Genomic DNA, 49,223 nt, shown 5'->3' with positions numbered 1-49,223 from the left:
TTCCCTCGATATGACCTTTATCGGCGGCGGCGAAATCTGATCACAATCAGGGCTATACCCGCGACCACTAAGCCGCCGCCCACTAGTTTATGCACGCCTAGGCTGTCGCCCATTAACAGCGCGCCTAGGCCGACTGCCAATACCGGTACGAGTAGCGTCATGGGTACCACGCGATTAACCGGGTGACGGCGTAAAAGCGCATACCAAATCCCGTAAGCGACAATCGACGACATTACGGCGGTGTAAATCATCGCCCCCCAGCCTAACCAAGTTGCTTGCTGCATCGCCTGCCACTGACCGCTCTCAAATAGCCATGACCCCAACCCTACCTGAGGCACCGCGAACAGCGCCACCCAGCCTGCCAACGCCATCGGCGCAATGGGCGGGCCACGCTTGATCAACAGCTGCGACACCGCCCAGCCCATGGCACTGCACAACAGAATCGCCAGTGGTAAAGGAGAGGGCAGCGTTGGCCCACCGGCCAGTACGACTACCCCAGCAAAAGAGAGTAGCAGCCCGACAATCCGTTTGGGGCCTAGCTTCTCTTTTAGAAAGATGACCGCTAGCAATGTGGCAAAGGGCGTGCCCATCTGTACTAAAAGCGCGCCGGTACCTGCTTCTGCATGCTCCAAACCAATAAACAGAAGAGCGAAGTGGAGGCTGCCGAAGGTGATGGATAACAGTAGCAAAAACGGCAATTGCACTCGCGCCACCGGGTAGAAGGGCACCAGCAGAACTGCGACCAGCATAAAACGTAGGGTGGTCATCAATAGCGGCGGTAGCTCCGCTACACCGACCTTGATAACAATGATATTCAGCGCCCAAATGGCGATAACAAAGAGGCCGAGCAGCAGGTCGCGTAGTGGCACGTTGATGTCCGTTGGTGGATGGAAACGATAGCCATTGTATCAGCTTGGGAGACGGCAAAAATAATAGTGAAATGAGTTGCAGGTAAGCGCCGCTACTGCTTGATACCAAAGTATTAGGTTTTTCTTTAATAGTCTATATGTTGTTGATAAACAATTGGTTGTTAACTGACTTGTGTGGGTGTTAAGTCCTTTTTGTCCCCTTTAAAGCGGTGAAAAAAGTTGCTGACTTGCACATTTAACTGAGATGTTCTAAATAAATGTAACCGATTACATTTTTGCGTCGGCGCTTTCACAACCTATAACAATCCAACAACAATGAGGTGGATATGGATACCCCACTACGCCCAAAACGTTTGAGTTCACAGGCTCTGCTGGCTGCTAGTGCAGTGGCGCTGTCAGTGCTGAGTGTGCCTGGCGTTGTTCAAGCTCAACAAAGCAGCACAGCAGAATTACCCATTGCTGTTCAAATGTATACGCTGCGTGATTTTGGCAATTTGGAGGAGCAGTTAGCCGCCGTAAATCGGGCGGGAGTCTCTGCCATTGAGACGGTGGGCACCCAGCAAGTGACAGCCGAAGAACTCAATGCTTTGTTAGAAGAGCACGCGCTTGAAGTGATCTCAAGTCATGTGCAGCTAGACGATTTGCGCAATCGCTTAGATGAAACGGTGGCTTTTAATCAGGCGGTGGGTAACGACACTTTAACAATGCCTTATCTAGCCGAGGACGCACGCCCTAGTGATGCACAAGGATGGCAGGCGTTGGGTGAAGAGCTAGGTGATATTGCCGCTGAGCTCGATGCCGAAGGTGTCCGGTTGGCGTACCACAACCATGATTTCGAGATGGAAGTGTATGACGGTAAAACCGCGTTAGAGCATCTGTTTGATGCTGCTGGATCTGATCTGCTGGCGGAATTGGATATCGCCTGGGTGGCACGTGGCGGGTTTGACCCGGTTGAGTATGTCTCGCGTTTTGATGGGCAACTGTTTGCTGTTCACGCCAAAGATAATGCTCCAGAAGGCACCGCCGAAGAAGAGGGCGGTTTCGCCACACTCGGGGAAGGTGTACTGGATTGGGATGCAATCTTGCCTGCCATCGAGGCCGCTGGTGTTGAGTGGTACATCATCGAACACGATATGCCACTCGACGCAGAAGCGGTGATTACCGAGGGCAACAGCTTCTTACAGGAAAAACTGACAGCGCTTCGAGAAGAGTAATGCACGCCTAGGCCATCTCATTTAGATGACGAACGCGAGGATGCTTTATGAAGCGCTACCTTATTGATCGGCGTAGCCTGCTGCGCCACAGCGTTACCGGTGCTATTGGTCTGGCGGCGCTATCTCAGCTTGGCTCTCGAGCCCTAGCTGACGATATGCCTTCTCAGCGGGCACTAAAAGGCAATATCCATCATTCAGTCGCTCGTTGGACATTCGATTTTCTGTCTCTGGAAGAGCTTTGCCAGCTTTCAACTGAGTTGGGCATTACGGCGATTGATCTGGTGGGGCCAGAAGAGTGGCCTGTGCTTCAGCGGTATGGGCTCGACTCTTCCATGTGTAATGGCGCTGAGTTGAGCCTTGAGGATGGCTGGGGCGATACCCGCTTTCACTCAGAGCTGATTGAGCGATACCTTCAGCATATCGATCTGGTCAGCCAGGCGGGCTACACCAATCTCATTTGTTTTAGCGGCAATGCCCGGGGTATGAGCCCTGAACAGGGTTTGCAAAATGCCGAAACGGGGCTGAAGGAGATTCTTGCCCAGGCAGAGGCAAAAGGCGTGGTGCTACAGATGGAGCTGTTCAACAGCAAAATCGACCACCCCGATTATCTTTGTGACAACTCGGCTTGGGGCATTGAGCTTTGCCGTCGCCTCGATTCGCCCAACTTCAAGCTGCTCTATGACATCTATCACATGCAGATTAGTGAGGGCGATGTCATTCGCACTATCAGTGAAAACCATCGCTTTTTCGGCCATTACCATACTGCCGGTGTGCCTGGGCGCCATGAAATAGACGACACCCAAGAGCTCAACTACCCCGCGATTTGCCGCGCTATTCGAGATACCGGCTTTCAGGGCTATATCGCCCAAGAATTTCTCCCTGACCGTACTAGCCAACAGGCAAAAATAGAATCACTGCAGGCAGCTATTCAGCGCTGCGATGTGTGATTCGACTCGAACAACAACACAATAAGGAAGATGACCATGCCAGATAATCACTACGATGCCATCGTGGTTGGCTCAGGCATTAGCGGTGGCTGGGCCGCTAAAGAGCTCACTGAAAAAGGTTTGAAGGTTTTACTGCTTGAGCGTGGGCGCAACATTGAACACGTGAAGGATTACCACAATGCCAATAAAGAGGCGTGGGATTATCCCCACCGTAATGAGCCGACCCAGGAGATGATCGCTAAACACCCCGTGCTCAGGCGCGACTACCCCCTTAATGAAGCCACCATGGGCATGTGGGCGGATGAGCAGGCCAATCCCTACGTGGAAGAGAAGCGCTTTGACTGGTTTCGCGGCTATCATGTAGGGGGGCGCTCACTGCTTTGGGGGCGGCAAAGCTATCGGCTCAGCCCTATGGACTTCGAGGCCAACCAGCGTGAAGGCATCGCCATTGATTGGCCGATTCGCTATGAAGATATCGCCCCGTGGTATGACTATGTGGAGCGCTTTGCCGGTATTGCAGGTACTCAGGAAGGGCTAGATATTCTTCCCGATGGCGAGTTTCTGCCGCCAATACCGCTTAACTGCGTGGAAAAAGATGCCGCCAAGCGTATTAAAGAGGCCTTTGGTGGGCAGCGCCATCTTATCCACAGCCGAGTCGCCAATATTACCCAGCCAAAGCCGGAACAAAATCGCGTCAACTGCCAATACCGCAATAAATGCTGGCTGGGTTGCCCTTATGGTGCCTATTTCAGCACCCAGTCCGCCACGCTTCCCGCGGCGGTGGCCACAGGTAATCTAACGTTACGGCCATTCTCGATTGTCAGCCAGGTGCTGTACGACAAAGACCGTCAGCGGGCGCGGGGCGTTGAGGTGATTGACGCTGAGACCCATGAAGTCCATGAGTACACCGCTGATGTCATCTTCCTCAATGCGTCTACGTTCAACACTACCTGGATTTTGATGAACTCCGCCACCGATGTCTGGGAAGGGGGCTGGGCAGTAGCAGCGGCGAACTGGGTCACAACGTGATGGATCACCACTTCCGCTGCGGTGCCAGTGGCGAAGTGGAAGGCTATCTCGACAAATACTACTTCGGACGCCGTCCTGCGGGCTTTTACATTCCGCGCTTTCGCAACGTAGGCGATGAGCAGCGAAGCTACGTGCGCGGGTTTGGTTATCAAGGCGCGGCGAGCCGCGAGGGCTGGGATCGCGAAATTGCTGAGCTCAATATCGGCGCTGATTTAAAGCAAGCACTTAGCCAGCCAGGCGGTTGGACGATCGGTATGACAGGCTTCGGCGAAATGCTGCCCGATCACGATAACCGCATCTCCCTTGACCACAGCGTTCGCGATAAATGGGGGCTGCCTGTGCTGTCGATCAACGTTGAGCTCAAGCAAAACGAGCGCGATATGCGTCGGGACATGGTTCAAGATGCGGTCGACTTACTTGAGGCCGCGGGCGTGAAGAACGTCACAGGTGACGTAGGCGATTACGCGCCAGGCATGGGGATCCATGAGATGGGCACCGCGCGTATGGGCCGTGACCCGAAAACTTCAGTGCTCAATAGCCACAACCAGGTGTGGGATGCGCCCAATGTGTTTGTTACGGATGGCGCCTGCATGACGTCATCCTCTTGTGTAAATCCTTCTCTAACCTATATGGCGCTTACCGCTCGGGCGGTGGACTATGCGGTGGAAGAGCTGAAGCGGGGGAACTTGTCATGAATCGTCGCGAATTACTCAAAATGATCGCCCTGACGACCGGTACAGCGATGATTGGAGGCAAATCCCTATTTGCCTTTAGCGATGCTGGCCAGTCAGGCCATCCCTTTAGCAGCCGTGATGTAGAGCGGCTGGACGAGCTTGCCGAAACCATTCTGCCGAGAACCGATACCCCAGGTGCTAAAGACGCTGGCGTCGGGGAGTTTATGGCCCTGTTCGTCAGCGACTGCTATACGCCCTCAGAAAGAGAGGTGTTCTATTTTGGTTTAGCGCAGCTTGAAGCGCGTAGCCGAGCGGCCTACGAACGCGATTTTATAGCGCTGAGTGGCGAGCAGCGGTTAGAGCTCATAACCGAGTTGGATCGCGAAGCGATGGCGCACGCCCAGCAACAGGCTCGTAGAGAGCAGCCAACCCCTGCTGAGGCACTGACCGCAGAGACCCAGACTGCGCAAAATCAAACGGCGGAAACCCAGTCATCCCAGGAGCACGCGGATAGCGAGGAAACGCTTCCACACTACTTCACCATGATGAAGCAGTTAACGCTGTTCGGCTTCTTCACCTCAGAAGTTGGCGCGACGGAAGTCTTGCGCTACGAAGCGGTGCCAGGCCGCTACGAGGGCTGCGCGCCTTATAACGGCGAGCCTGCTTGGGCCACTTAATGGAAAGGAGAGCATTGATGAACTATCAATACACCCAGGCACTCTGCTTATTGGCTTGTGGCAGTTTGTTGGCATTCGACAGTGCGGCTCAGGAGGGCGGCTCGGATAAGTCGCTGACACCCGAGCAGCAATCCACTAAAACCGAAGTGTGGGAGCCTGTACCCCCTTCGGTTTCGGTGCCTGAGACGGGCGTTCCTTCCGATGCGATCGTGTTATTCGATGGCACCGACTTAGACGCGTGGGAGGCCGAAGAAGGCGGGCAGGCCGAGTGGCACATGGAAGACGGTGTGATGACGGTGAATCGCGGCGCGGGAGGAATACGCACACGCCAGGATTTCTGCGATGTGCAGCTCTACTTGGAGTGGCGGTCGCCGGCCGATATTGATGGCATGGAGGGCCAAGATCGTGGCAATAGCGGCGTCTTCCTGCAGGAGCGTTATGAAGTGCAAGTGCTGGACTCCTATGACAACCCGACCTATCCCAACGGCCAGGCGGCATCTATCTACAAACAGCATCTTCCGTTAGTCAACGCATCCCGCCCGCCCGGTGAGTGGCAGAGCTATAACATCCTCTACACCGCGCCACGTTTTGATGATGAAGGCGCCCTTGAATCGCCTGCCTACATCACCGTTCTGCATAACGGTGTAGTGGTTCAGCACCATGCTGAAGGTGCAAGGCACCACCGAGTGGATTGGCGAACCCAACTACGACGAAGCCCACGGCTGCGCGCCCATTTACCTGCAGGATCACGATGCAGACGTTAGCTTTCGAAACATTTGGGTAAGAGAGTTATAGCAGAGCGCTTTTAAGCACCCTAAGCGAGCAAGCCAGTCTTCTGATGCTAGATAGTATCGGGGGCTGGGCTTTTTGGCAGGCCTCGAACTTTTTTCATCACGGGTTAGTGTTTTGTACGTTGCTTTTCCATACAATATTATTAGGTAAAATTAACTGTTCTCATCATTCAATAATTAGATGCGCGGTATAATCACGGTTATAACTTGGGAAAAGCATGGAAGTGTTATGACTCTTTACAACGTGGCAGGAACTATCAGCTCGCTTCTCTTTCTTGGGTGCCTGGTAGGTTTGGTTGTTCAGATTAGAAAGATACGGCAACGGAAAATTGCCGACCCAAGAGGAGCTGAGCTCGGCTACGCGACCCAGTCACTTTCGGTGAATGGTTTCTTTTCAAGCTTCATCGCGTTCTATTCATTTTTGCTTTATTCGATAATGCTAGAAGATATTGATTATTATATCTTCTTTACTCGATTGATTGCTTCACTGGCCACATGGATCGTACTGTTTGAGATCTTCCTGGATCGGTCGCCTCTATCGCAAAGGGCGCCATTTTTAACCGCTTCAGTTGCTTTGCTAGCAGCGTTCGGAGCTTTATTTTTTCGGGAGGAAGTAAGCCATCTGGTGAAGTGGCAGCAGAGTCCCTTGCTGTTTTCGCAACACTGATCATTCTTCAGGGCGGTATTCAGCAAATAAGGAAAATATGGCAAGCGAAATGCACTGGAGCTCTCTCGCTTCCCATGACATTGGTTTTCTTTGCCAAGGACGTTTCGAACGTATTTTTTGGAATTGTGCTCGGACTTGAGCTTGGTTGGCCTTTGATACTAATGGGGGCTGTCAGCGGTATCTTAAAACTCGGTGTAACCATTACCTTCCTACTATATCCAGAGAAGCTGGAGACAGAGGCCAGAGTCGGCTATCACTAAGTATGAGCGGGTTCGAAAGATGCTACAACAAGGCCTGCTACGGCGATGGTCACTGCACTATTCCCCAGCCGTGCGTGATGCTGGGTACGAGATTAAATTTTTGCAGCAATCTCATTGACTATGCTGTAATACATTGTAGTCATCGGGGTTGAGGGTATAAATATGGGTGTCACTACAGTTCGTCTTCAGGCGGATGTTGAACAGCATCTGGAAGCTATCGCAGGCAGGCTCCACCGGAGCAAAGGCTGGGTGATCAACCAGGCGTTGTCGGAATACATCGAGAAGCAACAGCTTGAGCAAGAGCGTTGGAGGCAAACGCTGGAGGCAATGGAGTCTGCCGCACAGGGGAAGGTGGTTGATAGCAGCGAGGTTCATCGTTGGCTCAATAGCTGGGGAACGGAAAATGAGCAGGATGCGCCGAGGTCGGATAGGTGAAACTGGTTTACACGAATGAAGCCATTGAAGATTTGCAGCGCCTTAGAGAGTTCATCGCCATCCATAATCCATCAGCAGCCGGCCGGATAGCAGCTGAGCTGGTCGGCAAAATCGACTTACTGCCAGACTTCCCCAAAATGGGAACGCCGGTTGAAATGGCACCGGATTCTGTTCGTGACATGGTCTTTGGTAAGTACGTTATCCGCTATTCAGTACATCCGAGCGTCATCATTATTCTGCGCGTATGGCACGAACTGGAAGGTGAGCGTTAGCCATTAAGCCAGCTGCAATTCCCGGCTATGGCAAAATAGAAGTGAAAAGAAAGCGGATTTGGTTATGTATTTACGTTTAACCGAAAGGGAGTTTTATGGACGGCTTTTTTGAAGAGATAGGCAGGGGGTTTTTTAGGGGAATAGGTTACATACTGGCAGAGGTATTCTTTAGAACAATTTGTTACTGGGTTGGTTGGCCAATCTGTAAACTAGTTACTTTGGGGAAATATCCTTCGGCTTCTAAAGTGATATATCTCGATGAGCATAGCAGTCGAGCCGACGGCGCCTGGTGTGCAGTAGTGGGCTTGATTGCATTGGTTGTGTTGGCTCTGTATTTGCTCGGACAGTTTTAGATTTCGGCTGTGCCATTCATTTAGGTGAGTTTAATTCTATCGTCAGGAGGCAAAGGAGTGGCGGCTAGAAAACAAAGGTCATTGAAGATCAAGACGCTAAACTCAGTTTGTGCAAGTGCGTTAATCGGGGCGCTACTTTATATTGTGATCATGGGGTTTGAGGTGGTGGCGCTTGGCGCGATGGGAGTTGCTCTCACTGGTGTCTCAACACCCGTGATTGTCAACAGTGAGGGATTGTTAGAGGTACTGCTAGAAATCGTCATGTCGATAGCTGAAGGCATCATGACTATTGTTGAAGTTGTCGTAGGCGCAATATCGGGGCTTTTTAGCCTGTGAGCAATAAGACGTCATGACTGAGACGATGTGCCCATTAAGTACTTTAAAAGTTTATAAGATAGTTAGCCGGGCGCTGCCAAAGCGCCCGGCATGTTTCATGTTCCAGACTCTTACAGTTCAGGCTTAGCCGTTACGCTTTTATCGTTTTTAAAGGTGAGGTAGAACAACACCAGCACCGCGATAGCAAATGCTGCTGGGAACATCCAGATGCCTTGCCAGTCGTGCGCGCCGTTGGTGGAGAAGTGATCGGTAATCTGACCGGCTACCCAGAAGCCTATTAGCATGCCTACCCCGTAAGTGGCCAGCGTGATCATGCCCTGGGCAGAGCTTTTAAACTTCTCCCCTGCGCGGGCATCGGTGTAGATTTGGCCGGTCACGAAGAAGAAGTCGTAGCACACGCCATGCAGGGCAATACCAATCAAGAGCATAAACACCATCTCATCGGCGTTACCGAACGCAAACAGCGCATAGCGTAGCGCCCACGCCAGCATACCGATCAGCAAGGTTTTCTTGATACCAAAGCGATGAATAAAGACCGGTAGCAACAGCATAAACAGCACTTCCGATACCTGGCCCAGGGTCATTTTACCGGTTGGATTGGTCACGCCGATCTCGGCGAGAAAGGGGTTGGCGTTTTGGTAATAAAACGCTAACGGAATACAAATCAGAATAGAAGCGATAAAGAAGATGGCGTAGTTGCGGTCTTTTAGCAGGGCCAGTGCATCTAGCCCTAGTACTTCTTTTAAGCCAACCGGGCCGTTTGCTTTAGGCGGCGTCGCAGGGAGGCTAAAGCTATACAGGCCAAGGGCTAAAGACGCGATGGCGCACATCAAGAAGGTGTTACGCAGCATGCCGTCGGCGATGCCTTGGGAGGAGTCCCAGGCGAATAAGTAGCTGATCCCCAAGCCCGCGATAATCCAACCGATGGTTCCCCACACGCGGATTTTAGCGAACTCCTGGCCTGGGTCGCTCATTTGGCGGAAGGAGACCGAGTTAACCAGCGCCAGTGTCGGCATATAGATAATCATATACATCAACACTAACGGGTAAAACGTACTGAAGTCGCTGGCGACATACAGGCCGTACATTAACGCAGCGCCCGCTAAGTGCAGAACACCGAGAATACGCTCGGCGTTGAAATAACGGTCAGCGATCAAGCCAATAATGAAGGGGGCAATAATGGCACCCAGGATTGGGTAGAGAACGCCATGCCAATCTGGCCACCGCTGGCGTTGAGGTTGTTGGCCAGGAAGGTGCCCAGGGTGACAAACCAGCCGCCCCAGATAAAGAACTGCAAAAACATCATGATACTGAGTCGTGTGCGTATCATAGCCATGACGTGATCCTTTGTTGTGGTTGTGTGGTTGTGATTAAAAAAAACCGTCAATTAGCGGTGTGAAGGAAGGCCAAGAATTCGGCGGTTGCGCGAAACACTGGTAGTGACACCGGCAAAATCATCAAAAGCGCGACCGGCGGGCTGAATCAGATGGGCCTCGATAAAGGGAGCGCCCTCTGCAGCGCCCTGGCGGCGTCTTTAATGCAGCACTCCCACTCAAGTACCGCCCAGCCATCAAATCCGTACTGCGTCAGGCGGCTAAAATCCCGCTGAAATCAATCTGTCCATCGCCTAATGAACGGAAGCGCCCAGGGCGTTCTACCCAGCCTTGGTAACCGCCATAAACGCCGCTGCGGCCATTGGGGTTAAATTCAGCGTCTTTAACGTGGAGCATGCCGATACGCTCGTGGTAGCGGTCGATAAACTCGATATAATCCAACTGCTGCAGCAGTAAGTGGCTGGGGTCATAAAGAATTTTCGCCCGAGGATGGTTTTCCACTGCCACCAGGAACCGCTCGAAAGACGCACCGTCGTGAAGATCCTCGCCAGGGTGAATCTCAAAGCACAGATCAACACCTGCCTCATCAAAGGCATCCAGAATTGGCCGCCACCGCCGGGCCAGCTCGTTGAACCCTTCTTCGACTAGCCCATCAGGACGTTGGGGCCAGGGGTAAACAAAGGGCCATAGCAGCGCCCCGGAAAACGTCGCGTGAGCCGTTAAACCAAGCCGTTGGCTAGCTTTGGCAGCCAGCTTTAGCTGCTCAATGGCCCACTCGGTACGCTCCTGGGGCTTGCCGTGTAGCTCAGCAGGTGCGAAATCATCGAATAAGTCGTCGCAAGCGGGATGCACGGCGACCAGTTGGCCCTGTAAGTGGGTAGAGAGTTCGCTGATCACAACGCCGGCTTTTTCACAGCGGGCGTTTAACTCATCACAGTAACTTTGGTTTTCAGCGGCCTTGTGCAGGTCGATAAAACGACTGTCTGCAGTGGGTAGCTGAATGGCTTGATAGCCCTGTTCGGCCGCCCAGCGAGCGATTCCGTCGAGGCTATCGAAAGGCGCTTCGTCGCCGATAAACTGGGCCAGGAAAATGGCGGGCCCGCGGATGCCTTTGTGGGTGTTTGGCATGATTAGGCTCCCGTTAGTTGAGTGGCAGGCAGTGGTGTCCATTTCTGTTCGCTTTTGGCGCTGGTGGTGACGGCCTCGATAAACGCCATGCCACGTAGCCCGGAGGCCATGCCGGGAACGCCCTCAACGTCGCCTTGCTTGCCTTCATGAATGGCGTGGGCAAAGTCGCGGTAAAGGTTGCCGAGTGCTTCCAGATACCCCTCAGGGTGGCCGCCAGGTAGGCGCAAGCGCTGCATCGCGCTGGGGAAAAGGTCGGGTTGGTCAATGCCCGCACGGAGGGTGCGCATCGGGGCTTGAAACGGGCGGTAGAGCAGGCTGTTGGGCTCCATTTGATGCCACTCCAACGCCCCTTTATCACCGTAAATGCGAATTTTAAGTGCGTTTTCTTCCCCGCTGCAGACCTGGCTGGCAATGAGGGTTCCGCTGGCGCCTTGATCGGTGCGCAGCAGTACATCGCCATCATCGTCCAGTTGACGACCATCGGCGTGGCTGGCAAGCGAGGCACACAGCTCGCTAACACGATGCCCGGAAATAAACTCAGCGAGGCCAAAAGCGTGGGTGCCAATGTCGGCCATGCAGCCGCTGATACCTGCGAGCGAAGGGTCGGTGCGCCAGGCGGCCTGCTTATTACCCTGCTGTTCTAAACGCTCGCCTAACCAGCCCTGGGGATACTCCACATGAATTTTGCGAATGCTACCTATTTGGCCCTCGCTCACCATTTCCCGGCTTGCCATACCATGGGGTAGCCTAAGTAGGTGTGCGCCAAGCCATACAGGCAGCCGCTGGCATACCAGCTTGCTGCTAAGCGCTGAGCTTCTTGGAGCGATACTGCCGCCGGCTTTTCGCAGAACACATGAAAACCTACCTGCATGGCCGCTTCCGCGATCGGCACGTGAAGATGATTAGGCGTTACGATCACCAATAACTGCATGCGTTGTTCGGCGGGAAGTTGCTGCTCGCCTTCCAGTAATTGCTGCCAGTCAGCGTAAATACGCTCGTCGGGGAGGTGGCACGCTTCGCCAGTCAGTTGGTTGTTATCCGCCGAGCGGCTAAAGGCGCCACATACCAGCTCGCAGGTATCGTCGAGGCGAGCAGCTAAGCGGTGAACTTGGCCGATAAACGCCCCTTGTCCGCCGCCGATCATGCCTAAGCGGATACGGGGTTGATTGGGTCGCGGCATAGAGAGGCTCCTGCTTTAATAAAACTTATGAATTTTCAGGTGGCGCTTGTCCTGACTGCGTTTGCATAGATGGCTATGTAACCGGTTACATTTGGTTTGAAATTAGGGCTTCACGCTATAAGCGTCAATGCGACAAAGGTCTATCGGTATTTGAGAAGGTTGGGAAATCACGCGCTGAGTTTAACGCTGGGATACGTTAAGCTGAGATGAATAATGCCGCGCAACCATCTGCTTACGGCGATTACCTAGTGATAAGGGAGGCCATGACCAATATACGTAAGGTCGCCGAGTTGGCGGGGGTGTCGGTAGCGACCGTATCACGCGCGTTAAAGTCGCCGGATATCGTCTCACCCACCACCCGGGAAAAAGTGCTGAAGGCTGTTGATCAAGCGGGCTACAAACCTAACTTGATGGCGGTTCAGTTTCGCTCGCAGCGCACTTATAACTTGGTGGTTTTAGTACCCACTATCGCAAATACCTTTTTTGCGCGGGTAATCAGCGGTATTCAGGAAGCAGCCCAAGAACGCGGCTATGGCGTTCTGCTGTGTAATACGCTCGGTAATGAGGCGATGGAAACCCAATACGCCAGTTTAGTCATACCCGCCAGGCGGATGGCGTGATTCAGCTGCGTGCTTTTAACCCTTTTTCTGAAAAGGCGTTTCCTGCTGGGGCGGTATTGCCCATGATCAATGCCTGCGAGGTGCTGGACGATGCGCCCTGTCCCACCGTCAAACTCGATAACCGGCGGCAGCACGGGAGGCCACCGAACACTTGATCTCCCTGGGGCATCGGCGAATCGGCATGATTAAAGGGCCTCGTCGCAGCCCCTTGACCCGTGACCGCCAACAAGGCTATCAGGATGCGTTGAGCGCAGCGGGCATTCCGTTAGATGAGTGCCTGCTTTGTCCTGGCGATTTCACGCCACGTTCTGGTTATCAGGCGGCTGAAACGCTTATTGCTTTAGCGGAGCGCCCCTCCGCCATTTTTGTGAAAGCGATGAAATGGCCATAGGCGCTATAAGCCGTATCAAAGAAGCGGGCCTGCGGGTGCCGGAGGATATTTCGGTGGCAGGCTTTGATGATATTGCGTTTGCTTCTTACAGCGACCCGCCGCTGACGACGATTGCCCAACCGGCGGAAGCCTTCGGACGCGAAGCTGTTGCGATGTTGATCGAGGTGCTGGAAGGGCGGCAAGTAGACAATTTGGTGTTGCCTTATACCCTGGTCTCAAGGGCCAGTACTGCCACATGCCGACCTTAGGCGACTTCCTTTCGCGCCCTAAGTGCATACAATAAGTGGGGCTTTCTCGAAAAGCTTCACAACTGCTGTCCACGCACACCACTAAACGCACATCATAAAAATAGCTAAAAAAGGATCTACCATGACGCTGACACGCCCAATGGCTCGTTTAACCGCTGGCTTGGCCGGTGCGGCTCTGCTGACCGCCTCCCTTTCTGCACAAGCACGCGAACTCTCGGTTTCTACGGTTTTGTCTGACGCTTTCCCCTGGGGGCAGGCGGCTGAGAAGTGGGCCGAACTAGTTGAGGAGCGTAGCGACGGCGAGTTAACGCTGCGCGTTTACCCCAACTCTCAACTGGTTTCCGGTGACCAAACCCGCGAATTTTCCGCCATGCGCTCCGGGTTGATTGATGCCGCTGTGGCTCGACCATCAACTGGTCGCCCCAGGTGCCGGAACTTAATCTCTTCTCTTTGCCGTTCTTCATTCCCGATGAAGCCGCCGTTGATGCGGTTACCGGTGGTGAAGCAGGGGAGTTGGTTTTTGAAGCAATCGAATCTCGTGGCGTTATCCCGTTAGCCTGGGTGAAAACGGTTTCCGCCAGGTTTCCAATTCTCGCGGGCCGATTAGCCAACCAGACGACTTGGACGGCCTGAAAATCCGCGTTGTTGGCTCGCCGCTGTTCCAGGATACCTTCTCGGCATTGGCGCCGACCCCACCCAAATGAGCTGGACAGACGCTCAGCCTGCGCTGACCACCGCGCCGTTGATGGCCAGGAAAACCCACTCTCTGTGTTTGACGTCGCGCGCATTGATCAAGTCGGCCAGGAGCATTTGACACTCTGGAACTACATGAATGACCCACTGATTTTTGCGGTCAATCAGCAGGTATGGCAAACATTGAGCGAAGAGCAGCAAACCCTGCTGCGCGAAACCGCGGTAGAAGCGGTGAGTGGAAATCGCCATGACCCGTGAAGAAGAGGGCGAGCGGCTTGCGGCGATTCAAGAGCGCGCGTCACAGTAACCGAGCTTTCCGATGAGCAGTACCAGGCGTTTGTCGATGCCACCCAGTCCGTTTACGAAAAATGGGCGCCGCGGATTGGTGAAGAGGTGGTAGAGGCCGCACAAGCCGCTATCGACGCGCGTTAATTACTTTTGATGTTCAAACTCCCGGCCTTGAAGGCTGGGAGTTTTTTGCTGTGAGGCTGCCATGAAAGGCTTTCCTGATGCGCGCCCTGAACGTTGGCTGGGCGCGCTGGCATTAATCATTATCTCATTGATTAGTCTTGGTAATGTGATTACTCGCTACTTAACCGGCGGCTCTTTTTCATTTACCGAAGAGTTTTCTGTGTTTTGTTGGTAGTGCTGACCTTTGCCGGTGCCTCGGTGGCGCTGCGGCGTAACCGCCATATTCGTATTGGCTTTTTGGAACGGGCATTGCCGCTCAAGTACCGTCGTGCACTGATCCTTTTTCAAGCGCTTTGCGGTGCCACCGTGCTGGGTTTGATCACTTGGTATGGCGGCAAGATGGCTGGCAAGAGTATCAGTGGGAGTCGCTGTCACCAGGGCTTGGCTTGCCTCAGTGGTGGTATTTAGTCTGGCTGCCCGTGCTTTCTGCGGCCATGGTGTGGCGCTTATGCCAGCAAACCGCCGACCGTTTAACGGGGAGGCTCACCGATGAGCCCTGATGTGTGGATGATACTGGCGTTTGCGGGGCTGCTGATAGCGGGGGTGCCGGTAGCGTTTTCGCTGGCGCTCTCCGGGGCCGTTGGCATCGTGCTGGGTTTGTCACCGGACATGCTCGCAACGATGGGTACCAATACCTATAACAGTATTGCCAAGTACCCTTTGATTGCGATTCCGCTGTTTATCTTAACCGGGCTTATTTTTGAACGTTCCGGTGTAGCGCTGCGTTTAGTGCGTTTTGCCCAGGCTTTGATTGGCCCGCGCCACGGTGGCTTGGCCTTGGTGGCGGTGCTGGTGTGTATGATTATGGGCGGAATGAGTGGCTCAGGCCCTGCTGATGCCGCGGCGGTTGCGATGGTGATGCTGCCGAGTATGACCAAAGCGGGCTACCCCAAGCCGTTTTCCGCCACGCTGATTGCCGCCTCTGCCTCGACGGCGATTCTCATTCCCCTTCAGTGGCGCTGATTCTTTACTCGATCGTGGTGCCGGGCGTCGATTTACGCGCACTTTTCGCAGCAGGTTTATTTCCCGGTATTCTGGCGGGGCTGGCGCTACTGGTGCCCGCTATGCTCGTTTCCAAACGCTACGGTTGGGAGGGCGGCACACCCATAGAGGGGGCTGAAAGGCTAAGTGTGCGCTCCACTTTTAAACAGGCGATACCGGCGCTGTTTGCCCCGGTGCTGATTCTGGGTGGTTTGCGTTCAGGGCTGTTTACACCCACCGAAGCGGCCGTGGTAGCCGTTGCTTATGGTGCGATTGTCGGTCTTTTTCTAACCCGCGAGCTGTCGCTGCGTGATTTATGGGAGCTATTGGGTGAGGCGGCGATTATTTCCGGCGTGGTGATGCTGATTATCGCTCTGGCGGGGATTTTTGCCTGGGCAGGCACCATGCTGGGCACCTTCCGCCACTTGGCGGAATGGATTATTAGCCTGACCGATAACGGCGTTTTGCTGCTAATCCTGGTGATGTTAGCAGTGTTGGTCGCTGGGATGCTGTTGGATGCGATCTCGATTTATTTGATCATGATGCCGATTTTGATCCCCGTGATGCAGCATTTTGAGTGGAACCCGGTGTGGTTTGGGATTCTGTTGGCGATGAATATTGCCATTGGCCAATTTACCCCGCCGGTGGCGGTGAATTTGATGGTGACCACCGAAGTGGCCAAAATTCGCTTGGAGCAGACCATCGGATGGGCGCTGCTGTTTGTCGTTGCAATGGGCTGTGCGCTAGCGCTAGTGGCAATCTTCCCCGCTATCGCGCTTTGGCTACCGCGCGTTTTGGGCTATAACGTTGACTAATTTGGCTTACCCTTTTGCGTACCTTATGCAAAGGCGGTATAGCAGTTAACGTTCCCTAAACGATGAAGACCGCTACACTGAGTATTAGACGACAGCGAAATTCATTATTTAGCGTATTACATTTCGCTAATTAGGTTTTTTTCGCTAAAGTAATGCTAGCAGGCAGCTTATGGGTCGCCTGTAACCGTTTGTCTTGAAAATAGAATGTCTTGAAAACGTTTTGGAACAAGGGCACCTGAGGGAACGGTTCATCAGGTGAGACCAAAGCGTGCGATGCTCGTAACATCAAATACGCTCACAACATCAATACAAAGAGGTGTGTTCATGAAACGCCATGTATTTTCCACTACTGCTTTCTCCGGTGCGCTACTTGCCGCCGCTGCTTTCGCCTCACCGGCAATGGCACAGGATGACGAGCAATTCATCACCATTGGCACCGGTGGCCAAACCGGCGTTTACTACGTCGTGGGTCAGTCGATCTGTCGTTTGGTTAATCGTCTCGAAGACGCCGATATTAAGTGTAATGCACCTTCCACCGGTGGTTCTGTCGCCAATATCAATGGCATCAAGTCCGGCGAATTGGACATGGGTGTCGCTCAATCCGATGTTCAGTATCAAGCCTACAACGGCACTGGGAATTTCGAAGGCGAGCCCTACGAAGAGCTGCGTGCGGTGTTCCGTGTCCACGGTGAGCCGTTGACGCTGCTTGCGCGGGCTGATTCTGGCATCGAGACGCTCGATGACTTGGAAGGCAAGCGTGTCAACATTGGTAATCCAGGTTCGGGCCAGCGCAACACCATGGAAGTGGTGATGGAAGCCAAGGGCTGGACTGAAGACACCTTCTCGTTGGCATCTCAGCTTGATGCTGCCGAGCAAGCGGCGGCACTCGCTGATAATAACGTCGATGCCATGGTATACGTGGTTGGCCACCCCAATGGCTCCATCCAGGAAGCCACCACCACCGTTGATGCTCGTCTGATTCCGTTGAACGACGAAGACATTCAAGGCATCGTCGATGAATATCCTTACTACGCCGCATCGGTAATTCCGGGTGGTCTGTATCGCGGCAATGACGAAGATGTCGAAACCTTCGGCGTGGCAGCGACCTTTGTCACCACAGCTGAGGCTGACGAAGAAGTGATCTATCAGACCGTCAAGGCGGTTTTTGACAACTTCGATCGTTTCAAGCGTCTGCATCCGGCCTTCGAAAATCTTGATCCAGAAGAGATGGTGAGTGAAGGGCTTTCCGCACCGTTGCACGATGGGGCAGCGCGTTACTACCGTGAACAAGGCTGGATTGAGTAATCCAGACGCCTAAGGTGATACTACCTTAGTAAGAAATGCGCGGTTACCTCAGGGTGCCGCGCATTTTGGTTTAGAATGTTGATAGGGCGTTTAAAATGTTGATAGGGCATTTCGATATGGCAATGATGCGTCAATCGACTCGGAGCGGGGCAGGCAGATGACAGACGATAAGAACAGGCCTTCGGGAGCCGGAGTAGACTTGGAGGATATGGTCGCCTCTAGCGACACAGGAGCCCGCAAGCCAGCCGGCATGCCCGGAAAGCTTTTGGTAAGCATTGCGGCAGTGTGGTCTCTTTTTCAATTGTGGATCGCTTCGCCAGTGCCCTTCGTCCTTGGGTTTGGTGTATTTAGTGCCACTGAGGCGCGTTCTATTCACTTGGCCTTTGCGCTTTTTTGGCGTATATGGCTTATCCGGCACTCAAGCGCTCCCCGCGCGACCGTGTTCCGATTCAGGATTGGGTGCTTGCAGCAGCGGCGGCCTTCTGTGGCGCTTACATGTTTATGTTTTACGAGCAGTTATCCCAGCGCCCCGGCGCACCGATACTGCAGGACGTTATTATTGGCATCGCAGGGATACTGCTGCTGCTCGAGGCGACGCGTCGAGCGCTTGGCCCGCCGTTAATGATTGTAGCGTCGGTTTTTCTTCTCTATAGCCTGGCTGGCCCTTGGATGCCGGGTATTCTTTCCCATGGTGGGGTGAGCCTCTTTGGCTTGATTAATCACCAGTGGTTGACTACGCAGGGGGTCTTCGGTATCGCTCTGGGGTATCAACCAGCTTCGTGTTTCTGTTTGTGTTATTCGGTGCTCTGCTCGATAAGGCGGGTGCTGGCAATTACTTTATCAAGGTGGCGTTCTCACTATTGGGCCACTATCGCGGCGGACCAGCGAAAGCTGCCGTGGTGGCCTCGGCCATGACCGGTCTGATTTCCGGCTCCTCGATTGCCAATGTGGTGACCACCGGCACCTTTACCGTGCCGATGATGAAACGTGTCGGATTTTCCGCGGAAAAGGCGGGCGCTGTTGAAGTGGCGTCATCGGTCAATGGACAGATTATGCCTCCGGTAATGGGGGCGGCCGCTTTCTTGATGGTCGAGTATGTGGGCATCTCTTATGTCGAGGTGATCAAGCATGCCTTCCTTCCCGCGCTGATCTCCTATATTGCGCTGGTCTACATCGTTCACCTTGAGGCCCTCAAGGCCAACATGAAGGGGCTGCAAAGCAGTAACCCACCTAAGCCGCTGGTCAATAAAGTGATTGGCTTTCTCGGTGGTTTGCTACTGATGATGGGCACCGCCCTGGCTGTTTATTACGGCCTTGGCTGGCTCAAGCCGGTACTGGGGGATGCGACCCCCTGGGTGGTAGCCGTTGGACTTACGGTCATTTATATTGCCCTGCTCAAACTGGCGGCCGGTTACCCAGAACTCGAGCTCGATGACCCTAACCAACCGATCTTTACACTGCCCCAGACCAAACCGACGGTGCTGGTTGGCTTGCAGTACATCCTGCCGGTTATTGTGCTGGTGTGGTGTCTGATGGTGGAACGTTTATCGCCAGGACTGTCGGCTTTCTGGGCCACCGTTTTCATGATTTTCATTATTCTGACCCAGCGCCCCATTACGTCAATCTTTCGCGGACGCAGCGATATGAGGGCGGATCTGCGTGAAGGCGCGATGGATCTTTGGAATGGCCTGGTCACCGGTGCCCGCAACATGATCGGCATTGGCATTGCCACGGCCACCGCCGGTATCATCGTCGGTGCCGTCTCCCAGACCGGGGTGGGTCTGGTGCTAGCCGAAGTGGTGGAAACGCTGGCCATGGGCAACTTGATGCTAATCTTGCTGCTTACCGCTGTGCTTAGCTTGATCCTCGGCATGGGGCTGCCTACGACAGCAAACTACATCGTCGTATCGGCACTACTGGCACCGGTCATCGTCAACCTGGGCGCTCAAAATGGCTTGCTGGTACCATTGATTGCGGTACACCTGTTCGTGTTCTACTTCGGCATCATGGCCGACGTTACCCCACCGGTGGGGCTGGCCTCCTTTGCGGCGGCGGCAGTATCCGGTGGCGCGATCCCATTCGAACCGGTTTCCAGGCGTTCTATTACAGCCTTCGTACCGCGGCGCTGCCGTTTCTGTTTATCTTCAATACCGATCTGCTACTCATCGATGTGACCTTCCTTCAGGGGGTGTTGATCTTTGTGGTGTCGACCATCGCTATGTTGATCTTCGCTGCCGCGACCCAGGGCTTTATGATTACGCGCAACCGCTGGTATGAGTCTATCGTGCTGCTGCTGATTGCGTTCACGCTGTTCCGGCCTGGTTTCTGGATGGACATGATTCATGATCCCTACGAATCCATCCCACCCGCGCAATTCGTCGAAGCGCTGGGTGATGTGGATGAAGACTCCTCTTTGCGTTTGCAGATTGCGGGTCTTGATGATTATGGCGATCCCATGACCATTACATGACATTACCGGTACCTGAAGGCGAAACAGGTCAGGAGCGGCTCAATAACCTGGGCATGGAGCTATTTATTGAGGATGGCACGGCAACCGTTGATATGGTGACCTACGGCAGCCAAGCGGCAGAGCTCGGTTTCGACTTCGATCAAGAAATCATCGAAGTTCTGGCCCCCGTCGACCGCTGGACTAAGGAGCTAATGTGGATTCCTGCCTTCTTGGTCTTTGGGTTGATCGTATTGATGCAGCGTCGGCGTCGCGATAACACGCAAGCTGCCGCCACCGCATGAAGGAGAGTGCCATGTATAGCAAGATCATGTTGCCGGTGGATTTGAACGAGGAGTCTTCCTGGTCGAAGGCGCTGCCTACAGCCCTGACGCTATGTCGAACTTTTGGCGCCTCGCTTCATGTGGTGACGGTACTGCCGGACTATCGTATGCCCATGGTGGGCTCCTACTTCCCCAAGGACTTCTCCAAAAAAGCGCATACAGCGATCACCGATGCGCTCCATGACTTTATCAAGACGAATGTGCCCGACGACATTCAGGTACAAAGTGTCATTGTGGATGGCTCACCTTGGGAGGCCATTATTAAAGCCGGTAAGAAACTGGACGTCGATCTAATCGTCATGGCTTCCCACAATAAGCGTAAGTTTGTCGATTATGTGCTCGGCCCCAATGCAGAGCACGTTGTGCACCATGCCAAAATGTCGGTAATGATTGTGCGCTAGACATTCAGAGCGTCACGTACGGAAAACCCAAAACTCCGGGCAGTTGCTCGGAGTTTTTTATGGCCGTCCGTCGCGCGTCTTGACTATATCGGTTTTTACTAACGCAGCAATTTAATTGGCGGTTGACAGCTGTTTCGTGGATTTTTTGTACGCGCATCTCAAAGCGTCACCCCAAACAGCGTTGGTCAGCTACATTAAGAGGGTATTAACAAATAATGTTAAGCCATTAATTTAGTGTTAATACCGTCAACGGGTAATGAGTGTTGATGCCTTAGAGGTAAATCCTGAATCCAGGGTCTATATCAGGAACAACAGGAGTGATGCCATGAATGCGGCTACAACAAAAACAAACCACCATGCGGATCAACCCAGCGTTAAAATCACTATTAACAAGGTTGGATTGGATCGACCCAGGGCGTGGTTGGCTGCTGGCGTAGAGGATTTTCGTCGGGCAACGGTAGTGAGCCTCTCTTATGGCATGTTTTGGGTGGGGTTGAGTATTGCCATTACTCTTGGCGCCTTCACCATGGGCTACTGGTACTGGCTGCTGCCCATGATTGCCGGGTTTATGTTTATTGGCCCGCTGGTGGCAGTAGGCTCTTATGGTATTAGCCGAGCGTTGGAACGTGGACAAGTACCTAACCTAGGTGATGCGTTTGGAAGCTGGAAGCCCCATGCTGGTCAGCTGGCGATGATGGGCGTCATGATGATGATCTTCTTCCTCGCTTGGATTCGTTTGGCCACGCTGCTGTTCGCACTATTTTTCGGTTTTGAAGTGCCTAGTCCCGCGTCGCTCTATACTGCGCTGCTGACCACCTCAGAGGGCCTGGGCATGTTGGCAGTGGGCACAGTTGCAGGCGGGATTTTAGCCTTTGGCGCCTTCGCCATAAGCGTTGTAGCGATTCCTACCTTGATGGATCAAGACCTAACCTTTATGGAGGGGATAGAAGCTAGCGTACGCTGTGTCGCGCGTAACTTTCGCGTGATGCTGTTATGGGCGGTGATTCTTACCCTGTGCGTTCTGGTTGGCGTTATGACGTTTTACATTGGTCTTGCACTTATTTTGCCTGTGCTAGGACATGCCAGTTGGCACGCCTACGAAGATTTGGTGCGCTTTGAACCCTTCGAGAAAATCAAATCGTAACCCTAGTGTGAACAGTAAATAACGTTTCAGTGACGAAAAAAACAGTATTTGCCCTGACCTGCTTAAGGAGATGGCGTAACCTTTACGCTGTCTTCTTTTATTGTTCCTGGGAGCTATAACCAGCGGGCAACCTTGCGTGAGGTGTTTACTGTGAAAGCGTGGTTAATGGGGTGGGCCGTGCTGATGTTCAGCGCTCCCCTGGTGGGGCTTGCTGATTCAGTCGATGAACTAGACGTGCCTAACGGGCCCGTTATTTTGACCGTCAGTGGTAACATAGACCTTACCAATGTGGGGAGTGAAGCGCAGTTTGACCGGGCCATGTTAGCGGCTTTACCACAGTATGAATTTGATACCAGCACGCCGTGGACAGAGGGCCGCAGCCACTATAGTGGCCCTTTAATGCGTGATCTTTTGGCGCTATTAAGCTCCGACAGTGATGCGGTTCACGTTTCCGCGCTGAACGGTTACGAAGCCGAAATACCGGTCAGTGATTTTATTGAGCACGATGTCATCTTAGCCATCGAAAAAAACGGTGAGGCGATTCCGATTCGCGAATATGGCCCTTTGTGGGTGCTCTACCCCTTTGATCAAGATGAAGTGCTGTTAAGCGAAAAAATCCGCTTTAGAGCGGTATGGCAGGTTATGCATATTAATGTTCTCTAGCGCTCCTAGTGCGCAGGCTTCCAACCTACTGCGTTATCCTCGCCGTTTTAAGCTCGTTGCCATTGTCGCGGTGTTACTGTTCGCTGCGGCGTTGGTCGTCGCTACCTTGGCCGCTTGGCGGCAGGAAAATCTAACCCAAAGCCTGAGGGAAGATACCGCCTGGGTTGTTTATAAGCTGGATCGTGATGCGGTACAGCTACTTAATCATTTATTGGCGGCAACCCGCGAGCCGATAACTCCGACGGCTCACGAGGAGCTAAATCTTCGCTTTGAGCTACTTTATAGCCGTATAACGCTGCTTAACGACGGCGAAGTCAGCAACTTGTTGCAGCAGATCGATACCGCCCGTGAGCTACTGGAAGAAATTCAGCAGCAGCTTGATGTGCTGGATATCATATTCGAACCCTACGGCGTGTTTGATCAACTGCCGATAGCAGCGCTGGAAGATGAGCTACAGGTACTAACGCAACTGACTGAACGCCTGGTTATTGCTATTAACGGCTATTTAGCCGAATCGGCGACGGAGGAGCGTGCCCAGCTCAGCCTGCTTTACAAGTTGCTGATGAGCCTGATTATTGGCATGAGCTTAGCGGCGTTTCTGGTGATTGCTTTTTTGGTGCGTGAAATGCGTGAGAGTGCGGCGATAAGGCGGAGCCAGGAGCAGCTTGGTCGGCAGCTGGAAGTCACCGCCAAACAGGCTCAGGCGGCGAATCAGGCAAAGTCAGACTTTTTAGCCATGGTCAGCCATGAAATTCGCACGCCGCTGAACGGTGTTATCGGCATGAGTGAGCTGCTGCGTGAATCCGCCAGCCCCGCTCAGGTAGAAGATTACGCTCATACGATCCACGACAGCGCCAACCAATTGCTGGCGATGATCAATGAAATTCTCGATTTCTCAAAAATCGAAGCAGGGCACTTAACCCTTGAAACATCGCCTACGGAACTCAAGCCGCTGGTCGATAGTGTTGTCGTGCTATTTGCGCCCCGAGCAAAAATGAAAGGGTTAACGCTATCGGTCAATGTCGATGCACTGGTGCCTGCCTGGGTGCTTGTCGATGCAGGTCGGCTGAGGCAAATTTTGCTTAACCTAATTGCCAATGCGATTAAATTCACTGATCACGGTGATGTCAGCGTACGAGTCTCTTCGACGGTGGAGCAGTTACTGTTTGAGGTCAGTGATACGGGCTGTGGTCTAAGCGAACAGCAACAGCAGCGTCTATTTGAGCCTTTTCAGCAGGCGGATGAGTCGGTGGCACGTCGATTTGGTGGTACCGGGTTAGGTCTGGCAATTTGCAAACGGTTAAGCGAAGCCATGCAGGGGCGATTAGGGGTAAAAAGCCAATTAGGCCAAGGTAGCACTTTCTGGTGTGAGTTGCCCTTGATCGCCGCTGACCCCGTATCCAGAACGCTGCCCCCATCCCCCAAACGGGACTTTACCGGCACAACACTGCTGCTGGTAGAGGATAATGCCGTTAATCGCAAAGTCGCGATGGGCTTGTTGGCGCGCTTAGGTTGCGATGTCGTCTGGGCCGAGAACGGCCATGATGCCTTGGCCATGGCCGAATCCCAACAAGTGCATTTGATCTTTATGGATATTCAACTGCCCGATATGGATGGCCTGGCAGTCACCCAGCGTTTGCGGGAACAGGGTGGCTGGCTGGCCAGTGTGCCGATTGTTGCCATGACGGCCGGGGGGGCTGAAGATGACCGTAAACGCTGCCTGGCGGCGGGCATGGATGATTACATCACTAAGCCACTGTCGCTTGCGGCGTTAAGTAACGTGTTGGCATTACAACTTTTTGCAACCCCAGACGCAACGCCTTTACAGGCATTAGCGGTCTCTCCTCCGTTAACCAAGCAGCAATCACTCCTTAACAGCGATACCCTTGGCATGCTGAAAACGACGCTAGGGGAGGCGAGCGTTACACAACTGATCATGCTATATCATCAGCAAGTAAGCGATTACTCCGCTCAGTTGGCTGCGTGTTTGGCCGCTACTCCCCTAACGTCAGAGCAGACACAGCAGGTTGAGCGGCTTGCCCACCAACTGCGCGGCGAGTCATTGAGTATGGGCGCCGACCAGCTTGCCGAATTGGCGAAGCAGCTTGAAAAATTAGCTGAAACGCAACATGCGACATCCAAGCAGCTTGATGATGCGTTCTGCGCGTTAAGACTTGCAGCGGCGCATACATATGCCGCACTAGAGAGGTGGTGCCGTGACCACTTATCAGGTTGAGCAGGGTATTCTTACTGCGGCCAGTCAGCAGGCTAATGCTTGCCAGGCAGCGGCGGAGTTAGCCGACGCTTTACAGCACGAACACTTGGGGTTCGTGCTGTTCTTCTGCAGCGCGGAGTATGATTTAGCTGCCCTAGCAGACGCGCTGGAAAGTAGTTTTCCCACCACGCCGCTAAGTGGCTGTACGACGGCTGGGGAAATAACCCCTGGAGGCTATGACCGCGGTTCCATCGTGGCGATTGGGTTTGATCGCCGACTGTTTGCCATTGAAACGGCGCTGATCGACGACCTGGAGCATTTTGAACTAGCCAACGCTCAACCGCTGGTCGATACGCTGTTGGAGCAGTGCCGCCAACAAACCATCGCGCCGATTAACGAACAGCTTTGCGCTGACGCTATTGGATGGCTTATCCAGCCGTGAAGAGCAGGTGCTCGCTACCTTAGATGCCGCCCTAGGCCGTATCCCCAGTTTTGGCGGCTCGGCGGGTGACGACAATCACCTTAGCCATACCCATGTGTATACCGCTGGGCGCTTTTATACCCGTGCAGCAGTGGTGGTGATGATCAACACCCGGTTGCCTTTTGAAGTATTTTCAACCCACCACTTAATACCATTGGCCCACAAACTCGTAGTGACCGAGGCTGACCGCGAACAGCGGCGGGTGATAGAACTCAACGGGTTGCCTGCCGCCCAGGTATATGCCGAACTGGTAGGTAGTGCGCCTGCGCAGCTCAACGCTGGCATTTTTGCCCGTCATCCATTAGCCGTACGCATCGGCGGCCAGCACTACGTGCGCTCTATTCAGCGTGTTAATAGCGACAGTAGTTTGAGCTTTTACTGCGCGGTGGAAAACGGCATTGTACTGACCGCCATGCAGCCCACGCCGCTACTGGATAATCTCAGCGTGATGCTTGCTGGAGTAGGTGCCCGCCTAGGCGCGCCGAGCATGATTATTGGCTGCGACTGTTTTCTACGCAGGATGGAGCTCGAGGCGTTACAACAGTTGGATCAGGCATCGCAGTTGCTGCGCCAGGCAGGCGTAGTGGGGTTCAATACGTACGGTGAACAGCATCATGGTATGCATGTGAATCAAACGTTTACGGGGGTGGCGTTTGGATCTCTTCCAACTAACCACAAACACTGACGCGGCGGATGTCGCGGCGCTGCGGGAAGAGAACCGTCGCTTGCGTAAAGTGTGCCAAGCGCTGATGGAGCGGGTGGAAACGGGGAGCGGTGCCGACCCCGCGCCCTATGCCGCGTTTGAACGCTCAGTGTTACTTGCCGAACAGGTGCGTGAGCGCACTGATGCGCTGCACCGCACCTTAGACGAACTGAGCCAGGTCAATACGCGCCTACTGGCCGCGAAAGCCGAAGCCGAAGCCGCTAATCTCTCCAAAACGAAATTTCTGGCGGCGGTCAGTCACGATTTGCTTCAGCCACTCAATGCCGCCCGGCTGTTTGCCAGTGCGTTAGAAACCCACTCGCTTCCTGATACCTCACAAGCTCTGGTCGGCCATATTGGCCGTTCGCTGAAAGATGTTGAAGGCTTGATAGGAACGCTAGTGGATATCTCGCGTTTGGACGCAGGCGTACTCCACGCCGATAAAGCGCCCTTCGCGGTGAGCACGCTGCTAGATGCGCTGGCAGAGGAGTATCGCCAAGTGGCCGGGGTGCGGGGGCTGACACTGCACTACGTGCCTTCCAGTGCGGTGGTCGAGTCGGATCTAGCGTTGCTGGCGCGAGTGATCCGCAACTTCTTAAGCAACGCGGTGCGCTATACCGAGCAGGGGCGCGTGCTGCTGGGCTGTCGGCGGAGACGAGATGGCCTGGAAATTATGGTGGGCGATACCGGCCCCGGGATCCCTGAGCAGCAGCGGGAAGCGATCTTTCTGGAGTTTCGCCGCGCTAATCAGCCCAATAGCTCCCACAGCCGCGGTTTGGGGTTGGGTCTAGCCATCGTTGACCGGATCAGCGCCATGCTGGGACAACCGATCTCGCTCGCCTCTAGCCCTGGCGCGGGTGCGCTATTTTCGATCACCGTACCCTACGCGACGGCCGCGCCGCCTGCAGTGGCGAGCACTCATTATACGCCGCTGCCTGACGTTGCAGAGGATCCGCTAAGCGGCTGTGTCATTTGGGTGATTGATGATGACCTGGCGATTATAGAAGGTATGCAGGCGCTGCTAGGCAGTTGGGGGGGCCGAGTGCGCGCCGCTGCCACGGTGAGTGCGTTAGAGGCTGCCAGCGACGGTGAGCGACCGTCAGTATTGCTGGTGGATTATCATTTGGGCGATCACCGCGAAACCGGCATTGAGTTGGCCGCGCGACTGCAGCGCCGTTATCCAGGCTTGGCAGCGGTGGTGATTACTGCCAATCACGAGGCGGAGATTAAGCGTGCGACCCGCGAAGCGGGCATGTACTGCTTGCTCAAACCGTTAAAGCCCCTGCGGCTGCGCATGCTGCTAGCCACACTGCTCAATAAAGCCTAACGGATGCCGCCTAACGCGTGCGGTTGGCCCGGTGAAAGCTTAGATCCTCCTCGCCTGCGATCACAATGGCGTGAACCCGGCTCGTGGCATTCAGCTTGCGCAGAATCGCCGAGACATGGGTTTTGACGGTCGTTTCGGCAATCAACAACTCCCGGGCAATATGCTTGTTCGACATGCCTGTCGTCATGCACGCCAACACCTCTAACTGCTTATCGGTTAAACGCGCCAACCGCTCGCTGGTCGATGAAGCATTTGCAATGGGTGGCACCGCAGAAGTGCGCGGTGCTGGGCGACGCATGATATCGGGCGGCAGGTAGAGCTGGCCTTCAAGAATCTGCGTTAACGCCGCCAGCAGCGCTTCCCGGGGTGTGGATTTGGGAATATAGCCCACCGCGCCGAGGGTTATGGCATCGAGTACCAACTGGCGCTCTTGATGTGCAGAAACAATCGCCACCGGCAACCAGGGAAATGCCTCTCGCAGTGCTGTCAGCCCCTCTAAGCCTTCCGCATCCGGAAGGCTTAAATCCAGCAGCAATAGATCTAGCTCTGTTTGCGCTTCAATCAGCGTTATTGCATCAGCAAGGCTCTCTGCTTCCAATAGCAGGCTGCCTGCCAAGCCCCCGCTAATCACGGTTTGTAGCGCGTCTCGGAACAGCGGATGGTCATCCGCCACCAACAGGGAATACATGGCGTCTCCTACCAAGGGATGAGGGCTAATCCTGCCATCGGGCTATATCGCCATTTGCTTTAGTGAACAACACTGTCAATGCACCTTTAATAATCATAATACTCAGGAGCAATACAATGATCTACGCCAACCCTGGTGATACCGGTTCTGTGGTGTCATTTGAAAAACGCTATGGCAACTATATCGGCGGCGAATTTGTTGCCCCGGTGAAAGGCCAATACTTCGATAATATTAGCCCCGTCAATGGCCATGTCTTCTGCGAAATCCCCCGCTCAACGGCAGAGGATATCGATAAAGCGCTGGATGCGGCCCACAAAGCGGCACCTGCCTGGGGGAAAACATCCGCCCAAGAGCGCAGCAATATCCTGCTGAAAATCGCTGACCGCATTGAACAGAACCTGGAAATGCTTGCCGTTGCCGAAACCTGGGACAACGGCAAAGCCGTGCGTGAAACACTGAACGCCGATCTGCCGCTGGCGGTTGACCACTTCCGCTACTTTGCCGGCTGCATACGCTCGCAGGAAGGCACGGCGGCGGATATCGATGCCAACACGGTTTCTTATCACTTCCACGAGCCGCTTGGCGTAGTGGGCCAGATTATCCCCTGGAACTTCCCGATTCTAATGGCGGTTTGGAAGCTGGCGCCTGCACTGGCGGCGGGTAACTGCGTGGTGCTCAAACCTGCCGAGCAAACCCCAGCATCGATATTAAAAGTCGTCGAATTGATTGGCGACCTGCTACCTCCGGGCGTCCTTAATATCGTCAATGGCTTTGGCGCCGAGGCAGGGCAGGCGTTGGCAAGCAGCAAGCGCATTGCCAAGATCGCCTTTACCGGCTCTACCCCTGTTGGCTCGCATATCTTGAAATGCGCGGCGGAAAACATCATTCCCTCTACCGTGGAGCTAGGCGGCAAATCCCCCAACATCTACTTTGCCGACATCATGAACGCCGAACCGACCTTTATTGATAAAGCAGTCGAAGGCTTGGTGCTGGCGTTCTTTAACCAGGGTGAAGTGTGTACTTGCCCGTCACGTGCGCTGATCCAAGAGAGCATGTACGAGGAGTTCATGGCCAAGGTCATCGAGCGTACCAAAACCATCAAACGCGGCAATCCACTGGATACCGACGTGCAGGTGGGGGCTCAGGCCTCTCAAGAGCAGTTCGATAAAATCATGTCCTATATGGATATCGCCCGAGATGAAGGCGCGGAATTCCTCACCGGCGGTAACAAAGAGACCATGGACGACAGCATCAACGATGGTTACTACATCCAGCCCACGCTGCTGAAGGGTAACAATCAGATGCGCGTCTTCCAGGAAGAAATCTTTGGCCCGGTGGTGGCAGTCACTACCTTCAAGGATGAAGAAGAAGCGTTGGCGATTGCCAACGACACCGAGTTTGGTTTGGGCGCAGGCGTGTGGAGCCGCGATATCAACGTCGCCTTCCGCATGGGCCGAGGCATTCAAGCCGGACGTGTATGGACCAACTGCTACCACCAGTATCCCGCCCATGCGGCCTTCGGTGGCTATAAAAAATCCGGCGTTGGCCGTGAAACTCACAAGGTGGCGCTTGAGCACTACCAGCAAACCAAAAACCTGCTGGTCAGCTACGACATCAATCCGCTGGGCTTCTTCTAACCCGCCACGTTTTTCTATGTATAGCTAACCCACACCGTCCGGCATCAGCCGGGCGGTAATTGTCAGTCCCCTGACGCTGACTCTACTGATAAGAGCAGTGCTTAAACTGCCGTATCGAAAACTATTAGGAGTTGCATCATGGATAGCACAATGCGCGCGGCGGTCGTTCGTGAGTTTGGCCAGCCGTTGGTCATAGAAGAAGTTGATGTACCTCGCCCCAAGCAGGGCGAAGTGTTGATGAAAGTGGCGGCCTCTGGGGTTTGCCATACCGATTTACACGCCGCCCACGGCGATTGGCCGGTGAAACCCTCGCCACCGTTTATTCCCGGCCATGAAGGCGTTGGGCATATCGTGGCGGTGGGTGCAGGTGTCACCCATGTCAAAGAGGGTGATCGTATTGGTGTGCCCTGGCTCTACTCGGCCTGCGGCTACTGCGAGCACTGTTTAGGCGGTTGGGAGACGCTGTGCGAGTCCCAGCAGAATACCGGCTACAGCGTTAACGGCGGGTTCGCGGACTACACCTTAGCGGATGCAGGCTATGTAGGGCGCTTGCCGGATGCCGTTGATTTTATCGAAATAGCCCCGGTGCTGTGTGCCGGTGTAACGGTTTATAAAGGCTTGAAAATGACCGATACCCGCCCCGGTCAGTGGGTGGTGATTTCGGGGATAGGTGGGCTTGGCCATATGGCGGTGCAGTACGCCAAAGCGATGGGGCTGAACGTGGCGGCTGTCGATATCGATGACGGTAAGCTAGCCCTGGCTGAGCGTTTAGGCGCCACGGTAACCGTTAACGCCATGAAAACCGACCCAGCGGCGTACCTGAAGAAAACCATTGGTGGTGCTCACGGGGCCTTGGTGACAGCGGTGTCGCCGAAGGCGTTTGATCAAGCGCAGAATATGCTACGCCGCGGCGGAACACTGGTGCTCAATGGCCTACCACCCGGCGACTTCCCGCTGCCAATCTTTAGCACAGTGCTCAATGGCATTACCATACGTGGCTCTATCGTTGGTACGCGCAGCGATCTGCAGGAAGCGCTGGATTTCGCTGCCGAAGGCAAGGTTAAGGCCACGGTCGCAACCGATACGCTGGACAATATCAACGATGTCTTCCAGCGCATGATCGACGGCAAAATCGAGGGTCGTATCGTGTTGGATATGGCGAGCTGACATCGTTCTAGTGTCGTATCTCAGGGGGAGGCAACTCCCCTTTTTAATTTCGGCAGTGTCACTGCTCAGGCACGATTTAATCCCCGCCGTTCCCCTGTTGGCCCAACCAACGGCGCGCCATTCGCTCTGCGTGGGCAAGGTTACTGACAACCGCTAACTGACCTGCTTCGCGCTTAATGCCCGCGCGTTTGAGTTTCAGCGCCATGCGCGGTGACAACCCTACAAATATTACCCCCACCCCATGCTCGCCCAGCTCGCGTCGCAGCGTATCCAGCGCCACCATGGCGGTGGTATCCAGGCTGGGTACATCGCGCATATCCAGAACGACGATTTTTACGCTGTGGTCAATCACTCTGAGTGTGGCAATGGCCTTTTCTGCTGCGCCAAAAAACAGCGGTCCGCTTATCTTATAAAGGGCTACTTCCGGCGGGAAGTGTTCGCTGGTGTTGGGTGCCGCCAAGCGTTGGGTATGAGTCAGCTGTGCCATTCGGCGAATAAACAGCGCGGCGGCTAGGCCAATACCCACGGCCACGGCAACCACCATGTCGAAAACAACCGTGAGTACGAAACAGATCACCAACACCCAAACATCGCTGGCGGGGGCGCTTTTCAGCGTATGCATAAAGTGGTGCGCCTCGCTCATGTTCCAGGCGATGATGAAGAGCAGGGCAGCCAGAGCGGCCATGGGTACATATCCCAGTACTCCCGCGAGCATGACCACGGCAAGTAGCACTACGACTGAGTGCACCACTGCAGCGATAGGTGAAAAGGCACCGCTTTTGATATTGGTCGCGGTGCGGGCAAGGGCCGCCGTGCGGTAATGCCGCCGAAGAAGGGCACCACCATATTGCCCAGCCCCTGGCCAATTAGCTCGGCATTAGGATCATGGCGGGTGCGAGTTAAGCCATCTGCTACCACGGCACACAGTAGCGACTCAATGGCCGCCAGCAGTGCAATCGCCAGTGCCGGGCCAAGCAGAGCCTGAATCAGCGCAAAGTCGATCTCAAGCGGCGTGCCATCGGCACCAGGGAAATGCCACGGTGCGATAAAGCCAGGCGCGAAGGGAGGAATGCCACTGCCGCTTTCGCCCTGATACTCCCAGCTAAAGCGCGAGGCGATAGTATCGACCTCGACACCACCCACCAGCAGCAGGGCGGCAACCAGGGTACCCACCGCCAAGCCAACCAGCGGGGCAGGAACTGGCGTATTCAGGCGGGGCCAGATTAACAGCGTTGCCAAGGTCACAAGCCCGACGCTGATTTCAGCCAGTGACAGAGTGGGCAGTGCTCGACCAATCAGCATGAGGTTACGCAGAGTACTATCGCCGAGCTCAACCCCGGCCAAACCGAGAAAATCGGGCAGTTGCAGCAGCGCAATGACGACGCCAATGCCCGCTGTGAAGCCAAGAATGACCGGGTAGGGGACGTACTGAATCAGACTGCCCAGCCGCGACAGCCCCAGCGCGACCAAAATGGCGCCTGCCATAAAGGTAGCAATCAGCAGCCCGCCCAAACCATGATTGGCCACAATGGGGAATAGGATCACCACAAAGGCGGCGGTAGGGCCAGAGATATTAAACCGCGAACCGCCGGTCAAGGCGATCACCGCGCCTGCCACGATGGCAGTGTATAGCCCGTGCTGAGGTGGCACGCCAGTAGCGATGGCCAGCGCCATGGAGAGCGGTACCGCCACCACACCAATCGTCAGACCCGCCATTACATCCCGCTTGAATTTGGCCAGCGTATACCCTTCACGCCAGGCGTTTACTAACGCGCGGCCAGGCATCGGGAAAACGTATCCCGAAGATTGATGGACACGGGACATAGAGTCAGCCTCCTAAAAATAGGGAAAACAAGCCATTACGCTACGCCTGCGGTGAAATTTGCACAACAAGTCGTTAGTCGCGGAGTCGTTCGCGCACAAAAAATCCCAGCCGCTTGGCTGGGATTTTTTTAGGCTAAGCGCAGATGCTTACTTATATCTGCGAGTCTTCAGGCGGTTCGCCGATGGTGCCAGGCATTGCCTGAACATGACCCATCTGCTCACCGGCCAAGGTGAGGAAGTGTAAGTGGCGCTCATACTCAGCCACCAAATCACCAATCACCTGACCACGGGTATAACCGTTAAGGTCTTTATCTTGTCCACCTTCCGCCAGGTAGACATCCAGACGTACATAGAAGTCATCATCGGCAGGGATGAAGCTTGGTGTGCGCATACGGTGCGGACACACTTGGTAGACAAAGCTGGTGGCGTCACCGAAGTCGACCTGGAGCGTCAGGTTCGGTAGCGACTCGCCCTCGACATGCTCTTCGGTCACATTGGCGGTTTGACCACGGCTTTCAAGCTCCTGAGCAAACTGGGTCATCGCTGGGCGAATGGAGTGCTCGATCGTCGCAGCGGCACCCGCACGATTAGAGGTATCCAGGGCGCGATCCAGGCGCTCTCGCCAGTCACCACCGGGGGCACCACCAGCAATCATGCGGCGTGCATCGGCTTTGCTACCTTCAAGTTTCAGCGCTTTATACATGCCCACCATTACCGCGAAAATCACCACTGAGAAGGGCAGTGCGGTTATAACGACGGCACTCTGTAGTGCGTTCAAGCCTCCGGCCATCAGCAGAGCAATGGTGATCAACCCTATCGTCGCAGACCAGAAAATACGCAGTTTCACCGGCGCATCGTGGTTCACGTCGCTCAAAATAGAGGTGAAGTTGGCCAGTACCAGTGCACCGGAGTCCGCTGAGGTAATAAAGAACACGATACCCAGCACGGTGACAACCGCCGCAGTTAGGCCGACATAGGGGTAGTACTCAAGCAGCGTGTAGAGCGTTGTTTGTGGGGTGTTCAGAGCCTGTTCACCCAGTTCGACAACGCCCTGGTTGGCCACCAGCTCAATGCCGCTGTTACCAAATACCGACATCCACACCATCATAAAGGCCAGCGGAATAAACAAGGCGCCTGCGACAAATTCACGAATGGTGCGGCCGCGGGAGATACGTGCCAGGAACAGACCCACAAACGGTGTCCAGGCAATCCACCAGCCCCAGAAGAAGATCGTCCACCACATCTTCCACTCTTGGGCGCCTTCATCGGCAAAGGCGTAGGTGTCAAAGCTTGCAGCGACAAAACCGGATAGATAATCACCGGCGTTATTGACCACCTTATCCAGCAGTACCAGGGTGTCGCCTGAAAAGAGCACAAACAGCATCAGCGCCAATGCCAGCAGCATATTGAACTCAGAGAGGCGGCGAATGCCTTTCTCAACGCCGGTCACCACAGAAATCGTTGCTAATACCACCACCAGTACAATCAAAATCACCTGCACGGTGAGCGTTTCCGGCACGCCGAACATATAGGTGAGGCCGTAGTTGAGCTGCATCACCCCGATACCCAGGCTGGTAGCAATGCCGAACACGGTAGAAATAACCGCGGTAATGTCCACTGCGTTGCCAATGGGGCCGTGGATACGCTTCCCTAGAATTGGGTAGAGCGCGCTGCGGATCGCTAGCGGCAGGCGATGGCGGTAGCTAAAGTAGGCCAGCGCCATACCCATCAACACGTACAGCCCCCAGCCGGAGAGCCCCAGTGCAGATAGGTTTGGACGACGGCGTTACGCATCGCAGCTTGGCTCTCCGGGGTTAAATCCGGCGGTGCCAAATAGTGGGCCACTGGCTCGGCAACGCTGAAAAACAGCAGGTCGATCCCGATACCCGCGGCAAACAGCATGGCTGACCATGAGAGCAGCGAAAACTCGGGCCGGGAGTGGTCGGGCCCTAGGCGAATACTGCCAAAGCGTGACATGCCAATAGCAACCACAAAGACCAGGTAGGCAACAATCGCCAGCATGTAGTACCAGCCAAAGGTTTTGCTGACCCAGGCAAGCCCGGCATCAAAAAAAGCACCGGCTTGCTCGGTGAACAGCATGGTGAGTACTAAAAAGATAACGATACCCGCCACACTGCCGTGGAAAACCACGGGATTGAGGCGGTCGCGGGAGGGGAGGATGGGGTTGTCTTTCGCCATGCAGGCGGACTCCTGTTGTTGAAAGATGAATTTTTATTTTGAATGAACGTTCAAATAAAATACGCGATTAAGTGTCCCCCTTCAAGTTAACCTTCCTATTTGGGTTGAATTAGCGTGGAGTTATCAGCGTGCTGATGAAAGCGCAGACACAAAAACGCCCGGAAAACCGGGCGTTGGATCAAGGTTTGAGGCTTGGCCTGCGTTTATTCGCTGTCGGCGTTTTCGTCACTATTACCATCGTGATGGCCACGTTTGCCGTGCTTGCCACGATACTCTTCATGGGCTTCTTGCATGGCGTTGCGCAGTGCTTGCTGCTCTTCTTCTGTGAGAATTTCAGCTACCCGTTCGTGATGCTCTTCACGCAGTGCCTGCATGGCTTCGCGATGTTCAGCGTGTGCTTCGTTAAGCTCTGCCTGTTTCTCTGCTGAGATATCTGCACGCTCGTACACTTCCTGGCGACGCTCCTCCATGCGCTCTTCCATGCGTTCGCGATCAGGGCCTTGCCCTTCATGGTCACCGTGGCTATTTGCTTGAGCGGTAAACGCTAATGGAGCAATGGCGATAGCCAGCAGGGCGGGGGCGAACAGTTGGCGAATTGACATTTTCCTAGCACTTGAAACGTTCATAAGTACTCTCCTGATGAGTTGACGATGACAGTATCGCTAGGTGACGTGCAAACCGTTTGCAGATAGTGTGCAACAATCATGATCTTATTGGCTTGTTGCAGGTCGTAGTTGCTAGGTGAGGGTCACCTACTTTTCAAGGAGAAGCATCATGTCGCGAACCGAGCAACTTCGCGTATGGCAGCAGCGTTGCGCGTTTACCTCTCTCCGCCGCGTGACTGGCCTGGGGGCCATTGCCTTAATGCTGAGTGCTTGTAGCGCTGCCCAACACGTTAGCCAGGGTGAGCCTGCGATTGAGAGCAATGCGCTGCGCGAACCCCAGCCTTTTACGCGCTTGTCACCTGCCACTTATACGCCTGAAGAGTGGCTCCAGGCGTTAACAGCTGATGTTTATCTACCCGACGACTCGCTCGGTGGGTTGCGACCTGCTGCCTTAGTTGTGCATGGAGGCGGCTGGCGTAATCGCACACCGGAAGATATGCAGGGCATCGCTGAGCGCTTAGCAGGGCAAGGCTATGTGGCGGTTAATATTGAGCACCGCTTTGCGCCGGAGTATCGCTTCCCCAGCCAACTGCACGACTTGCAACAGGCGATGGCCTGGATTCACGCCAATGCCGATAGGTGGCAGGTGGATACGAGCCGTATTGTCGGGGTGGGGTTTTCATCGGGGGCGCATTTAGTGAGTTTGCTGGCAGTGGCGGGAGTAGAGGGGCCGCTGGCTGAACCTTACGGCGGTGAGCAGAGCCGTTTGGCTGCAGTATTGGCAGGAGGACTACCTAGTGATTTGCTTAAGTTTGACGATGGACGCTTAGTCGTCGACTTTATCGGCGGTACCCGCGCTGAAGAAAACGAAGCGTATCGCCTAGCCTCTCCCGCACGGCAAATTACTCCGCAGACGCCGCCATTTTTTCTGTTCCACGGCAAGTGGGATCAACTGGTGCCGGTGGATCACGCCACGGACTTCTATCAAGCCCTGCAGGACAATAACATCGAGAGCGAGCTGTATCTGCAGCGCTGGCGCGGCCACTTCGCCAGCTTTCTATTCCGTGGCGGCGCCATTGATGCAGGCATTGCGTTTCTTAATCGGCAGGTCAATCCTTAACGGTTATACGTCATCAAGACATGGCCAATGACATCATTTCGATAACAGCGCCATCATCAAGACCCATCTGAGTGACGAGTTTGCTTAGTTGGCTCATAGCCTCTTGAAGCGAATTATTGAGGCTACTGATTTCCTGTTGCAGGGCGTCGAGTTTTGCTTGGCGTTGTTCATCGTTTAGGGACTTGTCGCGCATAACATCTTCAAGTTCCTGCTGTTTCTCCTTTAACTTTTCTCTATATTCAACAATTCGCTTTAGTAGTTCTTTAATCTCCTGCGGGAGATCGCTTTCATCGATTTTGGTGTTCTTCGCTTCCTGTGTGTTACCAGCCTTTTCTGAAGCTGAGGCGATGCCTCTAGCCACGGGCGAAAGATCCAAATGAATGCTGGTGTTGGCTTCTTCCTGGGCGGCGTTAGAAGTGACCGGTGTAGTTGTTACCTTCTCGGCATTTAACGGCTCACTACGTAAAGGATGTGCGTCTAAAGAAGCACTTCCGGTAGGTAAAGAGATGGTCATGGCAATCTCTCGTTAGTGTTAAGGGCTATTTTAAGCAGGCGCGACCGCGGCTACACAGGCTTGCTTAGAGAAATAGGTTCAAAGCAGGCTAATAGTGTTATCGACAGCCCGAGACAATACTTTAGCTTACGCTAAGGAACACCCAGGTGACCTGGAAGTCAGTGCAATAGGGATAGCCATCATTGCTGCATGACCATTGATGCAGGCATCACGTTTCTTAATCGGCAGGTAGTTAGCAGGGGTTAGACTTTAGTTGCGTTCTTACTTTATGCAAGGTTGGTGACAGTTTCGTGGGGTAGCGTCTTAAGCACACAAGGTAAGATCTGTGTCGAAAACCAAACAAACCTATAAAAAGAGCCACGCTATGCTTAACACTTCCAGTGCTTCCTTATCGTTTAATATCAAATCGATACTGGTAGGGGCAACGGCCGCCATTGCCTCTTTATCAATGGCGCTTCCTGCTGTAGCTGACGACTTTCCCTCTCGACCGCTCAATATGGTAGTAGGTTTTGGCACCGGCGGAAGCGCGGATCGTATGACCCGCATGATGTCAGGGCCTATTTCCGAAGAGCTAGGTGTACCGGTACAAGTAACTAATCGCCCCGGTGCGGGCACTCAGGTTGCTTCTAATTACGTTCTTAACGTGCCTGATGATGGTTATACCGTCTATGCCTCGACGTTTGCTCCCTACTTAACCAACTCGATCCTTACTGGTGATGCAGAGTTTAGTGTCGACGACTTTTCTTATATCAACTTCCAGTGGTTTGATTTGGATCTAATCGCTGCAAATAAAGACAGCGGCTATGAAGACCTGCCAAGCCTGCTTGAAGCGATCCGCGAAGAAGAGGGTCAAGTACGCGGTGCGGTGGTTCAAGGTTCTGCTGGTCACTTAATGGTGCGCTTGCTGCTTGATGAGGCAGGTATTCCCAAGATAACCTCAACTTGGTGACCTATAATAGCGGCGGTGAAGCCCGTTCAGCGGTAGCGGGTGGGCAGGTGGATTTCGTCTCTATTAGTGCCCAGGGCAGTGAGGGAATCCGTGAGTTCTTAACCCCGTTGGCGATCGTAAGTGATGAGCGCATTGAACAGTGGGATGCACTCCCGATCAATGAAGCGCTGGCGCCGATGAATCTTGAGGTGCCCGTTCTTCAGGGCTCAATGCGCGGCTTTGCAGTGACCAGTGAAATGGAGCGTCAGCATCCTGAGCGTTTTGAGAAGATCTCCTCGGCTATTCAAAGTGCGCTTGCCCGCAAGGATGTTCAAGAGCAGCTTGAGCGCAACGAAATGGGCGGCGTTTGGGTAGGCCCAGAGCGCTCCAACGAGCTGATGCGCGAAAACTATCAGGTGTTTGAAAAGTACGCTCACCTGCTTAACTAGTTTTCACGACCAGGTTTTTCCGAACAGCTTTTCCGAACGAATCCTTCCATGATAGCTGGCCCCTCACATTAATGAGGGGCCAGTATGGGGTTTTACCATGTCTGAATGTAAACGTGACTATGGGGACTTTATCGTTCTCATGGGTCTGGCTGGCTTTACACTATGGTATTTATTAGATGCCATTCGCGTATCCGCCACACCGCAAAACCTGCTGCTTATACTGCCACTTGCCGTTATCGTGTTAGCGATTATTGCACTCGAGTTGATCCTGCGTATTAAACACGGCTCGCTGTTTCGCTCCTCTGAAGAAGAACCGCTGCATAAAACATTACCTGTTGTGGGCCTCTTCGCCGCCTATGTAATGTCGCTTGAAGCGATAGGCTTTGATATTGCCACCGTAGCGTTTCTGGCGCTTTTCCTGATCCTTAAGGGGGAGCGCAATTGGTTGTTGGTAGGTGGTTATAGCGTCGTTTTTGGGCTGAGTGTCGCGTTCTTTTTCTCGCAGATGCTGCCGTACCCGATGACACTGCTGCTGCTTCCAAGCTGAGGAGATACCATGATTGATTTTGGCGCAGTAGGGCAGAGTTTTGATCTGCTTTTTTCTAATTTTGGCCCTTGGTTGGTGGTAGTGCCAGGTATCGTGCTGGGGCTTATTTTTGGCGCAACGCCAGGCCTGCAGATATCAATGGCTATGGCCATTTTCCTGCCAATGACCATGTACATGGACTTTATTCAAGCCATGTTGTTCCTTACCGCTATTTTTACTGGCGGCTCATTTGGTGCCGGTATCCCAGCCATTCTGATGAATATTCCGGGAACCTCTTCGGCAATCGCTACCGCGTTTGATGGTTACCCCATGGCGCGAAAGGGGCAGCATAACCAGGCGTTAGGTGTCGCGTTAGCCTCCTCGGTGATTGGCGCGCTGATGGGCTACGTGGTGCTGTTCTTTATGATACAGCCGCTTTCCTACATGGTGCTGAGATTGGGACCAGCAGAGATGTTTGTAGTGATTCTCTGGGGGATGACGCTGATTGCGAGCTTAAAAGGCGAACAGGTGCTTAAAGGCTTGATTGCAGGATTTGTTGGCCTGTTAGTGGGGACGATTGGGTTTAGCGAAATTGGTTTAGCACGCGGGACGATGGGGCAAACTTACCTGTTGGACGGCGTCCCCGTCATTCCGGCCATGATGGGCATGTTTGCTGCTTCAGAGCTATTTAAGCTAGCTAATAAAGGCTTCATCGTTGAATCTGCCGATGCCCGCAAGGTCAAGGTGAGTGAGATCTTCGAAGGCTGCAGAATGGCGATGCGTTACCCTGTTGTGATGATTCGGGGTGGTTTGATTGGGGTGTTGGTAGGGGCGGTTCCTGGTGTGGGTTCCTCCGTGTCTAACCTGCTCTCTTACATAGAAACTAAGCGCCGTGATCGGGATCCCGATTCATTTGGGACAGGCAATCCGAAAGGGGTCGTGGCCTCTGAGGCGGCTAACAGCAGCTCCGAAGGGGGCTCGATGGCAACACTGCTGGCACTAGGAATTCCCGGCGGTGGCGCTACAGCAGTAATGTTAGCGGCTTTTGCTATGCATAACATCACTGGCGGCCCGCAGTTTATTCGCCAGCAAACGGATGTGGTTTACGCGATTATCTTCGCTAACTTTGCCCAGGTGTTTCTACTGGTGATCATCGGCTTACTGTTTATTCCTCTCTTGGCCAATATCGTCAAAGTGCCCATGCGCTACTTGATTCCTTCTGTGTTGGTGCTGGCGGTAATGGGATCCTTCGGGCTAACCGGCAATATGACTGGGCCCGCTACGGTGCTGGTGTTTGCGGTGATCGGTTGGATATTTCGCCACTACGGCTACTCCGTACCCGCCGCTGTGATCGGCATGCTATTAGGATCGTTGGCTGAAAAATCACTACTTCACTCCTATCAAATCAGTGGTGGCGACATTACGTACGTTTTTGAGCGCCCAGTAACGCTGGCTATTTTTGCCTTACTGCTGATCTCACTATTTAGCCAGCCTGTAATGAAGCGGCTTAAAGCGCGTCAAGAGGCTGCTCAACTATGATTCTTGAATTCAGAATTTGAAATGTTGAAAAGAACTGTCATTACCGTTGGCTTGGGTTTTATGGGTGGCTGGTTTGCCACCCTTTTTTCATTGCCCTTGGCTTGGATGCTTGGGTCTCTGTTTATGGTGATGGGCTTATCACTGATGGGGTGAAAACAGGTGTCGATAAGCGCGTACACCGCACTGCCATAGCACTGCTAGGGCTATTTATCGGGAGTCGAATCCAAGCAGATGAACTCGTAGGATTGGTTTTGTGGTACCCCAGTGTGCTGGCAATGCTGGTTTATATGGGACTAATGCTGATCGGCGGATTCTGGATTTTTAACCGAGCGAGTGTAGGGCGGATGAATGCTATTTTTTGCTCGTACCCAGGGAGTATGAATTCAGCGCTGGTGCTGGCTGAACGTGCAAATGGAGATTTACGCTGGATCGCCATCTCTCACTCGCTACGCTTAGTCACCGTGGTCTCGGGTGCGGCTTTCGTGGCGAGTTTTTTTGTTGATGATGTAGCGCTTGCCAGTTCACCATCAGCGCTAGCCTTAGTCGATATCTTGCCTCTGTTATTGGCACCACTGTGTTGGTGGTTAGCGCGCTTATTAAGAATTCCCCTGCCTGAGTTTTTAGGGCCCATGGCCGCAGGGGCCATTATTGCTAACCTTGGATTTGATTACTCCCTGCCGACCGGGGTAGTGCTTGCTGCATTTCTGGTGTTGGGGGCTTCTGTAGGCTCGCGTTTTTCAGGAACTCAGTGGTCGCAGGTGGTCAGCATGGGGCGCTATGGGATTACTTTTGCACTATTTGCGTTGGTGGTAGCGGCGCTAATAGCGTGGTTGGTTTCAAGTTTTACCCAACTAGCCTTCGTTGCCGTCCTGCTTGCGTTAATTCCTGGTGGAGTAGGAGAAATGGCGGTGATCGCCATGGTGATGGGTATCGACCCAGTCTATGTTGTTTCTCACCACATACTGCGCCTACTGCTATTGATCTTTATGACCCCGCTAATGCTGCGGATAGTCAATCAGCCGCTTAAATAGCGGGGAAAGTCACCGAGACCTCAAAGCCGCCCTGGGGCCGATTCGTTAACGCCAGTCGGGCAGAGTGCGTCGTTGCAATTTGTTCCACAATGGCCAGCCCTAATCCGCTTCCAGGCGTATGTTTGTTGTGGCGGAAAAAGCGTTCCGTCAATTTGGAAAGCTGCGCTTCCTCCACGCCGGTACCCTCATCGCTAACCGTTAAGGTTACTTGGCGCGTGTCAGCCGTTAGTGCAACGGTTATAACGCCTCTATAGGCCATGCTGCCACCCGCATGCACGCTGGCATTTTCGATGAGATTGGTCACCAACCAGCGCAGCATAATGGGGTCGCCCAAAATGTTAGGTATTGCTTTATGTTGATCAAAGGCGAGTTCTTGGTTCTGTTTATAAATATTAGGGGCAGTCTGAGCACAGGCGTCATGGCAAATGGCGATTAAATCGACGCTTTCGAGGTGAGACGTATCGACTAATTCGCTGCGTGTTTTGGCGTATTTAAGCAGTTGCTTAACGGTATGGCTAGCATGTTCAGCGATGCGTTGAATCTCTCGCAGGCTAGTATGAGCGGGTGAGTGCGAGGGGTCTTTAAGCGACATTTCCGTTAAAGCGCGAATCTCTGAGACAGGCGTTCTAAGCTGATGCGAGACATCAGCATTGAGCTGCTGAGTGCTTTCAATACTGCGCCGCATACGCTGCATTAAATGATTAATGCTCTGGATTAGCGGCAAGATCTCTTTTGGGGCTGCATCATCCAATGCATGCAAGTCATTCGGTGAACGTTGTCGCAAGGCTTGGCTAACCGCGTTAAGAGGTGCTAACCCAAGGTGAATGGCTAAAAGTGCAATTGAAATTGCTAGTAATCCTGTAACGACCATTAATCCTGTGAGCGTTATCATGAAGTCGTTGGTAAGGGTGTGGCGGGCTTCCTTTGATTCGGCGACGACGACTTCAATGTCTACCGGTTCGCCTCCGCGCCGGAACGGAAGGGTGAGCGCAACAGCTCTTAAAGCATTGCCCGCATAATCTACATCATAAAAAATTGGCTCATGCGACGTTTGGGGTGGATCTGTCAAACCGCTAAAGCCTGCGATTATGTCCCCGTCATTTTCTTTAATGCGATAGAAAATTTTTCCTTCACCTCTGCTGCCAAGTGTACTGATGCTGAAATAGTGCATATTGATGCGTAGCTCACCATCCGCTGTGTAAATTCGACGCTCCAGTCTCTGAGCTGCATTAAGTAGCAGGTCATCAAAGGTGGCATTAATTTGGCGAGACAGCAGCAGGTGACTAGAGATCAATGCCAAGATCGCGAGGGCGGTGAAAGGCAGTCCAATCCATAAAAGCAGCCGACTGCGGATCGATTGGCGTTTATTCATAGCCAGGGGCTTTCACGTCTTTAGGTTCGTAGTCTTTAGATTCCAGGTAATAGCCCAGGCCGCGTACCGTTTTTAAGCCGAAATCGTAGCCAATTTTTTTACGAACCCGGGAGATGTAAGTTTCCACCGCAGCGTAGCTGACCGACTCATCTGAGGTAGATAGTCGGTCGATAATTTGATCCTTATTAACGAGGCGATTTTGGTTTATCAGCAGGTACTCCATGACTTCTAACTCGCGGCGATGCAACAGCAAGGGTTTGCCGTCAAGCCGAAGCTCCATGGCATCGGGTAAAAACTCTAAGCGCCCACACTGCAGCGTTTCTCCGCCAAAGTGCTTGGCACGCCGCACTAACGCACGGGCACGTGCAGTAACTTCTTCCAACGAAAAAGGCTTGCATAGATAGTCGTCTGCGCCCACTTCAAGACCATGTATGCGCTGATCCAGGCTGTCGCGTGCCGAAATAATCAAGACAGGGATCGTATCCTGCTGATGGCGTAATCTGCGTAGTAGGGAGATGCCATCCAATTCAGGCAGGCCAAGATCCAACACCAACAGGTCGTATCCACCCTGTTCAAGCATATGGAGTGCTTTTCTGCCATCGTCGGCGACATCAATGCTAAAGGCAGCCTCGCTAAGTGTGGCTGCAATAGAGTTGGCTAAATTAACGTTGTCTTCTACTACAAGCGCCTTCATAAGCAGTCCTGTTGTTATCCCTCCGGCTGGTACTTATACCCTACGCCATAGACAGAACGGATGATCTCCAGCTCCGGAAGCGCTTCGTGGATCTTCTTGCGCAGCTTTTTGATGTGGCTGTCTACGGTGCGCTCCGAGACGATGCGGTTGTCGCGATACATGTGATCCATCAGCTGTTCGCGGCTGAAGATACGTCCTGGCGCCTGCATCATCACCCGCAGCAGTTGAAACTCCACCGCCGTTAGGCCTAAATCCTGCCCGTGGGCGAGCGCTTGCCAGCCGTCTTCGTTTAATACCACGGGGGCGTTTTGCACCTTGGTTGGGGCATCGGCGACTGCTTGGCTGCGGCGCAGCACCGCCTTCACCCGGGCGACTACTTCCCGGGGGCTGAATGGCTTGCAGATGTAGTCATCGGCACCCAGCTCTAGCCCCAGCAAGCGATCCACCTCTTCTACCTTGGCGGTGACCATAATGATCGCAATGGTCGGCCACTTTTGACGTATTTCCCGGCTGAGGGTGAGGCCATCTTTGCCTGGCAGCATGATATCGAGGAGTACCAACGCAGGGGAGTGCTGCTCCAGCCACGGTATCACCTCATCGCCATGGCCCAGGGTGGTTACCTCAAAACCGTGGGTGGTTAAGTAGTCCGCCATTAGGCGGGCAATCTTCGGTTCGTCCTCGACAATCAGTAAAGAGGCAGCATGGGACATAAAGGTAGACTCGCTTAACAGTGAACGTGAAAGCATGGCTTAACGGTTCTTGTAATATCGGCTTTGGAGATATTAATCCCGGAAATACTAATCAGCAGCCAACAGAGGAAAACGCAGCGTCCAACGTAGCCCCCCTAGCGTTGAGATAGAGGGCGTTAGCGTTGCACCATGGGCATTGACCAGGGCGCTGGCAATGGAGAGTCCCAAGCCGCTGCCGCCGCTGGCACGGCTGCGCGAGCCTTCCACACGATAGAGCCGCTCGGTCAAGCGTGCTAGTTCTTCCTCCGGCACGCCCGGCGTGCTGTCTTCCCAGGTGACTACTGCCATCCCCTGTTGGGCGGTGAGCGTGACACGCAGCTCGCCCGGTGGTTGGGTGTAGGCGCAGCTGTTATCCAATAGGTTGTTCCACAGCTGGCGCAGGCGTTGGGCATCGCCACGAATCATAATGCCAGGCTCGATCTGGTCGGTCAGCGTTAAACCGCTTTCGACTAACCAGCGGTCGGCGTCGGTCAGGCGGCTGGCAAGGCAGTCGCTAAGATCCATCGGCGCCAACTGAATATCCAGCGCGCCAGCATCGCTTTGCGATAGCAAGCGTAAATCCGCCACTAAACGCTCTAGCTGCCCCACTTCCTGGGCGAGGGAGCTAAGGTTCTCCTGATTCAATGGACGAATCCCATCCTGCATGGCTTCGATTTCGCCGCGCAGCACCGCCAGCGGCGTGCGCAGCTCGTGGGCGGTATCAGAAACCCAGCGGGCGCGGGCATCGCGGCTGGCCTCCAGCGTTGCTGCCAATACGTTGAAGTCGCGTGCCAGGCGCGATAGCTCATCGCGACCGCGTTCAGGCAGTCGAGTGCGATAGTCGCCCTCGGTAAGCCGCAGCGTGGCGCCCGCCAGTGCCCGAGTGCGTCGCCCCAGCCACCAGGAGAGCCCGCCTGCCAGTAGCAGTGAGGCAACGCAGAGTGATATCACGATAAGCACCAAGTTACGCTGTTGGCGCTCAAGGAAGCGGCTCTCCATACGCTCCATCATTTCTCGGGGCGGCCGAAAACCCAGCGAGCCGATATCGGTATCGCCGCTGCGAAGGGTTAGCCAATGCCAACTGCCCGAACCTTCGCGCCCGCTCCTGGGGAGCACCACAAAACGGCCATCCGCTGCGCGCAGGGTGAAGTCCCGCGCCTCACCGAGTGGCGAAGGGCGGTCACTATGCTCCTGACCCAGTTCAAAGCGGACAATATACGGCCAGCGTTCCGGTGACTGCTCCAGCCATCCCCAGCTCTGCTGGGTTTCCCAGCGAGTCACGAGGCCGTCAGCCAGCAGTGTGGCACGGCGTTCCTGGGCCTGGTTGAGGTAGTCGAGAAAGCCGCGGTCAATACTGTACGAGACAGCAAGAAACATACTCGCTGAGATCGCTACATTGACGCTGAGAATAATCACGAACAGCTTGAGCCCCAGCCGAGAGGGGCGCCATTGACGTATGGCTGTGAGCAAGGCCATCAGTGGGCTCCTTCTTTTTGGCTAGGGTTTTTATCTAGTGTCGGTTGGCGTGGCGCGCTGAGCCGCTCGCGAACATTCTCCATGCCTAAATAGAGGCAGGGCACCAGGATCAGCAGTATCACTGTGGCGAAAAGCATACCGAAGCCGAGCGAGATCGCCATGGGGATCATAAAGCGCGCCTGTCTGGACGTTTCCAAGATCATCGGTGCCAGACCTAGAAAGGTCGTCAGCGTGGTCATCATTATCGGGCGTAAGCGGCGGGTGGCTGCTGCCACAATGGCTTCCCGGGCGGCCATGCCCTCACGGCGTTTGCGGTTGGCGTAATCAATCAGCACCAAGGCGTCGTTAATGACCACGCCTGAGAGCGCCAGCATACCCAGCAGGCTAATGATGGATAGCCCGAAGCCCATGATCATATGTCCAGCGACGGCACCAACAATGCCAAAGGGGATCGCGGCCAGCACCAGCAGTGGTTGTAGGTAGCTTCTAAACGGGATCGCCAGCAGTGCATAGAGCGCGGCAATCATTAACCACATGGAAGTTCTTAGCGTGGCTAAATTGTCGGCGGTATCCTGCTGACGGCCACCCATGCTGACTTCCAACCCCGGCCAGGTCGCTTCCAGACTGGGAAACTCCTCTTCCTGGAGCGTGGCGAGCACTTGATTGATGGCCACATCGCTTTCCGAGTCAGCGGTAACGGTAATAATCCGCCGCCCGTTAATGCGTTCAAGGCTGCTAGAGGCTTGGCTGATGGTAATGTCGGCCACTCGCGATAGCGGTACACTCAGCCCATCAGGTGTGCGCACCGGCATGCGGTAGAGCTCATTCAAACTGTCGCGGTTGTCGGTGGGTAAACGTACCTCAACGCTGATTTCGCTGCGCCCCACGTACTGTTCAAGCGCGGTGGCGCCCTGGAGTGGCCCGCGCAGGGCTTGGGCTAGATTATTACCCGTGAGCCCCAAGGCGCGGCCTTCGGCAGAAAGACGCATTTCTAACTGCGGTTTACCGTCACCAAGGCCGCTGTCGATATCTGTGAGGCCATAGCCGCCCAGCGTTTCCGCTAAGCGTTCGGCGGCGGCTTCCAGCACCTGAGTATCCGGGTGCGAAAGACGTAGGCTGAGTGCCGCGCCGCTACCGGGCCCGCCGACATCGGCTTCAAAACGAACCGACTGGGCGCCGAGTAAATCGCCGGTGAGATCACGCCACTCCCGGGCGATACGCGAGGGTGGCCACGCTTCCAGGCTCTCGCTGGCAATATCCAAACGCACTTCCAAACTTTCGCCATCTAAGCGGCTGCGTGAGCTGCTGAAGCTAAGTGTCTCTTCGCGCTCGCTGAGGGCATCGGCGGCGTCGAGCAACTGTTGGCTAAGCTCGCGGCTAACGTTGATATTGCTACCAATGGGCAGGGTGACCGTGGCCTGCACCTGATCCGATTCGACCCGTGGCATCAGGGAAAAGCCCAAACGCCCACTCATCGCCCAGGAGAGCGCGATCAACAGAATCGCGATGCCCAGCGAAACACTGAGCAGGCGCTGATTGAGGGCGCGTTGCAGGAACGGTTCGAACTGGTGATAAGTAAAGTGGTGCAGGCCCCCTGAAGGCGCTGGCGCAGTGCTTCAAGGGGACGCTGCCACGCCGGGGTTTGGCGCGGTTTGCGACTATGCGCCAGGTGAGCGGGTAGAATCACCAAGGCTTCCAGCCAGGAAATCAAGAATACCGTCACCACCACTACCGGCACGGTGGCAAAAATCAGCCCCAAAAAGCCGGGTAAAAATAGCAGCGGCAGGAAGGCGACGATATTGGACAGAATCGCAAAGGTTAGCGGCGTGGCAATTTCGCTAGCACCTTTGACCGCCGCATCGCGCAGTGAGTAACCCTCTTCCCGGTAGCTGTAGATATTCTCACCAACGATAATGGCGTCATCTACCACGATCCCCAGGGCGATAATAAAGGCGAACATCGACATCATATTGAGCGAGACGCCGATCCAGGGCAGAAACAGCATGGCACCCAGGAACGCCGTTGGAATGCCCAGGGTGACCCAGAACGCCAACCGCGCTTCCAAAAATAGCGCCATGAGTACCAATACCAGCGCTAGCCCCATCCAGGCGTTTTTTAACAGCAGGCTAAGACGATCTTCGTAAACTTCTGAGCTGTCGCGGGAAATATCCAGGCTGACGCCTTCTGGCATACCTGCGCGTAGGCGCTCAAGCTCACCGTTGACCGCTTCCGAAATACTGGTCGGGGTTTGATCACCAATCTGGTAAACATCCACAGAGAGACCGGGCTGGCCGTTATAAAACTCCTCTCGGTCGGTTTCGGCAAAGCCATCGCTGACTCTGGCGATCTCGCCCAGGGTAATCGGCGCCCCCTGGGTGCTGGTCAGAATCGGCAGCTCGGCAAAGGCCTCGGCGCTGTTACGCCGCCCCTGATAGCGAATCAGCCACTCACCTTCTTCCGTTGTGAGCTGGCCACTAGCGAGGTCAAGGGCTTCTTCGGCAATGCGGTTGGCAAGTTCCTGGTGATCAAGGCCATAGCGCTCGATGGCCTCTTCGTCCAAGTGGACTTGAATCTCTCGCTCGCGGTTGCCGGATAGCTCCGCACGGGAGATGCCGGGAGTGGCTTGCAGTTCACCGCGCACGTCTTCGGCCGCGTTGTGCAGTGCTTCCAGACCGACTTGGCCGTAAACCTGTAGGCTCAACACGCTGCGGGAGCGCCCCGCGAGGGTAAAGTGCGGTGGATCGGCAGCGCTAGGGAGAGTTGTGATGGCGTTCACCGCCTGCTGGATATCCTGATAGGCGCGCATCACATCCACACCATCAATCAGCGTTGCGTTGACGCTGGCACTGCCTTCGCTGGCCGTCGCGGTCAGCTCGTCGATGCCCTCTACATCGGCAATCGCGGCTTCCACCGGTAGCAGCAGGCTCTGTTCCACATCCTCCGGCGTGGCGCCAGGGTAGCTGATAGTGACTTGCACGACTTCGATGTCGAATTCAGGGAACACTTCCTTCTTAATCGCTAGCGACGCCATTAGGCCGCCGACGATAAACAGCACCATCAATAAGTTGGGGGCTACCCCGTGATCTACCATCCAAGCCAATGGGCCGCGTGGTACCTTCATGATTCATCTCCCGGTCCATCTCCTGCTTGAGCCGGGGTGTCGTTGGGGTGACGAATGCGCACTAGCTGGCCTTCTCTGGGCTGGGCCAAGCCCGCGGTGACGACCTGCTGGCCGGTTTCCAAGCCGCCACGAATCAAAGCATCATCTTCCCCGCGATAAGCCAGGGTGACCGGCGTTCGGCGTAAACGATT

General features: G+C 54.3%; 31 protein-coding genes and 15 pseudogenes. 30 read left to right on the top strand and 16 right to left on the bottom strand.

All coding sequences use genetic code 11. The features are described from left to right. Positions 1-17 precede the first annotated feature (17 nt). Entirely contained in the window at positions 18-869 is an 852-nt protein-coding gene (locus FDY98_RS24845; protein ID WP_022522271.1) for a DMT family transporter, read from the bottom strand. Between the two features lie 326 nt (positions 870-1,195). Here FDY98_RS24845 and FDY98_RS24840 point away from each other — a divergent pair, with 326 nt between their 5' ends. The 10 genes and pseudogenes from FDY98_RS24840 (at position 1,196) to FDY98_RS24800 (ending at position 8,524) form a co-directional block, all read left to right on the top strand. Next, positions 1,196-2,083 (top strand): sugar phosphate isomerase/epimerase family protein, encoded by an 888-nt coding sequence (locus FDY98_RS24840; protein ID WP_051430479.1) that lies wholly within the window; start codon positions 1,196-1,198, stop codon positions 2,081-2,083. 47 nt (positions 2,084-2,130) lie between these two features. Then, the gene (locus FDY98_RS24835) at positions 2,131-3,030 is read left to right on the top strand and encodes a hydroxypyruvate isomerase family protein (RefSeq protein WP_027958091.1); all 900 of its coding nucleotides are present in this window, start codon (positions 2,131-2,133) and stop codon (positions 3,028-3,030) included. Positions 3,031-3,066: 36 nt separating this feature from the next. Then, positions 3,067-4,754: pseudogene (locus FDY98_RS24830) on the top strand (GMC oxidoreductase). Next, positions 4,751-5,410 carry a gluconate 2-dehydrogenase subunit 3 family protein gene (locus tag FDY98_RS24825; RefSeq protein ID WP_027958089.1) on the top strand — a complete coding sequence of 220 codons (660 nt, stop codon included), beginning with the start codon at positions 4,751-4,753 and terminating at the stop codon, positions 5,408-5,410. The pseudogene FDY98_RS24830 and the gene FDY98_RS24825 overlap by 4 nt, the downstream one beginning before the upstream one ends. 17 nt (positions 5,411-5,427) lie before the next feature. Then, positions 5,428-6,205, top strand: a pseudogene (locus FDY98_RS24820) (3-keto-disaccharide hydrolase). A gap of 225 nt (positions 6,206-6,430) precedes the next feature. Beyond that, positions 6,431-6,868, top strand: coding sequence for a hypothetical protein (locus FDY98_RS26365; protein ID WP_196518300.1), 438 nt, complete (start codon positions 6,431-6,433; stop codon positions 6,866-6,868). Beyond that, positions 6,832-7,128 (top strand): PQ-loop domain-containing transporter, encoded by a 297-nt coding sequence (locus tag FDY98_RS29885; protein ID WP_196518298.1) that lies wholly within the window; start codon positions 6,832-6,834, stop codon positions 7,126-7,128. The genes FDY98_RS26365 and FDY98_RS29885 overlap by 37 nt, the downstream gene beginning before the upstream one ends. Positions 7,129-7,290: 162 nt before the next feature. Next, positions 7,291-7,563, top strand: coding sequence for a CopG family ribbon-helix-helix protein (locus FDY98_RS24810; protein WP_027958086.1), 273 nt, complete (start codon positions 7,291-7,293; stop codon positions 7,561-7,563). Further along, on the top strand, positions 7,560-7,835 hold the full coding sequence (locus FDY98_RS24805) for a type II toxin-antitoxin system RelE/ParE family toxin (RefSeq protein ID WP_027958085.1): 276 nt from the start codon (positions 7,560-7,562) through the stop codon (positions 7,833-7,835). The genes FDY98_RS24810 and FDY98_RS24805 overlap by 4 nt, the downstream gene beginning before the upstream one ends. A 410-nt stretch (positions 7,836-8,245) precedes the next feature. After that, positions 8,246-8,524: a hypothetical protein gene (locus tag FDY98_RS24800; RefSeq protein ID WP_027958083.1), complete on the top strand. Its 279-nt coding sequence runs from the start codon at positions 8,246-8,248 to the stop codon at positions 8,522-8,524. Positions 8,525-8,634: 110 nt separating this feature from the next. Here the strand turns inward: FDY98_RS24800 and FDY98_RS24795 are convergent. The 3 pseudogenes from FDY98_RS24795 to FDY98_RS24785 all read right to left on the bottom strand — a co-directional run bounded on the left by FDY98_RS24795 (position 8,635) and on the right by FDY98_RS24785 (position 12,130). Next, positions 8,635-9,860, bottom strand: a pseudogene (locus tag FDY98_RS24795) (nucleoside permease). Positions 9,861-9,911: 51 nt separating this feature from the next. Beyond that, positions 9,912-10,986, bottom strand: a pseudogene (locus FDY98_RS24790) (sugar phosphate isomerase/epimerase family protein). Positions 10,987-10,988: 2 nt separating this feature from the next. Beyond that, positions 10,989-12,130, bottom strand: a pseudogene (locus tag FDY98_RS24785) (Gfo/Idh/MocA family protein). Positions 12,131-12,429: 299 nt separating this feature from the next. On the opposite strand from FDY98_RS24785, the pseudogene FDY98_RS24780 reads away from it, so the two are divergent. The 12 genes and pseudogenes from FDY98_RS24780 (at position 12,430) to FDY98_RS24725 (ending at position 27,414) form a co-directional block, all read left to right on the top strand. Continuing rightward, a pseudogene (locus tag FDY98_RS24780) lies at positions 12,430-13,425 on the top strand (LacI family DNA-binding transcriptional regulator). Positions 13,426-13,546: 121 nt separating this feature from the next. Then, positions 13,547-14,550 (top strand): annotated as a pseudogene (locus FDY98_RS24775) (DctP family TRAP transporter solute-binding subunit). 61 nt (positions 14,551-14,611) lie between these two features. Continuing rightward, positions 14,612-15,089: pseudogene (locus FDY98_RS24770) on the top strand (TRAP transporter small permease). Then, positions 15,079-16,385: pseudogene (locus FDY98_RS24765) on the top strand (TRAP transporter large permease). The pseudogenes FDY98_RS24770 and FDY98_RS24765 overlap by 11 nt, the downstream one beginning before the upstream one ends. A 324-nt stretch (positions 16,386-16,709) precedes the next feature. After that, complete coding sequence (locus FDY98_RS24760; protein ID WP_022522286.1) at positions 16,710-17,690, top strand: TAXI family TRAP transporter solute-binding subunit; 981 nt, start codon at positions 16,710-16,712, stop codon at positions 17,688-17,690. Positions 17,691-17,847: 157 nt separating this feature from the next. Next, positions 17,848-20,441 (top strand): annotated as a pseudogene (locus tag FDY98_RS24755) (TRAP transporter permease). An 11-nt stretch (positions 20,442-20,452) separates the two neighbouring features. Then, complete coding sequence (locus FDY98_RS24750; protein WP_027958076.1) at positions 20,453-20,881, top strand: universal stress protein; 429 nt, start codon at positions 20,453-20,455, stop codon at positions 20,879-20,881. Between the two features lie 325 nt (positions 20,882-21,206). Beyond that, on the top strand, positions 21,207-22,025 hold the full coding sequence (locus FDY98_RS24745) for a DUF2189 domain-containing protein (protein WP_022522289.1): 819 nt from the start codon (positions 21,207-21,209) through the stop codon (positions 22,023-22,025). A gap of 165 nt (positions 22,026-22,190) precedes the next feature. After that, positions 22,191-22,688 (top strand): molybdopterin-dependent oxidoreductase, encoded by a 498-nt coding sequence (locus FDY98_RS24740; RefSeq protein WP_051052028.1) that lies wholly within the window; start codon positions 22,191-22,193, stop codon positions 22,686-22,688. Further along, on the top strand, positions 22,678-24,924 hold the full coding sequence (locus FDY98_RS24735; RefSeq protein WP_009287376.1) for a hybrid sensor histidine kinase/response regulator: 2,247 nt from the start codon (positions 22,678-22,680) through the stop codon (positions 24,922-24,924). Before FDY98_RS24740 ends, FDY98_RS24735 begins: the two co-directional genes overlap by 11 nt. Continuing rightward, positions 24,905-26,069 (top strand): annotated as a pseudogene (gene nosP / locus FDY98_RS24730) (nitric oxide-sensing protein NosP). Before FDY98_RS24735 ends, nosP begins: the two are co-directional and overlap by 20 nt. Continuing rightward, on the top strand, positions 26,038-27,414 hold the full coding sequence (locus FDY98_RS24725) for a hybrid sensor histidine kinase/response regulator (protein WP_027958075.1): 1,377 nt from the start codon (positions 26,038-26,040) through the stop codon (positions 27,412-27,414). The pseudogene nosP and the gene FDY98_RS24725 overlap by 32 nt, the downstream one beginning before the upstream one ends. 10 nt (positions 27,415-27,424) lie before the next feature. Here the strand turns inward: FDY98_RS24725 and FDY98_RS24720 are convergent, their stop codons facing one another. Next, complete coding sequence (locus tag FDY98_RS24720; RefSeq protein ID WP_022522294.1) at positions 27,425-28,102, bottom strand: response regulator; 678 nt, start codon at positions 28,100-28,102, stop codon at positions 27,425-27,427. A gap of 116 nt (positions 28,103-28,218) precedes the next feature. On the opposite strand from FDY98_RS24720, the gene exaC reads away from it, so the two are divergent. Continuing rightward, positions 28,219-29,739: an acetaldehyde dehydrogenase ExaC gene (gene exaC, locus FDY98_RS24715; protein ID WP_027958074.1), complete on the top strand. Its 1,521-nt coding sequence runs from the start codon at positions 28,219-28,221 to the stop codon at positions 29,737-29,739. Between the two features lie 138 nt (positions 29,740-29,877). Further along, positions 29,878-30,906, top strand: a complete 1,029-nt coding sequence (adhP, locus tag FDY98_RS24710) for an alcohol dehydrogenase AdhP (RefSeq protein WP_009287372.1) — start codon at positions 29,878-29,880, stop codon at positions 30,904-30,906. Between the two features lie 76 nt (positions 30,907-30,982). Here adhP and FDY98_RS29155 read toward each other — a convergent pair whose 3' ends face one another. The 4 genes and pseudogenes from FDY98_RS29155 to FDY98_RS24695 all read right to left on the bottom strand — a co-directional run bounded on the left by FDY98_RS29155 (position 30,983) and on the right by FDY98_RS24695 (position 35,555). Continuing rightward, positions 30,983-31,393: an STAS domain-containing protein gene (locus tag FDY98_RS29155; RefSeq protein ID WP_340147106.1), complete on the bottom strand. Its 411-nt coding sequence runs from the start codon at positions 31,391-31,393 to the stop codon at positions 30,983-30,985. 150 nt (positions 31,394-31,543) lie between these two features. Further along, positions 31,544-32,580 (bottom strand): annotated as a pseudogene (locus FDY98_RS29150) (SulP family inorganic anion transporter); the annotation flags it as partial. 301 nt (positions 32,581-32,881) lie between these two features. After that, a pseudogene (gene betT, locus FDY98_RS24700) lies at positions 32,882-34,929 on the bottom strand (choline BCCT transporter BetT). A gap of 203 nt (positions 34,930-35,132) precedes the next feature. After that, entirely contained in the window at positions 35,133-35,555 is a 423-nt protein-coding gene (locus FDY98_RS24695) for a hypothetical protein (RefSeq protein WP_027958072.1), read from the bottom strand. 148 nt (positions 35,556-35,703) lie between these two features. On the opposite strand from FDY98_RS24695, the gene FDY98_RS24690 reads away from it, so the two are divergent. Further along, positions 35,704-36,654 (top strand): alpha/beta hydrolase, encoded by a 951-nt coding sequence (locus tag FDY98_RS24690; protein ID WP_027958071.1) that lies wholly within the window; start codon positions 35,704-35,706, stop codon positions 36,652-36,654. 13 nt (positions 36,655-36,667) lie between these two features. Here the strand turns inward: FDY98_RS24690 and FDY98_RS24685 are convergent, their stop codons facing one another. Beyond that, positions 36,668-37,168 carry a hypothetical protein gene (locus FDY98_RS24685; RefSeq protein WP_027958070.1) on the bottom strand — a complete coding sequence of 167 codons (501 nt, stop codon included), beginning with the start codon at positions 37,166-37,168 and terminating at the stop codon, positions 36,668-36,670. Positions 37,169-37,532: 364 nt separating this feature from the next. Between FDY98_RS24685 and FDY98_RS29880 the strand changes: the two are divergent. The 5 genes and pseudogenes from FDY98_RS29880 (at position 37,533) to FDY98_RS24665 (ending at position 41,641) form a co-directional block, all read left to right on the top strand. Next, positions 37,533-38,545: pseudogene (locus FDY98_RS29880) on the top strand (Bug family tripartite tricarboxylate transporter substrate binding protein). Positions 38,546-38,642: 97 nt separating this feature from the next. Beyond that, entirely contained in the window at positions 38,643-39,092 is a 450-nt protein-coding gene (locus tag FDY98_RS24675) for a tripartite tricarboxylate transporter TctB family protein (RefSeq protein WP_027958069.1), read from the top strand. Between the two features lie 9 nt (positions 39,093-39,101). Continuing rightward, on the top strand, positions 39,102-40,610 hold the full coding sequence (locus FDY98_RS24670; RefSeq protein WP_027958068.1) for a tripartite tricarboxylate transporter permease: 1,509 nt from the start codon (positions 39,102-39,104) through the stop codon (positions 40,608-40,610). Between the two features lie 21 nt (positions 40,611-40,631). Beyond that, positions 40,632-40,763, top strand: a complete 132-nt coding sequence (locus FDY98_RS29135; protein ID WP_340147110.1) for a hypothetical protein — start codon at positions 40,632-40,634, stop codon at positions 40,761-40,763. Then, a complete protein-coding gene (locus tag FDY98_RS24665; RefSeq protein ID WP_340147105.1) occupies positions 40,760-41,641 on the top strand; it encodes an AbrB family transcriptional regulator in 882 nt (293 codons plus the stop codon). The genes FDY98_RS29135 and FDY98_RS24665 overlap by 4 nt, the downstream gene beginning before the upstream one ends. Here the strand turns inward: FDY98_RS24665 and FDY98_RS24660 are convergent. The 6 genes and pseudogenes from FDY98_RS24660 to FDY98_RS29130 form a co-directional block, all read right to left on the bottom strand. Then, positions 41,634-43,013: a sensor histidine kinase gene (locus FDY98_RS24660; protein WP_022522307.1), complete on the bottom strand. Its 1,380-nt coding sequence runs from the start codon at positions 43,011-43,013 to the stop codon at positions 41,634-41,636. The genes FDY98_RS24665 and FDY98_RS24660 overlap by 8 nt on opposite strands. Then, a complete protein-coding gene (locus tag FDY98_RS24655) occupies positions 43,006-43,707 on the bottom strand; it encodes a response regulator transcription factor (RefSeq protein ID WP_027958066.1) in 702 nt (233 codons plus the stop codon). The genes FDY98_RS24660 and FDY98_RS24655 overlap by 8 nt, the downstream gene beginning before the upstream one ends. A gap of 14 nt (positions 43,708-43,721) precedes the next feature. Then, a complete protein-coding gene (locus FDY98_RS24650) occupies positions 43,722-44,417 on the bottom strand; it encodes a response regulator (RefSeq protein WP_027958065.1) in 696 nt (231 codons plus the stop codon). 87 nt (positions 44,418-44,504) lie between these two features. Next, the gene (locus FDY98_RS24645; RefSeq protein WP_027958064.1) at positions 44,505-45,911 is read right to left on the bottom strand and encodes an ATP-binding protein; all 1,407 of its coding nucleotides are present in this window, start codon (positions 45,909-45,911) and stop codon (positions 44,505-44,507) included. After that, positions 45,911-49,032, bottom strand: a pseudogene (locus FDY98_RS24640) (efflux RND transporter permease subunit). Before FDY98_RS24640 ends, FDY98_RS24645 begins: the two are co-directional and overlap by 1 nt. Beyond that, complete coding sequence (locus FDY98_RS29130) at positions 49,029-49,169, bottom strand: hypothetical protein (RefSeq protein ID WP_340147001.1); 141 nt, start codon at positions 49,167-49,169, stop codon at positions 49,029-49,031. The pseudogene FDY98_RS24640 and the gene FDY98_RS29130 overlap by 4 nt, the downstream one beginning before the upstream one ends. Positions 49,170-49,223 lie beyond the last annotated feature (54 nt).

This window comes from Halomonas sp. PA16-9, from assembly GCF_009728585.1.
Lineage (GTDB): Bacteria > Pseudomonadota > Gammaproteobacteria > Pseudomonadales > Halomonadaceae > Vreelandella > Vreelandella titanicae.
Note: the sequence above shows the minus strand (reverse complement) of the source record. Positions and strands in the feature narration are given on the sequence as shown.

What these genes read in the sequence shown, in the direction of transcription:
- FDY98_RS24825 (WP_027958089.1), top strand. Translation starts at nt 4,751, where the DNA reads ATGAATCGTCGCGAATTACTCAAAATGATCGCCCTGACGACCGGTACA.
- FDY98_RS24695 (WP_027958072.1), bottom strand. Translation starts at nt 35,555, where the DNA reads ATGAACGTTTCAAGTGCTAGGAAAATGTCAATTCGCCAACTGTTCGCC.
- FDY98_RS24810 (WP_027958086.1), top strand. Translation starts at nt 7,291, where the DNA reads ATGGGTGTCACTACAGTTCGTCTTCAGGCGGATGTTGAACAGCATCTG.
- FDY98_RS24660 (WP_022522307.1), bottom strand. Translation starts at nt 43,013, where the DNA reads ATGAATAAACGCCAATCGATCCGCAGTCGGCTGCTTTTATGGATTGGA.
- FDY98_RS29135 (WP_340147110.1), top strand. Translation starts at nt 40,632, where the DNA reads ATGTTGAAAAGAACTGTCATTACCGTTGGCTTGGGTTTTATGGGTGGC.
- FDY98_RS26365 (WP_196518300.1), top strand. Translation starts at nt 6,431, where the DNA reads ATGACTCTTTACAACGTGGCAGGAACTATCAGCTCGCTTCTCTTTCTT.
- FDY98_RS24645 (WP_027958064.1), bottom strand. Translation starts at nt 45,911, where the DNA reads ATGGCCTTGCTCACAGCCATACGTCAATGGCGCCCCTCTCGGCTGGGG.
- FDY98_RS24650 (WP_027958065.1), bottom strand. Translation starts at nt 44,417, where the DNA reads ATGTCCCATGCTGCCTCTTTACTGATTGTCGAGGACGAACCGAAGATT.
- FDY98_RS24735 (WP_009287376.1), top strand. Translation starts at nt 22,678, where the DNA reads ATGTTCTCTAGCGCTCCTAGTGCGCAGGCTTCCAACCTACTGCGTTAT.
- FDY98_RS24670 (WP_027958068.1), top strand. Translation starts at nt 39,102, where the DNA reads ATGATTGATTTTGGCGCAGTAGGGCAGAGTTTTGATCTGCTTTTTTCT.
- FDY98_RS29155 (WP_340147106.1), bottom strand. Translation starts at nt 31,393, where the DNA reads ATGGCACAGCTGACTCATACCCAACGCTTGGCGGCACCCAACACCAGC.
- exaC (WP_027958074.1), top strand. Translation starts at nt 28,219, where the DNA reads ATGATCTACGCCAACCCTGGTGATACCGGTTCTGTGGTGTCATTTGAA.
- FDY98_RS24745 (WP_022522289.1), top strand. Translation starts at nt 21,207, where the DNA reads ATGAATGCGGCTACAACAAAAACAAACCACCATGCGGATCAACCCAGC.
- FDY98_RS24760 (WP_022522286.1), top strand. Translation starts at nt 16,710, where the DNA reads ATGAAACGCCATGTATTTTCCACTACTGCTTTCTCCGGTGCGCTACTT.
- adhP (WP_009287372.1), top strand. Translation starts at nt 29,878, where the DNA reads ATGGATAGCACAATGCGCGCGGCGGTCGTTCGTGAGTTTGGCCAGCCG.
- FDY98_RS24750 (WP_027958076.1), top strand. Translation starts at nt 20,453, where the DNA reads ATGTATAGCAAGATCATGTTGCCGGTGGATTTGAACGAGGAGTCTTCC.
- FDY98_RS24840 (WP_051430479.1), top strand. Translation starts at nt 1,196, where the DNA reads ATGGATACCCCACTACGCCCAAAACGTTTGAGTTCACAGGCTCTGCTG.
- FDY98_RS24690 (WP_027958071.1), top strand. Translation starts at nt 35,704, where the DNA reads ATGTCGCGAACCGAGCAACTTCGCGTATGGCAGCAGCGTTGCGCGTTT.
- FDY98_RS24835 (WP_027958091.1), top strand. Translation starts at nt 2,131, where the DNA reads ATGAAGCGCTACCTTATTGATCGGCGTAGCCTGCTGCGCCACAGCGTT.
- FDY98_RS24655 (WP_027958066.1), bottom strand. Translation starts at nt 43,707, where the DNA reads ATGAAGGCGCTTGTAGTAGAAGACAACGTTAATTTAGCCAACTCTATT.
- FDY98_RS24685 (WP_027958070.1), bottom strand. Translation starts at nt 37,168, where the DNA reads ATGACCATCTCTTTACCTACCGGAAGTGCTTCTTTAGACGCACATCCT.
- FDY98_RS24720 (WP_022522294.1), bottom strand. Translation starts at nt 28,102, where the DNA reads ATGTATTCCCTGTTGGTGGCGGATGACCATCCGCTGTTCCGAGACGCG.
- FDY98_RS24740 (WP_051052028.1), top strand. Translation starts at nt 22,191, where the DNA reads ATGGGGTGGGCCGTGCTGATGTTCAGCGCTCCCCTGGTGGGGCTTGCT.
- FDY98_RS24675 (WP_027958069.1), top strand. Translation starts at nt 38,643, where the DNA reads ATGTCTGAATGTAAACGTGACTATGGGGACTTTATCGTTCTCATGGGT.